Genomic DNA, 55,561 nt, shown 5'->3' with positions numbered 1-55,561 from the left:
GCTGAAAGCATCTAAGCGTGAAGCCCACCTCAAGATTAGATTTCCCATAGCGTAAGCTAGTAAGACCCCTTGAAGAACACAAGGTTGATAGGCTAGAGGTGTAAGTGTAGTAATACATTCAGCTGACTAGTACTAATAGGTCGAGGGCTTGATCTTAATTAAATGCTTTGTGCAATTTTGAAAGAATATTTCTTTCAATGAAACTTTTCAGGTAAGACTGATTAAGGAAACTCCTCAGCAAAGCTGATGAGTACTGATTCAAAACGAAATCAGAGATTTCTGTGAATCAGTATCTGGTGATAATGGCTTGAAGGTAACACCCGTTTCCATTCCGAACACGACGGTTAAGCTTCAATGCGCCGATGATACTACAAGGGAGGCCTTGTGGGAAAGTAGGTCGTCGCCAGGTCCAAATATTGTTCCGCGATAGCTCAACGGTGGAGCACTCGGCTGTTAACCGATAGGTTGAAGGTTCGAATCCTTTTCGCGGAGCCATTTTTTATTTTTTGAGAGTTATTTTAAAAATTATTTTTAAAATAACTATTGATTTTTATAAGGAACTATGATAACTTAGTTAATAACATAATTAATAACAGTGACAGGGATAAGTAGATAGATAATATGTTTTAAAGAGAGTGGGATAAGCTGAGAACCCATAGACTAAAACTATTGAAATTCACCCTTGAGTTGCAAGCTGAAATTGTTTAAGAGTAAGCTGTGCCGGCGAAAGTCGTTAGAAATTTAAAAATTGATAGAAACAAGTAGTGTAATGAAACTCCTCAACTAAAGTTGATGAGTACTGATTCAAAACGAAATCAAAGATTTCTGTGAATCAGCACGAAGTTTATAGCAATTTTTTAGAGATATAAATTTGGGTGGTACCGCGGCAGACCTTTCGCCCCAGTGAGGGAGATTGAGTGTGCTTTTTTTATTTGGTAAAAATAAAAAATGGTAACATTTTAATCAATACTGCATAAACTAAATAAAAAAATAAAAATTATGATAGGAATAAGTAAATAGTAGGATGTTTTAAAGAGAGTGGGGAATAGGTGAGAGCTCCATAGACTATGACTATTGAAATTCATCCTTGAATTGCAAGCTGAAATTATTTAAGAGTAGGCTGTGCCGGTGAAAATCGTTAAAAATTAAAAAAATTTATAGAAGCGAGCAATGCTAGGAATGTGGCATAATGAGGAGCGGAGTTTAGTTAAGCTAAATGAGCACCGTAATAAGTCAACATGACGACGCAATGCGAAGCTTATAGAAATTTTTTAGAGATATAAATTTGGGTGGTACCGCGGCAGACCTTTCGCCCCAGTGAGGGAGATTGAGTGTGCTTTTTTTATTTTCTTTTTTAAAGCCAGCAAATTTATTGGAATTTTTAAAATAAAAAAGTTAATGATCTTATTAATAAGAAATTATAAAGTTTAAAGATATTAGAATTAAAAGACGAATAAAATAAAAATTATGAAAGGGATAAGTAAATAGTGGGATGTTTTAAAGAGAGTAGGGAAAAGGTGAGAGCCCTATAAACTATAACTATTGAAATTCACCCTTGAATTGTAAGCTGAAATTATTTAAGAGTAAGCTGTGCCGGCGAAAGTCGTTAAAGATTAAAAAATTGATAGAAGCGAATTAAAGCTTATATGAATTTTTAGAGATATAAATTTGGGTGGTACCGCGAACACACTTCGCCTCATTGTTGAAGCGAAGTGTGTTCTTTTTATATAAAAAAGTTTTAAGACTTTTTTAGTAAAGAGTAAAATAGAAATTTTATTTTAAAATATTAGGGGGTAATAATTATGATGAAAAAAACAATATTAAAAACTTTAAGTTTAGGTCTGTTAGTAACAACTATATTAGCTGGATGTGGAAAAACATCTTCAACTTCTAATGAAGTAATAAAAATAGGAATATCACAAATTATTGAACATGAATCTTTGGATTCAGCTAGAAAGGGTTTTGTTGATGCGCTTGCAGAGAATGGATTTAAGGATGGGGAAAAAATAGAAATAGATTTTCAAAATGCCCAAGGAGACATGGCCATAGCTCAAACTATTGCACAAAATTTTGTATCACAAAAGAAAGATTTGATACTTGCAATTGCAACACCTTCAGCTCAATCAGCATACAATTTGACAAAAGACATTCCAATACTAGTAACTGCTGTTACTGATCCCGTTAAAGCTGGACTCGTAAATTCTTTGGAGAAATCAGGAACAAATGTTGCTGGAACTACGGATGCAGCTCCAATAGATAAACAATTTGAGCTACTTAAAAAGTTGATACCAACAGCTAAAAAAGTTGGAATAATGTACAATACTAGTGAAATTAATTCAGAGTCAGATATTGAACAAGCTAAAAAAATTGCTCCGAAGTATGGATTAGAAATTATAACTACAGGAATATCTAGTGTGAATGATATTTCCCAAACTTTGGAGGCATTAATCCCAAAAATAGATGTTTTATATGCGTCAACGGATAATATGATTGCTTCATCAATGCCACTAATTTCAACTAAATGCACAGAAAAGAAAATACCTATAATTGGTGCTGTAACGGCAGAGGTTGAAGGGGGAGCTTTAGCTACAGAGGGAATAGATTATTATAAGCTTGGCTATCAAACTGGAGAAGTTGCAATTGAAATCATAAATGGAAAAAGACCACAAGATATGCCTATAACTACACTAAAGGATACTGAGTTAGTTATTAATGGGGACAGTGCTAAAAAGTTAAATATAAATATTCCAGAAGATTTAATGAAAAAAGCTACTATTATTGGAGGGGGTAAATAATGATTAATTTTTGGATTAATACTATAGAACAAGGTTTAATATTTTCTATAATGGTTTTAGGAGTATATATAACCTACAAAATATTAGATTTCCCAGATCTATCGGTAGATGGTAGTTTCCCTTTAGGGGCAGCTGTAACAGCTGGGTGCTTAATAAGTGGAATTAACCCATATATGGCTTGTGTGCTCTCCTTAATAATAGGTATGATGGCTGGAGCCATAACTGGATTGCTACATGTAAAACTTAAAATTACAAATTTATTATCAGGTATTCTAGTAATGATAGGACTATACTCAATAAATCTTAGAATAATGGGTAAAGCTAATGTACCATTTTTTAATAAGAATACAATTTTTATTGAAGGAGTTCACCCATTGGTAGTCATTACAATTTTTGTTTTAATAGTAAAGATTGCCTTAGATTTATTTTTAAATAGTAAGTTAGGATTCATATTAAAAGCAACAGGGGATAATCCACAATTAGTAACTTCTTTAGGAATAGATAAAGGATTAATTAAAATATTAGGATTATCAATTGCTAATGGACTAGTTGCATTGTCAGGATCGATGATGGCTCAATATCAGAGATTTTCAGATGTTGGTATGGGGACGGGTATAATCGTTATGGGACTTGCTTCAATAATAATTGGAGAAACTATGTTTAAAAGAATTTCTGCTCTTAAGATGACAGCTATTGCTATTCTAGGTTCTATTTTATATAAAACCTGTACAGGTTTTGCATTAAAACTTGGTTTTCCTCCAACAGATTTAAAGTTAATAACTTCAATAATTGTTGTAATAGCGCTATCGTTAAATGGCAGAACTTTTTCTTCAAAAGTAAATAAATCTTTAGTTGCAGGAGGTAAAGCTTATGTTGACAATAAAAAATCTGCTTAAAATATTTAATAAAGATACTGCTAATGAAAATATTCTTTTTAACGGTTTATCTTTTCATATAAATGAAGGAGATTTTATAACTGTTGTTGGCAGTAATGGAGCAGGAAAATCTACTCTTTTAAATATAATAGCAGGATCAATTGAAGTTGATAATGGAGAAATGACTTTGGAAGGCAAAGATATATCAAAGTTACCTGAATTTAAAAGAACTAGATCTATAGGTAGGGTTTTCCAAGATCCATCTATGGGTACCTCTCCATCAATGACTATTTTAGAAAATTTATCACTTGCTAATAATAAAGGTAAGAGATTTGGACTATCCAAAGGAGTATCTGTAAAAGATATTGATTACTTTAAAGAGCTTCTATCAAAATTAAACTTAGGTCTTGAAGATAAGCTCCATACTAAAGTTGGAATGTTATCAGGGGGACAAAGACAGGCTTTAGCATTAATTATGACTGTTATGTCGGAGCCAAGTTTAATGCTTCTTGATGAACATACAGCAGCACTAGATCCTAAAACTTCTGAAAGAATATTAGAACTTACAAATCAAATAGTAGAGGAAAAGAAGATCACAACCCTTATGGTAACTCATAATTTGAATCATGCAATAAAAACTGGAAATAGGCTTATCATGATGCATAGGGGAGAAATTATATTAGATATTAAAGGAGAAGATAAGAAAAATTTAACTATCAATAAACTATTATCATATTTTGATAACATTCAATCAAGCGAACTAATAAGCGATAGAACTTTGTTTTCTTAATGTAAAAATATTTTTATAGAATTACTTTTATAGTTCTTGAAATCATAAATTAGTCTCTCATTTATAAATTTCTACAAATATAGTTTAGTTTCTCAAATAGAGAGCTAAGCATATAGTGAAGCCGCTCCAAGCAAAAGTCGCTATTTCACTACATGCTTAGCTCTTTTATATTTCACAAATATATTTTTAGATTGTAAGTTTCTACAAAAATAATTAGGGTATCGACAAATGATAAACGACACTGATTTAGTTATATATATTTTTGAAATCAGTGATATAATCAGTATATAAAAACTATAATCTATTATATAATTGTAAAAAAATTATGTAATAAAGATTATTATTGTTTTCTTTATACAGCACTGATGAAATAAGAGTATAAACATAACTTTTGAGCATTCTGAATTAAGAACGATATTTTATTACACATTATTTTATTACACATTATTTTATTACACATTAAGATTTCTATTATCATTTTAGCTGAGACGGAGGGAAAATTATTGATTAGTACATTAATAACAGCTTTTGTTGCATTTGTCAGTACCAATATTGATGATATATTTATACTCATGTTATTTTTCTCACAAATAAATAATGCTATGAAAATACGGCATATTGTTATTGGACAGTATTTGGGGGTAGGAGCTTTAATTACAATAAGCATTATAGGGGCTTTAGGTGTATCCATAATTCCGTATGAATATGTTGGATTACTTGGATTAGTGCCTATATATTTAGGAATAAAAGCATATGTTGATTATAAAAAAGAAAGCAAGGATAATGAGAGCACAGGTGAGCAAGAGCTTCAAAAGAGTGAGAATAGTAAAGTTGAAGAAATAATTGAAGAAACAACTGATACCAAAGGGAATGGTATAATAACTTCTATAAATAATCTTATTAATCTAAGCGTTGTAAAAGTATTTGGTGTAACTTTTGCTAATGGTGGAGATAATATTGGGATTTATATACCTCTTTTTTCAAGTATGAATTCAGTGGATATACTGATAACGGTGATAATATTTATGACTCTAACAGCAGTCTGGTGTTTTGTGGGCATGAAACTATCAGAACATCATTTTGTACAGAGAAATATTGAAAAGTATAAACATATTTTTGTTCCAATAATATTTATAGGATTAGGAGTTTTTATTTTAATAGAAAGTGGAATCATAAGTTTGATTTACAAGAAAATACTTTAAGATAATTGTGCACTTATAAAAAGTTAAAAATAAACATGGTTTATAAATATATTATAAGAGTTTACGACTACAAAAATCTTTATATAATCTTCATATAAAATTAAGGTCTTAAAGTTATATTTGAGTTAAAATATATATATAATAAATATTTAAGGAGAGGTGAAATATGAGAAGAGTCGGAACGATAACTTCATCAGTAGGATTTATATTTATAGGTATTTGGCTCATGTTAAGAAATTTTTCTTATGACGTTAGTGTAGAAATGATAAAATGGTGGCCAGTATTGATAATCCTATTTGGTGTGGAAATAATATTCTTAAACAATATGAAAAAGGAAAATGAAAAAGTAGGATTTAATTTTTTAATCATACCATTGACCATAATTTTTATAGGAATAAATGCTTTTGTTTTTGTTGAGGGCAAAGTTCCAAAGGATTACAATATATTTAAAGATGGATTAAGTGGATCAAGTGTAGTTTTTGATGATATAAATTTTATGAACAATGAAAAAAAGATAGAAACAGAGAAAGTACTGGAATCCTTCGGTAAGAAAATTGTATTTGATACAAATAACGCTGATATTGAAGTGAAAAAATCTGAGGACGGAAAAGTTAGATTAAAACTTGATATCTATGTAGACAAAAGTGATAAAAGAGACAGTTATGAAATAAAAGAGAATAAATTAAAAGATGGATATGAATTTTCTATAAAAGAATCTTCAGTTAAAGGTGTTAGTGGAGAAATATACATTCCCGAAAATATGGATATAGATATAAAAGCAAATAACTTAAAATTTAATAGTGAAGAGTATAAAACAGCAAATAATTTAAAAATAGATTGCAACAATGCTAGCATTTATGTAGGGGATTCAAAAAACTTAAATATTAAAGCAAATAATGGTTTAATTGAAGGTGCTAATTCTAATGTTGCAAATGTAGTAATGAATAACGGTAAAGTTAGCTTTAATGGAGATGTTAAAAAAGGAATTATAAAAGTTAACAATGGTGAGGTAAATGTTGATAATAAACAGTGTGAAGATTTAAATATTGGTATAAATTTAGGTTCTGTAAATATAAATACTTCAGATAATAATTTAACTGCAGCTTTGAAAATTAATCAAGGAAAAGTTAGATTAAATGATGAGGACAAGATAAATTCAAATCTTTCAAAGACACTTGGAAATGGTGCAGGAAAATTAAATGTAGATGTTAAAACAGGGTCTATAAATGTAGAAATAGGAGAATGGTAAGATCAATTAATTTTCATCAATGATTTTCCATCACAACCAAATACTATATCCCCATGAATGTCAGTTCTATAAAGTTTAATATTTTTATTTTCAAGTCTGTTTATTACTTTTTTATTAGGATGACCAAAGTTGTTATTTTTACCACAGCTGGCTATAGCTAGTTGTGGTAAAGTACTATCTAGGAACTTTTCACTAGAGGAGGTATTACTTCCATGATGACCTAATTTTAAGATATCACATCGTAAATCATTTCTTTCTGTAAGTTCTCCTTCTACCGGTCCTTCAGCATCTCCCATAAATAAAAAATTAAACTTGTTGTAGGATAATTTAATTACTGCAGAGTAGTTATTTAAGTTATCATAGTTGTCTTTAATGGGGGAGAGTATTTCGCACTTTACTTTAGGATGTAAATTTATTATTTTACCTTCTTTAGCTACGTTTATTTTAAGATTTTTTCTTTTCAGTGATTTAATCATGCGATTATAATAACTAGCATTAGAAGTAACTTTGGGTGCCCAAAAATTTTCTATTTTGAAATTATCTATGATAAGCTCCATACTTCCTATATGATCTTCATGGGGATGTGTAGCTACTACATGGGTAATTTTTTTTATTCCTTCTTTTTTTAAATAACTTAAAACCTTTTCGCTAGCAGCATGTCCTCCACTATCAATAAGTAAACTTTTATCGTCAATAGTTATTAAAGTGCTGTCTCCCTGGCCTACATCTATGAAATGAATTTTTAATATACCTTTTTCAATAGGATTAGATTTAAGGTCAGTTCCAAAGGGGAAGAGTACGATTAGAATTGATAATAATAAAATTAATACATTGTACCTTTTCAATTTTTATCTCCTTTAGGGTAAAACTATCTACTATTCTACCCAATACACTTTATTTAAAACATATATTTAATGTGATATAATTAATTAACACATATTTATTTCCAGTAGAATAGGAGAGAAATTTATGAAAACTTATTTATTGTATATGCGGCTAGGAATTTTTATGATAGGGTCCACATTTAAAAAGAGAGAAGTTGAAAAGGTTAGAAAGGAAAAAGGAGAAGCGGCAGCGGAAGAAATAATTAATAACTATCTTATGGAATGGGCAGATTTTATAGTTAATAAATCAGGAGTAAAAATAAATGTAAAAGGCATGGAAAACTTACCTAAGGAAGGTGCTCTTTATGTGGCTAACCATCAAAGTTTATTTGATGTGCCAGTTTTACTGTCAGCTACAAGAGTTCCAATGGGATTTATAGCTAAAAAGGAATTAGAGAGCAAAATGATTATTAGTGATTGGATGAAGGCGATTCACTGTATATTTATGGATAGAGAAAACGTAAGAGAATCATTAAAATCTATAAACCAAGGGGCAGAAATATTAAAAAACGGATACTCATTAGCCATTTTCCCAGAGGGAACTAGAACTAAAACTGGTGAATTACTGGAGTTTAAAAAAGGAAGTATGAAATTAGGTACAAAAGCTGGTGTACCTATAGTTCCTATTACCATTGATGGTACTTATAAAATAAGAGAAGGCAATAAAAACAAGAGAATAAAAGGGGCAGAAGTTAGTGTAGTTATACACAATCCTATAAATACAAAAGAATTAGATAAGGAATCATTAAATAATTTATCAGAAATAGTAAAGGAAATTATAGCTAAGGGAATGAAATAGAAAAAATCAGCTTTGGTCATTAAAATCAAAGCTGATTACATGTTCTTTGTTAGCAGCTCTCCTAAAAGATTTATTTTATTAAGCAAATCTTCATTTTCGTTTTTTAATAAAGACATTCTACTTTCTAATTCATCATGGTTTTTTTGTAATTCTTTTAATTCATTTTTTAACTCATCTTCTTTATTGTATAACTCTACTAATAAAGGGTTGTAGGTATTTTTTATAGACTTTCTTTTTTCTATAAATGATGCTACCTTGGTGTGTATTATGTTAATTATTTTAATACATTGTTTCTTTAACTTGTGTATATGTTTCTTTGTTTCATCTATAACTTTATCCAAAATATCTAATAATTTATCTAGTTTATCCAAAATTTAATCCCCCTAGTAAAAAATCTTATAATATAATTTTACCTTATATAAAATGTTATACAAGGAGTTTGACAAATGAATAAAGAAAAAAATTTTTTAAATACCTTTAATAAATTTTATATGGAAAAAAATAAGAAAAAAATTAAAGAAATAGAGAAAAAAAATACAGAGATAGAAAAAAGACTTAAAGAGATGAGAGGATTTCTTCAAAGTAAGCAGATAGAATTAGAAGATATAGAAGGTAAAAATAACTCCATAAAAGAACAATATAAAAGGGCGAAAGATATCTTTTTTCAAAGAGGCATAACATTTACTGTAATAAACAAAGGTTACGGCATAAAGGAATGGGACAACCTTCTTATAAGTAAAAAAAGTGGATTATGGATTATTCAAACAAAAGGTGGAGAGGACATAAAAATATTAGATAAAGAGGTCTCCAGTCTTTTGGAAGAAATTTTAAAAGATAAAAATTATAGTTTAGTAGTAACAAGAATAGAGGATAGATTTATAAAGATTAAACTTCATACGGTTTAATCTTTTTTTATTTTCTTTATAGATTCCTTAAAATTTAGTTTTATCCTTAAATAGAGGCCAAAATTAAATTTTAAAATTGAGGAGAAGTAATATGGAAAATAAAAAGTTAGAAGTAATAAAATTAAATAAAAATATAGGCAGAAGAAAAATAATAAATGATTTTACTTTTGATGTATATAAGGGTGATATATGTGGATTTGTAGGACCTAATGGATCGGGAAAAACCACCACAATAAGAATGATCACTGGATTAGTAAAACCAACTAATGGAAGTGTACTTATAAATGGAGAGGATATTACAAAGGATCGTAAAGCTGCTCTGATTAAATTAGGGGCTATGGTAGAGTCTCCGATATTTTTCCCTTATATGTCTGGAAGAAAAAATCTACAAAACTTAGCTAGGTTGAATCCTAATATGGATAGGAAAGAGCAGTTAATCAGGGTGGAAGAATCTCTAAAAATTGTTGGACTTCAAGGTAGGGGAGAGGACAAAGTAAAGACCTACTCTCTAGGAATGAAACAGCGATTAGGCATTGCCCAAACTCTTTTAAATGATCCAGAGATTATAATATTAGATGAACCAGCTAATGGATTAGATCCTTTAGGTATTAGAGAACTTAGAGAGTTAATACTGAATTTGAATAAAAAAAGAGGAATAACATTTTTTATCTCCAGTCATCTTTTAGATGAACTACAGCAAATATGCAATAGATTAATAATAATTAAAGAAGGCAATATGTTGTGGCAAGGTTCAACAGAGGAACTCTTAAAGGATAAAGGAGTAAACAATTCTTTAGAAGATGCCTTTGTAAAATTGATGTATGAAGGAGAAAAATAAAGATGAAAGCTTTAGTATTAAGTGAATTAGAAAGGATATGGAGCAAGAAAAGCACTTGGCTCATATTATTATCTATTCCATTAGTTATATATGCCTCAGCAAGATATTATTTAGGACACAATTTAAATATGACTATAGATAGCCCTCAGTACACTTCCTTTGGTAATTTTGCTAATGCAGTTATGCAAGAACAATTAATAGTATTTTTCAATATAGTTTTAATACTTTTATGTGTATTAGTTTTTACAGATGAATTCACCAGCGGAAGCATAAGGATGGTTTTTATAAGATCAGTTTATTATTGGGAAGTATTTTTTAGCAAATTATGTTCTGTAGCAATAACTATGTTTGTTTTTGTAATGGCTTATTTTATATTAAGTTTGCCTATTGGTTATATTTTAATGCCTAAATTAGAGAATGTGAGTATTTTTTATCACAGCAGTAAATTTACTATAAAAGAGAGTATTTTATATGGAATTAAATATTATGCTATTGCTTATTTGACTCTAATGTCAATGGCTTTTGTAATAAGCTTTATAGCTATGATAAGTAAGAGCATAACTTCAGCTGTTGGAATGAGTATTACTTTTTTATTTGGTTCACTTATATATCCACAAATTTTAATGATTGCATTTAGAGAAATGTCAGATAAACTAATGAGCTATCAACTTTTATCAATAACTCATATTCAACATATGGGTATTGCTATGATGCTTGGAGAAAAAGGATTTTTTAGTGGCTTTATTTTAATTATTTTAACAGTGTATATTATAGTTTTTGGAATATTGTCCTACCTTATTTTTAATAAAACATCTAAATACGTGTAGAGGGGGAGAAAAAATGAAAGGACTTATAAGAAGCGAATTAGAGCGTATCATTAGTAGACCTAAAACCAAAATAACCTTTATATTATTAATTTTAATAACAATATTATGGGGAAAATTAATGGGTGGATGGAATGTAGGATTTTATGATCAAAATAACACTACTACATTAAATTCATTGAACTTTTCTATGTTTATATTAAGGGACATTCATTTGCCTTTAATGTTTATAATACTACCTATGTTATATGGAGATGCTTTAAGTGAAGAAAAGGTTACAGGATGCTATAGAAATATTGCAATAAAACCTTATAAAAGATGGGAGTTTATAGCCTCTAAGTTAATATCACAGATAATAGTTACTTTTATTATAATAAGCAGTTTATTTATAATAGCAAGCATATGTGGAAGTTTTTTTGTGCAGAGGGTAGAATATACAACATTTATGAATCAAAAAGAGATTTTTTATTTTAAAGATGCACTTATATATGGCATAAAGTTTTATTTTATGGAATTTGTTATTATTTTGGCTTTACTTTCAGTGATGAGTATGGTAGCTTCCATAATTCCTAATACTATATTGTGTATTTTAGGATCTATAGGAATTTTTTTTGGAGGAATATATGTTAGCGATAATTTTATTTTCTTCTTAAGCAGTACGGAAAATATCTTTAAAATGTTAAATGGGATGGCTTCAAATAATATATATATAATATTATTTTCTACAATACTAATTCCAACAGTAATTAGCATATTTTTATGGATGAAAAAAGATTGGCTATTTTAGTATAGTGAAAAATTAACTATAATAGATATTGATATTACAATGCTATGGAAGAAGGGTTTAATATGTATGAAAAAATATTAATTGTTGATGATGAAGAACATATAATATCCTTCATAAAGGATGCTCTTTTAGATGAGGGGTATAAGGTATTCACTGCTGAAAATGGAGATGAAGCTATAGAAAGTGTAAAAATAAAACCAGATTTAATTCTTTTAGATATTATGATGCCAGGTAAAGATGGCTTTAAAGTATGTGAATCCATAAGAAATATAGTAGATTGTCCCATAATATTTTTAAGTGCAAGGGGAGAAGAAGGAGATAAGATAAAGGGATTGATGTTAGGGGGAGACGATTATATAGTAAAGCCCTTTAGTATAAGGGAATTAAAAGCTAGAGCTTCTGCTCACTTAAGGAGAGAAAAAAGAGCTATAAATAATAACCCTTCTAGGTTGTACTTTAAAGAATTGAGTATAGATCTTTTATCGAGAGAAGTATATATTGGAAATGAAATAATAAACACTACAAAAAGAGAGTTTGATATAATAGAACTTCTATCCCTCCATCCAGGTCAAGTATTTTCAAGGGAGCAAATCTATGAAAAAATATGGGGATATGAGGGAGAAGGAGATTCTTCTAATGTAGCGGAACATGTAAAAAATATTCGTCAAAAAATATCTGCCTTATCTTCAAAAACAGATTATATTGTGACGGTGTGGGGAGTAGGGTATAAATGGGAGAGATTTAATTGAGTAAAAGTTCCTCTTTAAAAAAGCAGTTCATATATAATTTTATGTATATAATAATTGCTAGTATTATTTTTAGCATTATAACTTATACGGTATATTTAAGTTTTATCAACATAGGACTAATTTTACCTAGCAATTATTATGAAAAAAAAGTATCTCCTATAATGGATTACATTGATAAAAAAGGTGCTAAGATTTTAGATGAAAGTGAGAAAGAGGATTTAGAAAAAATAATACCTGTAGATGGTATGAAGTATGGTGTAGTTGATAAAAATATCAAATTACTATATGGAAATATTGAAAAATTAAGTGAGAAAAACATTGAAGATATAAAGGAAGGAAAAGAACGCAATCATTTTAATGAAAAGTTCGGTATTTTTCAACAGGGAGTAATTATATATCATCCGATTAAAAGTGGGGATAAAATAGAAGGTAATATTATATTAGAATATGTTCTTACTCCTAGGGCTAAAAATCCTAAATATAATTTCTTAGTGCCACCAGAGATATTTATCTTTCTTTCTCCTATTATATATGTAGTGATTTTTACATTATTATTTTCAAGAAGATTTAGCAAAAGCATAAATAAGCCAATACAAGATTTAATACAGGCTTCAAAAAAGATAAAGGAAAGAGACTTGGATTTTTCAATTAGTTATAATGCTCAAAATGAGCTAGGAGAACTAGTAGGAGCTTTTGAAGAAATGAGAAAAGGACTTAGTACATCCTTAACTCGTCAATGGGAAATAGAAAATGAAAGACGAGATATGGTAAGAGCCATTGCTCATGACCTAAGAACTCCATTGACCATTATAAAAGGACATCTAGAAATTCTTCAAGATGGAGGAGTGGAAAACAAAGATAGACTATTAAGATATCTAGATATTATGGATGATAATACAAAAAGGGCTATTAAGTTAATAGAAGATATGAATATGCTAGCTAAAATAGAGGGTATAGAATTTACACTAAACTTCTCCCCAGTAAATATTATAGATTTTATAGATAAGAAGAGTGAAGAATATGATTTGTTGTGTAGTAAGAAAAGTATTGAATTTAAAAGCTTAGTGGATTATAAAAGAAAAAATAAAGATTTAGTAAACATTGATAAGGATAGAATTTCTCAGGTTTTAGATAACATTGTTTTCAATAGCTTTAGATTTATAAAGGAAGATGGGAGTATATTTTTATATGTAATAGTAGAAGAAAATAAAATCACTATGAAAATAAGTGATGATGGAGAAGGTTTTTCTGCAAAAGACTTAAAAAATATATTTAAAAAGTTTTACCAAGGGGATGAGAGTCGTTCAAAACAAAAAGGGCATTCAGGTCTAGGGCTTTATATTTCAAAATTAATAGTTGAAAAACATGGAGGAAAGATTAAAGCATATAATGGTAAAGAAGGAGGAGCTAATGTAGAATTCTACATTTGTTTTTAGCTCCTTCTTTTTTCATGCATAAATATAAATTTTCTTAAAGCATTGATTTAACTGTATGCTTTACCGATTTATCATAGTAAAGTAAAGGTGAAGTAATTAATATACATACATGAATGAATAATTATGCATATATATACGGAATGTTTTGAAAATACAAACACTTGTAAGTATACCTAGATTCCTTTAAAACGTTGCAAGTAAAGATGTGTAGAAAAATAAATAAAAAAATATTATAATTTTAGAAAAATGATGTTGCATATTTATGAAATTGATTGTATAATCATAATAACGAAAGGCAATAAAAGGAGATGGGGCTATGAAAAAAATTCTTGCATTAATTGGAGTATTAGTAATAAGTTTTTCGTTATTAGCAGGATGTACTAATAACAAAAAACAAGAGGAAAACATTAATTCCCTAGATAAGGTTAAAAAAGAGGGAGTATTATTGATTGGGCTAAATGATACTTATCCTCCTATGGAATTTAGAGATGAAAATAATAATTTAGTAGGATTTGATATTGATTTAGGAAATGAACTTGCTAAAAAAATTGGCGTTAAAGCAGAGTTTGTAAAAAATGATTGGAAAGGAATAATTTTATCTCTTAAATCTAAAAAATATGATATGGTACTTTCCACTATGACCATAACTGAAGAAAGAAAAAAAGAAATAGATTTTTCAGATCCATACATAGTAGGAGGACAAAAAATAGTTGTTAAGAAGGGAAATACTTCTATAAAAGATACACCAGATTTAAAGGGTAAGGTAGTAGGAGTACAACTAGGTACAACTGGTGAAATGGCTGCACAAAAAATTGATGGAATAAAAGACATTAAAAAATACGATGGCGTAACAGAAGCTTTTAATGATCTAGAACTTGGAAGATTGGACGCAGTTATAGCAGATGGACAAGTTGGAGGATATTATTTAAAGAAAAGAGGAGGAAACTTAGTTCTTCTCGATGCCAAACTTTCAGAAGAAAATGTAGGTATTGGTTTTAGAAAAGAAGATAAAGAACTGAGAGATGAAATTCAAAAAGCATTTAATGAACTAAAAGAAGAGGGTACTTTGTCAAAGTTATCAGATAAGTGGTTTGGATATGATTTCTACAAATAACTAAGACCCCTTTTTATAAAAATTTCATATAAAGCCCCTGTGAAAGGTTAAATCTTCATTGGGGCACCAATTTTAAGAAAATAATTTTTAATATATAAATTAAAAGGAGAGATATTAATGAAAAAATCAGTAAAGGCATTATTGATATTTACTATTATAGGAAGTCTTCTTGCAGGCTGCGGAGGAAAAGATAAAGGAAATGAAACGGCGGCTAATACTTTAGAAAAAGTAAAGCAGGAGAAAAAAATAAAAATAGGTTTAGAAGATACTTATCCTCCAATGGAATTTAGAAATGAAAAAAATGAACTTGTAGGATTTGATGTTGATTTAGCAAATGCTATTGGTGAAAAACTTGGAGTAGAAACTGAGTATGTAATCACAGAGTTTGGTGGATTAACAATGGCTTTAAATTCAGGGAAATTTGATATGTCACTATCAGCTATAAGTGTAAATCCAGATAGAGCTAAAGAAGTAGATTTTTCAGAACCATATGTTAAAGGTGGTCAGGCTATTATAGTAAAAAATGACAATACAGATATTACAAAAGTAGAGGATTTAAATGATAAAACTGTTGGTGTTCAATTAGGTACTACTGGAGAAGAGGCAGCTAAAAAAATTCAAGGACTAAAAGAAGTAAAAACTTATGACAAGGCAACTCAACCATTTCAAGATTTAGAAATAGGAAGAATACAAGCAGTTATCGTTGATGAGTTTGTTGGAAGATACTATTTAGCTAAACAAGAAGGAAAGTTTAAGGTTGCAGTGACTTTAGATGAAGAACCAATCGCTATAGCATTTAAAAAAGGTGATAAAGAATTACAAGAAGAGGTTAAAAAGGCTATAGAAGAATTAAAACAAGATGGAACTATGTCTGAACTATCAAAAAAATGGTTTGGTGAAGATATTTATAAAAAATAATTAAATTAGAAATGAATGTTTATAAAAAGGGGTGGAGAAGCTTTGGATATAAATCTATTGAAGCAAATATTTCCGATATTATTAAAATCAACAGGAATGACCATATTATTAACGGTAATTTCTGTAGTTCTAGGAACTTTAATTGGTGTAGTGGTAGCATTATTAAAAATGTCAAAAAATAAATTGATATATTCAATAGCTTCACTGTATACATGGATAATTAGGGGTACTCCTATGTTGTTACAGCTATTCTTCTTCTACTATGGATTACCTTTTATAGGAATAAAGTTAGAACCGATGTCAGCAGCTATAATTGGTTTGAGCTTAAACTCAGGTGCATATATGGGTGAAATAATTAGAGGAGGTATTATATCCGTAGATAAAGGACAGTTCGAAGCATGTAAGGCATTAGGATTTACTTATGGTCAAACTATGAGAAGAGTAGTACTTCCTCAAACATTTAAAGTGTTAATACCGCCAGTAGGTAATGAATTTATAACAATTTTAAAAGATACATCTTTAGTTTCTGCTATAGCTATGGAGGAACTAATGAGAACTGCACAGCAAATATACTCAGCTAATTTTAGACCAATGGAACCATTTTTCATTGCAGCATGTATTTATTTAGCTTTAACTACTGTGTTTACTGGAGTATTCGCAATTTGGGAGAAGAAATTATCTAGATATTAAGAGTAAGGAGGAAATATAACTATGTATATGATAGAAGCTATGGATGTTACTAAGAAATTTGGTAATTTAACAGTGTTTGAAAATTTAAATATAAATGTTACAAAAGGAGAAGTTTTAGTTATCATTGGACCTTCAGGATCAGGTAAAAGTACTTTTCTAAGATGCTTAAATCACCTAGAGAGTATAAACGATGGAAAGATAATAATTGAAGGCGAAGAATTAGATGGAAAAAATAAAAGTTTGATGAGAAAAATAACTACTAAGATGGGGATGGTATTTCAAAATTTTAATCTGTTTCCACACATGACAGCATTAGAAAACGTCATGGAAGCACCTATTACAGTGAAAAAAGAAAACAAAAATGAAGCAAGATTAAAAGCTGAAAGATTACTAAAAAAAGTTGGATTAGAAGATAAGATGGATTATTATCCTTCTAAGCTTTCAGGGGGACAAAAGCAAAGAGTGGCAATAGCAAGAGCTCTTGCTATGGAACCAGATATAATGTTATTTGATGAACCAACTTCAGCTCTAGACCCAGAACTAGTTGGAGAGGTTTTAAATGTTATGAAAGACCTAGCTAGTGAAGGGATGACTATGGTGGTAGTAACTCACGAAATGAGCTTTGCTAAAGATGTAGGAGATAGAGTTATATTTATGGATGGTGGAAAAATTGTGGAAGAAGGGGTTCCAGAAGATATTTTTGCTTATCCAAAACAGCATAGAACAAAAGAATTTTTAAAGAAAGTAATTTAAGTTAGATAAACATTAAATAATAGGGGGCTAAATTATGAATAAAGAAAAAGTTGTATTAGCATATTCAGGTGGATTGGATACATCCATAATAATTCCATGGTTACAGGAAAACTATGACTTAGAAGTTATAGCTGTATGTGTAGACGTGGGACAAGATGACGATATGAAAGAAGTAGAAAAAAAGGCTATAAAAACAGGGGCAGCAAAGGTTTATGTGGAGGATGTAAAAGAAGAATTCGTAAAAGATTATGTGTATAAAGCACTAAAGGCTGGGGCAATTTACGAAGATAAATATCTTCTTGGAACTTCTCTTGCAAGACCACTTATTGCTAAAAAGTTAGTGGAAATAGCAAAAATTGAGGGGGCAAAATATATATGTCATGGCTGTACTGGAAAAGGAAATGACCAAGTTAGATTTGAAGTGGCCATTGCATCCTTTGATCCATTTATTGAAATCATAGCTCCTTGGAGAATATGGGATATTTCCTCAAGGGAAGATGCTATAGATTATGCATTAGCTAAAGGGGTAGACGTTCCTGTAACAAAGGAAAAGATATATTCCGTTGATAAAAATATATGGCATGTTAGTCATGAAGGTGGAGATTTAGAAGATCCACAAAATGAACATAAGATAGATTTATACTCTACAATAACAGCGCCAGAAAAGGCTAAAGATGAACCTACTTACGTAGAAATTTACTTTGAAAAGGGAGAACCTAAAAAAGTAAATGGTGTAGAATTAAATGGGGTAGAATTAGTAAGCACCTTAAATAAAATTGGAGCAGAAAATGGAGTAGGTATAATAGATATAATTGAAAACAGACTTGTTGGAATGAAATCTAGAGGGGTGTATGAAACTCCAGGTGGAACAATTCTCTATGAGGGACATAAGGAATTAGAAAGATTGACTTTGGATAAATTGACTTATCATTATAAGCAAGGATTAGCTTTGAAATATGGTGAACTTGTTTATGATGGACTATGGTTTACAACTTTAAAAGAATCATTAGATGCCTTTGTAGATAAAACACAGGAAAATGTTACGGGGACAGTTAAGTTAAAACTATACAAAGGAAATGTAACTAACGCTGGAGTATTTACAGAGAATGCTCTATATGATAAAGATATATCCTCCTTTGGGGCAAGTGACCTATATAGTCATAAAGATGCTGGTGGATTTATAAAATTATTTAGTCTTCCATCAAAAATAAAAGCACTTAAAAATAGTTAAAATTTTATAATTAAAAGTTAAAAGTTAAGAGTTTTGGATGCATTTCCTTAACTCTTCATTTTTAACCTTGAATTTATACTAAATAAATTAGCAAGGTCTGATTAAAGAAATATAGCGTATTTGATTAAATGATATATATAGCACATACTATACAAAATATAAAAAATACTATGAGTATATTATACAAGGAGTGATATAATATGAAGCTTTGGGGTGGAAGATTTAAAGATAAAGAAAGCAAGCTTATGGAAGACTTTAATAGTTCTTTAAGCTTTGATAAGGAACTATATGAATATGATATAAAAGGTAGCATGGCTCATGTTAAAATGCTAGCTAAATGTAGAATATTAGCAGAAGAAGAAAAAGACAAGATTGTAGAAGGTCTTTCTTCTATATTAAAGGACATTAATGAGGGACAGTTATTAATAGAAGGGGACTATGAAGATATACACAGCTTTGTGGAAATGAATTTAATTTCTCGCATTGGAGATGTGGGTAAAAAACTTCATACCGCAAGAAGTAGAAATGATCAAGTTGCAGTGGATTTTAGACTTTATGCTAAAGATAAAGCTAGAGAAATTATAGATGAAATTGAGGAGCTTAAGGAAGTTATAGTGGAGCTTGGAGAAAAGAACAATGTGATTATGCCAGGGTACACTCACCTTCAAAGAGCCCAAGTAATTACTTTTAAATATCATATTATGGCATACCATAGCATGCTTTCAAGAGATAAAAAAAGAATGATAAATGCATTAGACATAATGGATGAAAGTCCTTTGGGATGTTGTGCCTTAGCAGGAACTACTTATGATACAGACAGAAAATTTACTGCAGAAGAATTAGGTTTTAAAAAGCCAGTAGAGAATTTTTTAGATGGAGTAAGCGATAGAGATTTTGCCCTTGAAGTTTTAAGCGCATCTTCTATAATAATGATGCATCTAAGTAGACTAAGTGAGGAAATCATACTTTGGAGTAGTAAAGAATTTGATTTTATAGAGATAAGTGATGAATTTTCTACGGGAAGCTCTATAATGCCTCAAAAGAAAAATCCTGATGCAGCAGAATTAGTTAGAGGAAAAACTGGTCGCGTTTATGGAGACTTAATTTCTTTACTCACTACTATGAAGGGGATTCCTCTAGCCTATAATAAAGACATGCAAGAAGACAAAGAAGGATTTTTTGATGGAGTTAATACGGTGTTAAGTTGTCTTAAAATAATGAAGGGAATGCTTTCAGGTCTAAAAATAAAGGCTGAAAATACTAAAAAAGCTGTTAAAAAGGGCTTCTTAAATGCTACAGAAGGAGCGGACTATTTAGTAACTAAAAATATTCCTTTTAGGGACGCTCATAGAATAATAGGTGAAATAGTACTTTATTGTGAGGGGGCAGGTAAGACGATAGAAGAGTTAACTTTAGAAGAACTTCAAAAGTTTAGTCCAGTATTTGATAAAGACATTTATGAATTTATCGATTATGAAAACACCTTAAAGAGAGGAATAAAAAAAGAGATTATCAAATAACATAAACGAAAGTTAAAATAAATAAAATCCAAAATAAATACACGGGATAATTTAATTAAACCCCGTGTTATTTTTTTATAGAAACTGTGAATAGGGACAGTCATTATCAAAAGGGCTATCAAAATGAGGGGCAGTTATTATTAATTATTATTAGTCATTATCAAATGATAAGAAAAAGTAAGAAAAAGGGACAGTTAAATGAAAATAACTAAGAAAAACAGGTATTTTCCATAAAGATTCCAGAAAGATTACGATATATATAGTATCATATATTGGTAAAGGAGATTTTTTATGGATATTAAAAGTATATCGATGAGAAACACAAATGTCACATTTATGGATATTATCAATAATAACAGTAGCTTTAAAAAGGTAAATAAATTTGCTCAAGATAAAGTAAATACTATAAATAAAGCAAATAATGATTTGAAAATATCACAAAAGGGATTGTTAAAGTATGATATAACAAAGAAATTGAGGGAAGCTTTTGAGAAGGGGAAAAAGAGCGGAGAGTTTTTTGAGAACATAGTAGAGGAATATAAGAAAATAGCAGAAAATATAGGAGAAGAGGAAAAAGCTTTACTAGAGGAATCCTTTGATGAAGTATTAAATTGGGGTATTAATGGTATAGTAGATGAGTTCGACTCTTTCTTCAATTATTCATCTAGAATGTTAGATGGATATGGTATGAGCAATGATGGAAAAGCTTTTAATAAAGAAGAATTTAAAAAACATTTTATGTCTGCTCTAGAGAAAAAACTAAAAGGAGAAGTAACTAATGGAGACTGGGACTCCTTAGAAAGTATGTCTTTAGATGATATTAAAAATATAACTGCATTTTTAAATAACATGAATAAACTTCCTTTTGCTAACAATATGAAAGATGCTGAAAACAATATAGATAATTTTATGAAATCTAATAAAGAACTTTTAGATAAGATGAACATATCTGATGAGGCAAAAGAAGCATTAAAAGAAACTATGAAAAACAATGCTAAAGCTTATGCTAAGGTGACATCATATAAAAGCCAGATGAATGATTACGATAAAGAAATTGAAAAGTTATTTAGTTTATTGGCAGGATTAAATTCCAGATATGACAGTGCTGAAAAGATATTAGAAAAGCATAAGAAGGAAAATAATATGAAAATGGTTACCATTTACTTAAGAAGCCAAGGGGAACTTAAAAAAGAAATAGATGGAATGAAAGAAAAAATCGAGGGTATTAAAAAAGATAGAGAAAAATTGCAGAAGAACCCAGATACTATAGAATCTAGTGAAGGATATAAAAAATTAAGTAAATACATAAGTTAAAACAATATTTAAAAGGGAGCAAAACTGCTTCCTTTAATTTTGCTAAGTTGTTAATAAAAATTATATAATATGCTTAAATTTCATGTAAAATTAAGCAATACTTAAGATAAAAAGGAGAATAAACCACATTTTAAGTATTGATAAGGAAGTTTTCCGCAAGGCGGTATAGCATTAAGCTATGCCGTCTTGCTTTGTCTGCTGTTTTGTAGTTATGTCCTCGTTTTGGCTACTGCCTTTGAGAAATAAAATCCTCTCACTACCTACAACACTCGGAAATCCGAAAATGCCAAACTCTTTCAAAGAAAAACGCTGCAATCTTAAAAAGATTACAACGCTTGGCGTAACACGACTTTATGATGCCATGCTTATGTGATAAAATGTGATATTATAAACTGGACACAAAGATGTAGAACTTAAAAGAGGAAAATGAAATAACCGCAAGTAAAATCAAGCGATAATCTTTCTATTTCTTTATAATAAATGTAGGGTGATTGAAACGAGGTGAATAGACGAATGTACGAGTGGCAGAAGCAAATTCAAGTAATCGTTGATGAAATTGACAAATGTATTAAAAATTATAATGATGAAGCCTTGACACTACGCTTCCTTTCTCGCAGGTTAGGTTATTCTGAATTTTATACAACGAGAAAATTCAAAGAAATATCGGGTATGCAATTTAGGGATTATCTGCGGCATAGAAAATTAGCCTTTGCACTAAAAGAGGTTCGGGATAGCAAAAAAAGCCTTTTGGATATTGCTTTTGATTATGGGTTTTCATCACATGAAGCCTTTACCAGAGCTTTCAAAGGAACATATGGTGTAGCTCCAAGTGAATATCGAAAAAAGCCTAAGCCTGTCGTTCTTCGTACAAAAATAAACCCTTTCGACCGCTACTTTTTAGGATTGGGAGAGATTGGTATGATGAAATCTACAGATGATGTTAAAATTTATTTTGTAACCATTCCCTCACATAAGTTTTTGCACATTAAAAACTATGAGAGTAATGGGTATTGGGATTTTTGGCAAAAACAAAGTCTTATTCCGGGACAGGACTGCGAAACAATTTGCGGCTTACTCGATAGTATCAAGGGCAAATTGGATGACGATGGTGGGAGCGAATCTAACGGCGGCAGCGGTCAGATTATGGCGTACATTAATGACTCAGACGGCAGACTCTGCGATTGGGGTATTCCACGTACAGAGTGTTATGGTGCACGTCTTCCTTTTGATTATAAAGGCGAAGTACCACCACAAATGCTTATGATTGATGTTCCTGAAGCCGAGTATATTGTTTTTGAACATGGACCATTCGATTATGAGCAGGAAAATCGTAGCGTGGAGGAAAAGATTGAAAAGGCAATGGCAACTTTTGATTTTGCAGGCACTGGTTACTGCTTTGATACTTCCCCCGGTAGAATCATTTACTTTTATTATAATCCGGAACGGTTTTTTAAGTATATCAGACCAGTACGAAAGTAAATAAAATCGAACAAACCGCTGCAACGGTATAATAAAAAAAAAACGTTGTTTTGGCGGCTAGTTGAGTGTGCGCCCAAACAAAATATGATAGTTGAACAGCGGTTTTGAAATAACAATTTCAAGGCCGCTGTTTTCTTTTGAAAAATAGGGTTACAAGGGGCGTGATAAGTGCGCCCCAAAGCGAGGACACGGCGGTACTAAGGAGGTATCGTTGTGTCTATTTTGTACTATCACATCATATAGCACAGCCGCCTGTGTAGTTTTTACTGCACAGGCGGCTTTTGTTATACCCCCATTCCAAACGGAAAGGGGGTGAGAATGATGTTATGCTCAAAAGACAAACAGCGTATTGAATGACAATTTGCAGCATTTTGTAGGGTTGTACTTCACAATGCAACTTGTGGCTATTTTAGAGATTGGAGTAGAAAATGTAAGCAAGAAACTTCCCTTGAACACCTTTATGAGCAAAAACGGTTTGAACCGCACTTTACCGATGAATACTTTGTCAAATACGATACACCAACAGACTTTGTTGTTCGGGAACAGATTATAACGGTTGAGGATGAGTGTTTAGCAAAAGCCTTGCTATGCCTGTCTGAAAAACGACTGGAAATTATCTTGTTGCGGTACTAGCTGCGTTTCACTGATACGAAAATAGCCGAGATATTGAAGCAGCCACGCACAACAATCCGTTATCAAAAAAATACTGCCTTAAAGCAGTTGCGAAAAAGATTGGAGGAGATGAAAGATGAAATCTAAACTTGTATCCTATGAAGTAATTAAAAAAGCGATTGGTGGTGATACCGCTTCATTACTTGCTGTGCAAGCACATTATAAGCCGCACATTGCTTACTTATCTCACGGTGACATTGAACTGAAAAATCTGCTAAATGCAAAATCGCTAGAAGCCGCCCTTAAATTTAAGATTAATTATCAATCGCCAATGTCACCCAATAGGGGTTAAAAAAGCCTGTGTTTATGGGTTCTACAGAAGCGAAAATAAGGGAGGTAAGGGTTTTATACTCCTACCCCTCAAAATGCGGTTCTACTGCGTGACAAAAGGGGCATATCGCCACTTTGACGATATGCCTCTTTCTAACACTCTGTTTGTCAGCCGTTATGATAATTTAGTTTTACATACTTCCTTATCACTATTTAACTCAGGATTAGTGGTTTGTTTTTCTTTAATGATGATTTTAATAATATGTTTAAAATTTAATAAAAATAATAAATTTATAATATAACTTATAATTAACAGTAATATTTTAATTATAACTATGTAAGATTAATAAATTAATCAATAAAATACTAATTGATTAATATATAAATATTTTAGAAAATTTGAACAAAGGGTAATAAGTTAATATAATATAGATAAAATGGTATAAATTTAAGGAGGGTTTTATGAAGTATAACTTTGATGAAATAATAGATAGAAGAAATACAGACTGTGTAAAATGGGATCATGATAAAATAGAGGGTAGCAATAATGATCTTATACAGATGTGGATAGCAGATATGGATTTTAAAGTTCCAATGGAAGTTATAGAATCAATCAAGGCTAGAGCAGATCACGGAATTTTTGGATATACAAATTTTAATGACCAGTATTTCAATTCTATTATGAATTGGATGAAGAAGCATCATAGTTTTGACATAAGTAAAGAATGGATAGTTTCTACTTCTACTATAGTGTCAGCTTTATATTGGATTGTACAAACTTATACATCAGTAGGTGATAAAATTATAATTCAAACTCCTGTATATCATAGATTCAAAGGAGCTATTGAAGATAATCATAGAGTAATATTGGAGAATCCATTAAAAGAAGTAGATGGAAGATACTATATGGATTTTGAAGATTTAGAAAGCAAAATTGATTCAACTGTTAAAATGATAATTTTATGCAATCCTCATAATCCGATAGGTAGAGTTTGGACTAAAGAAGAATTGACTAGATTAGGGGAGATATGTTTAAAGAATAATATTTTAGTTGTTGCTGATGAGATACATTGCGATCTTGTGTTCAAGGGATATAAACATATACCCTTTGCATCAATATGTAAGGAGTTTGAAGAAAATTCTATTACTTGCATAGCTCCAACAAAAACTTTTAATTTAGCAGGACTTCATATGTCAAATATAGTTATACCAAATTCAGAGCTAAGAGAAAAATTTAATCTTACATTAAAGTTAAATGCCATGGGAAGTATCAATATATTTGGCATGATGGCATTGATTGCAGCTTACGAAAAAGGTGAGACATGGTATGAGGAAATGATGGAGTACATTGAAGGCAATTACAATTATTTAAAAGATTATATAGATGAAAATATACCAAAATTAAAAGTGACTAAAGCAGAAGGTACATATCTAGCTTGGATCGACTTTAAAGCATTGGGTATGAGTGAGGAAAAATTAAATAAATTTTTAATAGAAGAAGGAAAAATAGTTTTGAATGAAGGATCTGTATTTGGTAAAAATGGTGAAGGATTTGGAAGGATGAATTTTGCATGTTCAAGGAAAATTTTAGAAGAAGCTTTGAATAGCTTAAACAAAGCAATTAATAATATATAGTAATATTAATAATAATGAGGAGTGGCGGGATCAAAGATATGAATACTTTAGAAGAAATAATATCAGAGAACAGAAAATATTTAGATAGAGGAGAAGTAGCTTCATATATTCCAGAGCTTAAAAAGGCCAATAAAAATGCTTTAGGTCTATATATAACTACTTTAAATGGAGAAGAATATTTCGCAGGAGATTATGATACTAAGTTTACAATACAAAGCATATCTAAAATAATTACATTGGCACTAGCTATTATGGATAATGGAAAGGATTATGTATTTTCAAAAGTAGGCATGGAGCCAACTACAGAAGCATTTAATTCAATAATTGATCTTGAACTAAAAAATTTAAATAAGCCTTTAAATCCTATGATTAATGCTGGAGCTATAGCTACAGTTTCTATGATTAAAGGCAAAGATAAAAATGAAGTGTTTAATAGAATATTAGAATTTACAAAAAAGCTATGCGGTAATGAGAATTTAAAAGTGGATGAAAGTGTTTATACTTCAGAAAATAGAACGGGTAATAGAAATAGAGCATTAGCCTATTTTATGAAAAGTACAGGCATAATAGAAAAAGATGTTGAGGAAGTTTTATATGCATACTTTAAACAATGTTCTATAGAAGTTACCTGTAAAGATTTATCTAGAATAGCTACTGTTTTTGCTAATGAAGGGGTATTACCTTGGAATGAAGAAAGGGTTATTCCTAAGGAAATAGCTAGAATAGTAAAGACTATAATGGCAACATGTGGTATGTATGACGCATCGGGGGAATTTGCTGTAAATATAGGACTACCTTCTAAATCGGGAGTTGGTGGCGGTATATTGGCCGTAGCTCCAGGGAAAATGGGTATAGGCATAGTAGGACCATCCTTAGATAAAAAGGGAAACAGTATAGGCGGAGTAGAAGTGCTAAAAGATTTATCCGAAAAATTTGACTTAAATATATTTTAGAATATGCTGAAATATTTGCTGACAAATGGTTTATAAATATTTTTAAATAAAGGTTCGTAAAATATAAAAATCCCTAGAATTTTTTGTAGGGATTTTTATTATTCTTTCTATTCAAAAATATTATGTTTTTCATTATATTTTTAAAATAATTAAACATAAAAAAAAATAGCAGGTTGTTTAATATAACTTTAATATGATAAAAAAATAACAATATAGGCATAATACTATTGTTAAATTATTAATTTCAAAACCATATTATTATGACATTATTATTTTCTAAAAATTGAACTATTTGGGCTATGTAAATATAATATAGTTAATTTAATATATGCGCGCAATTTTAATAGACAAAACATTTAAACGTTTAAACATTTAAAGCAATATTCTTAAATATAGAAAAATTTAGGAGGAATAATAATGGATTTAATACAAACGATAACCGACTTCCTGTGGGGATGGCCATTAATAATATTAATATTTGGAGTATCTATGATATATGGTTTTGAACTTAAATTTCTTCAGTTTAGGAAATTTGGTTTTATAATGAAAAATACTTTCGGTAAAATATTTGAAAAAGATACTACAGGAGAAGGTACGGTAACGCCATTCCAGGCGGTTTCAACAGCACTAGCTGCAACATTAGGAGTTGGCAGTATAGCAGGTGTTGGTGTTGCAGTTGCTATAGGGGGGCCAGGAGCTGTATTCTGGATGTGGGCAGTTGCTTTTATAGCAATGCTTACTAAGTATGCTGAAATAACTTTAGCAGTTAAGTATCGTGAAAAGAACCCTGAAAATGGTGAATTTCAAGGTGGACCAATGTATTATATTAAAAATGGTTTAGGTAAAAAATATAACTGGGTAGCAATAAGTTGGTCTGTAGTATTTACTTTTATGATGTTTATAGGTGGCTTTGTTCAATCTAATTCAATGGCAGAAGTTGTATACGAAAGCTTTAAAATCAATAAGTTAACAGTTGGTATAATATTAGCTATAATATCAGGTGTAGTAATTATAGGTGGTATAAAAACTATAGGTAAATTTGCTGAAAAAGTAATTCCAGTTATGGCAATATTATATGTAGGAGCAAGTCTTATAATTATTGCTATGAATGCAAGTGGAATAATCCCAGCATTTAAGAGTATATTTGTTGACGCATTTACAGGCAGCGCAGCAGTAGGTGGATTCGCAGGAGCAACAATACTTGCTGCTATGAGAAATGGTTTTGCAAGAGGAATTTATTCAAACGAATCAGGTATGGGTACAGCACCAGTTGCTCACTCATCAGCAACAACTTCATATCCAGCAAAGCAGGGAATATGGGGATTATTTGAAGTATTTATGTCATCAATAGTGATTTGTACCATGACAGCACTTGTAATACTTACAAGTGGAGTTTTAGAAAGTGGTAAAGGTGGAGCTGCATTGACAGCTATGGCTTTCAGAGATTCATTAGGATTTACTGGTGACTTAATTGTAACTATATGTATAGTATTATTTGCGTTCACTACAGTGTTAGTTGATGGATATTATTCAGAAACAGGACTTATCTATTCAATTAAGACTACGAAATTTTTAATTCCTTTTAGAATTTTCTACTGTTTAGGATTAATATATGGAGCAGTTGGTGGACTTGAAGCAATATGGGGATTATTCGATTTCTTCATGGCTTTTGAAATTATAATAAATCTAATAGTACTCCTAAAACTTAGAAAAGATGTTGTTTACGAAACTGAAAGATATTTCAATAGTGATGAAGTTAAAGAAATAACAAAGAAAGCAAGTTAAATTATTTATATAACATCTATATAAAATATATTTAGCATATGGATAAAGTTAGAGTATGACAAGAGGGATAATGCCTTGTGTAAAAGATATAAAAGAGAGGAATATCAATATGGAAAAGCTGCTTGAAAATATAATAGAAAGCAATAGAAGATATACTGTACAAGGAGAATTAGCATCATATATACCAGAACTTACAAAGGCAAATAAAGATGCTTTAGGAATATTTATTACTACTCTTAATGGAGAAGAATTTTATGCAGGCGATAACGAAATAAAATTTACCATTCAAAGTATATCTAAAATAATATCTCTCATCATAGCTATTATGGATAATGGAAAAGATTATGTATTTTCAAAAGTAGGTATGGAGCCTACTAAAGACTCATTCAATTCAATAATTGATCTTGAATTGAATGATTTGAACAAGCCTTTAAATCCTATGATTAATGCTGGAGCTATAGCTACAGTTTCTATGATCAGAGGTAAGGATAAAGATGAAGTATTTAGTAGGATATTAGAATTTACAAAAAAGCTATGTGGAAATGAAGATTTAAAGGTAAATGAAAGCGTTTATATTTCAGAAAAGAAAACAGGAAGCAGAAATAGAGCATTAGCCTATTTTATGAAAAGTACAAGCATAATAGAAAAAGATGTTGAGGAAGTTTTAGATGTATATTTTAAACAATGTTCTATAGAAGTTACTAGCAAAGATTTATCAAAAATAGCTCTTGTCTTTGCTAATGAAGGTGTATCACCTTGGAGTGAAGAGAGGATTATGCCAAAAGAGGTAACTAGAATAATAAAGACTATAATGACAACATGTGGTATGTATGATGCATCCGGGGAGTTTGCTGTAAATATAGGACTACCTTCTAAATCGGGAGTTGGTGGCGGTATATTGGCTGTAGCCCCAGGGAAAATGGGTATAGGCATAGTAGGACCAGCATTAGATGAAAAGGGAAATAGTATAGCTGGAGTAGAAGTGCTGAAAGATTTATCTCATGAATTGGAATTAAGTATATTTTAAAATAAAAGTAGAAAAACATAGAAATTTTAGATAAACCGCTGAAAAGTGGTTTATTCTTCTTACAGAATATTACTTGATTAAGTATACGAAAAGTGTTACAATTTAACGTAAGTGAATATGGACGATAGAGGTGCGATGTTTAATAGTACCTACACAGATGTAAGCAGGATGATGTGTAGTTAAAGGAAATATCGCCGAAGCATACAGCTAACGCTTTAAAGCTGTATGACTGGTTTTACCCAGAATATGAGTAAGACTGTCACAAAGTTACTTTGTGGAGAGCTATCATTCAAACAATATGCATACACGCACATGTTTAGTGTATTCATACCCTTGAGTGATAAGACTTAAGGGTATTTTTGTTGTGATGGACTGTCCTCTCCCCCATACTATTCACTTAAAACAGTATAAGATATCTAGGAGGAGAAGAGATGAAGAGGAAAAATATTATTACTATTTTAACTTTAATGTTTATATTTTTATTTACTACTACAGTATTGGGAGCAGAGGTAGATCCAGCAGTAGCAAATGCTGAAAGATTTAAATTCCTAACATTAATACCACCTTTTGTGGCTATTGTGTTAGCATTTATTACGAAAAATGTTGTTATATCTCTTTTTATTGGAATTTTTTCAGGAACTTTTTTAATACAATTAACTGGACATAATTTCTTTAATGCAATTTTTTATGGATTTTTAGATATAATTAACAAGGTAAGAGATTCTTTGGCAGATCCATGGAATGCAGGGATTATACTTCAATGTATGACCATTGGTGGTCTTATAGCCTTAGTTTCAAAATTGGGAGGAGCAAAGGCCGTTGCGGAAAGTTTAGCTAAAAAAGCTAAATCACCAGTAAGTGCTCAAATTATTACTTGGTTCTTAGGATTGCTTGTATTCTTTGATGACTATGCAAATTCACTTATTGTAGGACCTATAATGAGACCAGTTTCAGATAAAATGAAAATTTCAAGAGAGAAGCTATCTTTTATTGTTGATGCTACAGCAGCGCCGATTTCAGGTATTGCACTAATATCAACATGGATAGGGTATGAAATAAGTTTAATAAAGGATGCTTATGCTTCAATTGGACAAGAAGTAAATGCCTATGGATTGTTTCTTCAAACAATACCATATAGATTTTATAATATATTGATATTAATATTTATTGTTGCTTCAGCTCTAACTTTAAGAGAATTTGGACCTATGTTAACGGCAGAAAGAAGAGCAAGAGCTACAGGTAAAGTTTTAAGAGACGGAGCTAAACCGATGGTATCATCAGAAGCTACTGCTCTAGAACCTAAGGAAGGAATTAAATTAAGCGTTTGGAATGCTATTATACCAATAGGTATATTATTAATCGCTTCCTTTGGAGGATTTTATTTTGACGGATATAGGGCTATAATGGGCGGAGAGAGTGAAGCTTTAAAGGCTACATTAATGAATAGTCCACTATCTTTTACAGCTATAAGAGAAACTTTTAGTGCATCAGATGCTAGTATAGTTTTATTCCAAGCAGCGTTATTAGCTAGTATTGTTGCTATCATTATGGGAATTTGGCAAAAGGTATTTACGTTAGGAGAAGCTATAGATACATGGATTGAAGGTATGAAATCCTTAATTATTACAGGAGTTATATTATTACTTGCATGGTCTTTAAGTAGCGTTATAAAAGAGTTAGGAACCGCTAAATTTTTAGTTAGTATACTTGAACAGAATGCTTTCCCAGCCTTCTTATTACCAACGCTAATATTTATAATGGGATCAATAATATCCTTTGCTACAGGAACTTCCTATGGTACTATGGGTATACTTATGCCATTAACAATTCCAATAGCTTATACTCTAGGAGGAGGAGATCCTCAATATATGATTGTTAATGCAAGTGCTGTTTTAACTGGAGCTATATTTGGAGATCATTGTTCACCAATATCAGATACAACTATACTATCTTCAATGGGGACAGCTTGCGACCATATAGACCATGTAAATACTCAGATGTGGTATTCCTTAACTATAGGAGCTATTACTATATTATTTGGTTATTTACCAGCAGGATTAAATTTACCAATAACTATAGTTTTACCAGTGGCAATAGCTATTACAGTATCAACATTATTTATAATTGGTAAACCTATAGAAGTGGGTGGAGTTAATGAAATACTAGAGAAAAAGGTTGTATAAGTTTAAAGTAAAAGTATAGAATAAAATGGACTATTAGTAATATCTAATAGTCCATTGTTATTTCAAAATAAGTTGTTATCTCAAAATAAGTTGTTATCTCAAAATAAAAGGAAATAGAAATTCTATTTCCTTTTATTTTCCAATGAACTTTATAATCTAATAAAACTTTTTTACAAAAGAAATTTTGAGCATATTATTCATTGGAATGCTTTAACTAGAATTTATCCCATAGCTAATTAGTTTTAATGCTTCCATATATAAGGTAACTTTTCTCTAACGGAGAAGTAAGCGATTCGCGTAAAACCAAAGATTTTGGCTCACTGCTTATATTGGAGATAAAAACTTATTAAATGCTTGGGTAAGTTCTTTTAAGTTTCAGATAGAGTAAGTATTTATTGCAATAAAAATCCATCTGAAACTAAGAGTTATTTGATATTAAGTTTAATTTAGCATAAACTAATAGCTTATTTATTGTTTTTCTTCTCTTACTTCTCTGTCTCTGCCTAAGAATGAAATAGCATATAATCCTGCTATACCAACTAGAGAATAAATAACTCTTGAAAAAGCAGACATTGATCCGAAAAGAACAGCAACTAAATCAAAATTGAAGAATCCTATAAGTCCCCAATTAATTGCGCCTATAATAACTAATATTAGTGCTGTTAAATCTAATGCTCTCATATTGACATCTCCTTTGTTAATTTTATAATGTAACTATATTCTTGCCAACAAATAAAAAAAATATAACAAAAAAATAGAAATTCAAACTAAAAGTTTGAATTTCTACTAAAATATAATATTTCGATCTAATTTATGGAGTAAGCAGATCATTGTAGAGGTTTTTTGAACTCCATCTATTATTTGAATCTCTTCTGCTAACAGTCTTTGGAGATGAGATATATTTTGGCAAACTAGCTTGAAAAATATACAGTATTCTCCGGTGGTGTAATATAATTCTAAAACCTCAGGTATTTTTTCAAGATTTTCTGAAACGTTACTTAAGTAAGAAGCCTTTTCAAGATTTATTCCTATAAAGCAAACAATATCGTATCCTAATTTAGCTGTATCTATTATTAGTTTAGAGCCTTTTATTATTTCTAGATCCTCCATCTTTTTTATTCTAACGTGTATAGTTCCTCCACTAACATGACATTGTCTTGCAATTTCTAAATATGGTGTTCTAGAGTCTTTCATCAGGATTCCTAGTATTTCTAAATCTAGAGAATCAAGCTGTTGGCTTTTGTTAAATTCCAAATTAATCACCTCAAATTAATACTATATATATATATTATACAAAACATTTAAAATTCTGTTGATATATTTTAAAAAATATAGAATAATATATACAGGAAAAGTTTTTTAAAGGGGGAATAACAATTGAGTTGGACTTATTTTTTAAAGTTATTAGCTCTTGTCTTAGTTGTAATAATAAGTTACAATTTATTAAAAATTTTTGTTTTGTCAAAATATAAGCCTAATAAGTGGATTGTATTCGCTGTAGCTCTAGCTGTTTTAACAACAACAAATATGGCCAAGATAGATTATACTACTATCCCTGGAATGGCCTCATCTGCAATTTTTGCAATAATTTTATTGTGGTTTGTGGATTTATTTAACGATGATAGGCTAGAAATGAAGAAAGAGAAAAAGAAGGATGTAAAAATAAAACCAAAAGCAAAACCAAATAGAGTAAAGAATAATAAAGAAAAATAAAGTAGATAATATATTAAAGGTAGATAATATATTAATAAAGAAGATGTTGGTATAAGCCAGCATCTTTTTTATATAGATTTATATAAAATTTTATATAAAATTATAATTATTTTCAATTTTTATTAAGAAAATTAAAGGATTTTAGAATTTTTTATAGAATAAGTATAAAATAAAATTCTTATAATTAAGAAAAATTTGTTTATAACAATTTGTTTTAATTATTTTTCAATTATAAAGGAGAGATTCGATGAAAAAGGAAATTATTCATTGCACAAAAGCAGCACCAGCTAGGGGACCATATTCACATGCAGTTAAGGTTGGAAATCTTCTATTTGTATCCGGAAGAACTCCTAGTGATTTAAAAACAGGAGAATTGGTGGAAGATAATATACAAAATGCTACTAAGGTAGCTCTAGAAAACGTAAAAATTATTTTAGAAGAATCAGGAACGACCTTAGAGAATGTTGTAAAGACTACTGTTTTCTTAAAAGATATAAATGACTTTAATGCTGTAAATGAAGTTTACGGTGAATATTTTAAAATAGATCCACCAGCTAGATCTTGCATACAAGTTGCTAAGCTGCCTAGAAATGCTATGGTGGAAATAGAAGTTATAGCAATAGTAGAGTAGAAAGGGAGATTTGATATGAAAGATTTTAAATTAATTTGTACAGCTTGTGGAAAAGAATATTCTATTGAAAGAGTAGACCCAAGATGCGATGACTGTAACGAGCCATTAGAAATGGAACTTGTAAAAAAAGGAAAAATAAAGCAAGGTAACCCATTACAACATACTATATTAGAAAGATATTCGGATTTTTTTCCTTTTAATGAAATAAGAAATGATTTATCACTAAATGAAGGATTTACACCACTAGTATCAATATCTAGAATTGCTAAAAGGATAGGTCTAAAAAATCTATATTTTAAAAATGAAAGCCAAAACCCAACTTGGTCTTTTAAAGATAGAGGAACCTTATTTGGAATTCAGCATGCTTATAGCTTAGGTTATAAAAAGGTAGGAGCGGTTTCAACAGGAAATATGGCTGTATCCGTTGCTGCTTATGGAAAAAGAGCTGGATTTGATACATTTATTTTTGTGGGAAAGAATATACCAGCAGAAAAATTAAACCCTATTGCCATATATGGAGCTCATTTAATCAGAGTAGATGGTGATTATGGTAGGCTTTATTATGAAAGCTTAAATATAGGAAGAAAGCAAGGTATTTATTTTATAAATTCAGATGTTACTTATAGAGTTGAAGGTTACAAGACAGCTGCCTTTGAGATGTGTGAGCAATTAGACTTTGATGTACCAGATTATGTAGTTGTTCCAACAAGTGCAGGAGGAAACGTTAGAGGTATATATAAAGGATTCCTAGAATTTAAAGAAGCAGGAATAATAGATAGGGTGCCAAAAATTATTGTGGCTCAAGCTTCTGGATGCTCACCAATTTATAATGCTTTTATAGAAGGTAAAGATAAAGTTGAAAGAGTTGAAAACCCTGATACCATAGCTCACGGCATAGAAAATCCATTCCCACCAAGCGGTAATGCTGTATTAAAAATGTTAAAAGAAAATGGTGGAACTTGTATTTCAGTTTCTGATGAAGAAATAATAATAGCTCAAAAAGAAATGGCAGAGAAGGGCGTATTTGGCCAGCCAGAATCTTGTGTTCCACTAGCTGCTGTTAAAAAGCTAAGACAGCAAGGATATTTAACAGAAAATGATAGAGTAGCTTGTATTGTTACAGGAAGTGGACTAAAATACACAGCAGCTTTTGAAAAACATAATTTAAAATCTCATACATGCAAATTAGAAGAATTAAATAATTTCATAAAAGATAATTTTTAATTATAAAAGAAATCTCAAAAAAATTACGAAGAAATCCCTATATTAGGGATTTCTTTATTTTAATGTATGGATATTTTTAATATATTGTAATATATTAGTATTTGAGGTGATAATATTGAATATAATTGATTTGCATTGTGACACTATATATTTATTAGAACAAGAAAAAAAGGGTGGAAACTTATACAAAAATAATTTTTCAGTGGATATTGAAAAGTTGAAAAGAGGAGGTTCTCTAGCTCAGTTCTTTGCTCTTTTTATAGATAAGAGCGAGTGTAAGGATGCAAAGGAAAGTTGTATAAAACTAATGGACAGGTTTTATTCTGAGATAAACCAATATAGTGATCATATATCCTTAGCAAGAAATTTTCAGGAGATGCAGGAGAATAAAGATAAGGGAAAAATATCTGCATTTTTAACCATAGAAGGAGGAGAAGCTCTAAAGGGTGATATGGAAAACCTATATTACTTTTTTCAAAATGGAGTAAGGCTTATTACATTAACATGGAATTATCCTAATGAAATAGGGTTTTCTAGTTCTAAAGATGAATATGTGGACAAGGGTCTAACTTTTTTTGGAACAGATCTAATCGATGAAATGAATAGGTTAGGGATGTTAATTGATGTTTCCCATTTATCAGATAGAGGTTTTTATGAAGTTGCTGATAGGACAAAAATTCCTTTTATAGCGTCTCATTCAAATGCTAGAGAAATTAAACCTCATAGAAGAAACTTAACTGATACCATGATTAAAGTTCTTTCAGAAAAAGGTGGAGTAATGGGAATAAACTTTTACAGCGACTTTTTAGGGGACAGTCATATGGGAATGGTTAAGGATATGGTAGCTCACATTAAGCATATAAGAAATGTAGGCGGAATAGATTGCATTGCTTTAGGATCGGATTTTGATGGAATAGGTAGTCCAGTAGAAATAGAAGATATATCACAAATGGATAAATTAATTTTTGCTTTAGAAAAAGAGGGATTTTCTTTTGATGAAATGGAAAGAATATTATATAAGAATGCACAAAGGGTAATAAGAGATACACTTAAGTAAAGGAATGGTAAAGATGACAAAAGATAAAATAGGCATATTCTCATGGTTTGGATATATAATGCCTATTGAAGAGAGATTAAAGATAATTAAAGATGGTGGATTTACTGGAGTGGCTATTTGGTGGGAAGATGAAGAAGGACTCACAATATCAAAGAAGGAACAAATTCCTAAATTAGTGGAAAAGTTGGGCCTTCATATTGAAAATATTCATGCTCCCTTCTGTAGCAGCAATAATCTTTGGAGCAGTGATGAATCCATCAGAAGAGAGATAGTAAATAAACATATACAATGGATAAAGGATTGTAGTAAGTTTAATATACCTCTTATGGTTATGCATATATCTGAGGGCTTTGAAATAAAAGAACCTAATAATATGGGGATTAGAAGTTTAGGTGAAATTATAGAAGTAGCAGAAGAATATGGAGTTAAGGTTGCTATAGAAAATACGGATGATAATGCCTTAATTCACTATATTTTGAGCAATTTAGCCTCTCCAAACATTGGGCTATGTTTTGATACCTCTCATAATGAGATAGCCTCAAATAGGGAAATAAACCTATTAAAGCTTTATGGTAATAGATTATTTGCTACCCATATATCTGATAATGATGGATTAAAAGATAGACATTGGACACCTTTTGATGGAAATATAAATTGGAATAAGATTAAGGAAGATTTTCCAGAGGACTATAATGGTTATTTAAGCATGGAAATATGTGCAGGAGATGAAGATAAAGAAAGTTCTCCTGAAGAATATATAAAGAAGGCCTATGACAGAATTATTAAACTAAGAGATTTATTATTTTAGTTTAAAAGAACTTACTTTTTATATGATTGTTTAATTATTAATTGATAATTTATGCTACTAATCTAGCATAAATTATTTTTTTTATTGACAATAGAACATATGTTCGTTATAATAAAAAATGTAATATTTATGATAACAAGAGAATATATTTATTATAGAAAACTAAAGTAGAGATAATGTGAGGGGGTATATTCTATGGATAATAAATTATTTATAAAAATATACTATAATGTAAATGGACAAGATGTACAAGAAGTAGATAGAAATTCAAGATATTTAATTGGCGGAGGTTTCTATAATAAAGAAGGGGGCCATTTCACTTTTAAAGCTAGAAGTTTAAAAGAAGCAAAAGATATAGCAAACGATATATCCTATAAAAATAGTCTTAAAAATTTGAGTTTTTTATTACTTCCTGATAATATACAACTTCAATAATATTAAAATTTAATAATATATAATGACATATGTCTCTGTTCCTTACTGCTCATTTTGATTTTTACAATTAATTTTAAATTAAGGAACGGAGTTTTTTTATTTATTAATGGTTAATTAATGGCGGACAGTTATTTAATAGTAGTTAATAGGGACAGTCATTATCTAAAAACTTAAGGGATAGTTATTAAAAGTTAGGGGACAGTTATTAATGCATTTTTATAGATATATGAAAAACAATAAACATAATTAGAGGTTAATTTTATAAAAGCAAGTAGTGTTCTAAAAATTTTACATAAATATATATATTTTTCCAATGATGCGTACAATTTAAAAAATTTAACGTATTAATTAATAATGAAAACTCGTTAAATTAAAATAGTGGGGGTAAAAGTATATGAAAAGTAAAAGAATAATATCTTTAGTTATTAGCTCATCAATTATAATTACTAATTTTTCATCGGTTTCAGCTATGGGTTTATCAAAAGAATTAAACCCAATGACTGTCCCTATAAAAACTGAAGCGGTAAGCGCATCTGAGGAAAAGAACGTAAAATTATCAAAAGAGAAAGCTAAAGATTTATCAAAGAAAATAATTAAAGATTATTTTAATAAGACAGTTGATGAAAAAGAATATGAGGTTTATGCAGCTCTTATTAATAATGGAGAAGATGAAAACTATTCTTGGGATATATCTTGGAGAAAAAATACTATGAATAGCAGTACTTATATGGATGTATCTATTAATGCAAACACAGGGAAAGTTTTAAGAGCTTCTAATAGATATAACGTAGAGGGAGAGAATAGTGGTATTTCAAAAATTACTGAAGATGAAGGAAAAAAGAAAGCAGAGGAATTCTTAAAAAGGATAAATCCAGAGCAATTTAAAGAAACAAAATATATAAAAGAATCTACGCACTCTATCTATGGAAGGGGTGGTGTTAATACTTCCTATAGTTATAGATTTGCAAGACAGATAAACGGTATACCTTATAATGATGATGGGCTATTTGTAGAAGTAGATGGAGTTAAAGGTGAAGTTGTAAGCTATAACTCAAATTGGGAAGAGGGAGTTAAGCTAACTGTCCCTAATAAGTATTTATCAATAAAAGAGGCGGAAGATATTTTTAGAAAAGAGAGTCAAGTAGAGTTAAAATATATAACTTATAGAGATAAGTATGATATTGAAGAAAATTCAACAAGAAGTAAATTAGTATATATGTTAGATCTCCCATATGATACCATGCTAGACGCCAACGAAGGTAAATTTATGAATAAAGATCTATATAAAAGTATAGAAAAGGATTTAACAGATGCTGAAAGGAAAGAAATCAATTCAAAACTTAAGATAAAAAAACCACTAGATAAAGAAATAAATGAAAAAAGAGCATTAGAAATAGCTAATGCTACGATTAAAGAATTATATGGGGACGGTTATAAAATAGGAAATATTAGATACTATGAAAACAAAGATAAAATATATGGAGATTCTAATGCTTGGTCAATTGATTTTAATAAAAAGATTGAAGGAGATAAGGGATATGATGGGGGAAATATTACTATTGATGCCTTAACAGAAAATGTAACTAATCTTTATAAAAATTATTATAAGGAGAATGAAAAATTAGAAGCTAATATTAGTTGGGAAGAGGCATATAAAATAGCTATAGATGCTGTAGCAAAGTATTCACCAGAAAAGTTTAATGAAATTAACACTAAAGCTATAACTAATCAAAGCAGTATTGATAATTTAACAAAACAAGAGGATAAAAGATATATCTTTAATTTCCCTAGAATGGTCAATGGTATACCTTTCGATGAAAATGGTATTACTGTATGGATAGGAGCAAATAAGGGACAGTTATATGAATATAGCGTAAATTGGAATAGGAATATGAAATTTGATTCACCTGTGAATTTGATACAAAAAGAAGAAAGTAAAAATATATTATTCAGTAAAGATAAACCTCAATTATCATATAGAAAAATAAATAAATCTAATGACTATACTAAACCACAATGGGAAACAAAATTAATCTACACTATGGGGGACAGTTATGGATATAACTTGTCAGGGTTGAGAGTAGATGCTTTTACAGGTAAACTTTTAAATGCATCAGGTGAAGATATAGATGAAAATATAGAAATATATATGGAGAAAATAAAAGGAAATCCTTATGAAAAGGAATTAACTATATTAGCTAACAACGGAATAATAGACACTGCAAATTTCCAAGCTGAAAAAGAGATAACAAAAATGGACTTCATAAAAATGCTTGTTAATGCTAAAGGTTATAGACCAAATTTATTAAAGGATTCCATGAGTTTGAAATTTGAAAGTGGAGTAAGTAGTAATGACGTTAATTATAAATATCTTCAATTAGCAGTTTATTATGGAATCTTAGAAAACAAAGAGGGAAAATTTGATATTAAAGAAAAGGTAACAAGGGCTGAAATGGCGAAAACATTGGTTAAATTTTTAGGTTATGACAAACTTGCTAATTCAAAAGATATTTTCTCTCTAAATGTATCAGATGTAAAGGATATTAAGAGTAATGAATTGGGATATATGGCTATAGCTAAAGGATTAGGAATATTAGAAGTTAAAAATAATAAATTGAGACCAAAATCAAATGCAACATGGAATGAACTTTCAATAGGTATTTATAGAGTGTTAGATAATATAAAAAGAGGTTATTAATTATAGAACTTAATATGATGAAAAAGGCTCTACACCTAGTATTTTAGGTCATAGAGCCTTTAAATTTTAGCTATAATTCTTAACTACATCCAGTTGTTGAACCGCAATCTAGACAAACCATACAAGTTCCATTTCTCACCATTCTACTGCTCGAGCAATTAGGGCAAGTGCTTCCGTAAACTCTATCACCTTCAATTTTTTTCCCATCAAAGGTTTGATGAACATTATTAGTACTTATCTGATCCTCAATTATATCCGATGTAGAAACAATATTTGTTCTATTTGTATTTATATCATAATTTTCAGGTTTAACTTGGCATTTAGAGAAATCACCTAATTCAATATCTATAACCTTACTTATAAGATCAGATATTGAGCTTACATATTTAATATAGGGATGCTTTTGAACAAATCCATAAGGTTCATATTTCTGTCCCCTTAGCATTCTTGCAATATCTTGAGGAGCTACATGGTGCTGTAGCATGACGGATAATGCTTTTGACAAGGAGTTCAATAGCCCCATTATCGTTGTTCCTTCTCTATCTGTAGTAATGTATATTTCAGATATTTCCCCGCTTTCTCTTCTATTTACTGTAGTATATATTTTTACGTCATTTATTTGAGCAGGATGAGTGGTTCCTCTCCTTATTCCTATTGGCTTATCTCTTCTAGAGTATTTAACTCCTTTCTGAAGCTCCTTAGCTTTTGCTAAAAGTTGATCATATGTTAAATCTTCTAGTTTAAGATCTTTATCAGAATTTAAGCTTGTATTTAGAGGCTGACTTGCTTTTGAGCCATCCCTATATAGAGTGATACCTTTTATTCCAAGTCTCCAAGAAGTTAAAACAACATCTTTAAAATCCTCTATAGTAGCTTCTTTTGGTAGATTTACAGTTTTAGAAATTGCTCCTGAAATTAAAGGGGTTATGGAAGCTACCATAAGAACATGCCCCATTGGTGTTATAAATCTTTCACCACTACCACATTTATTTGCTGTATCAAATATTGCTATATGCTCTTCCTTTAGATGAGGAGCTCCCTCGATTTTCCCATCCAATAATTTTTCATATTTATAACCGTCCCTATCAATAGGTTCTTTTTCTAAAACATAATCCATTATATCTTTTATCTGTTCGCTGGTATATCCTAAGTTATTCAAAGCCATCTTGATAACAGGATTTATAACTGTCATCATTCCACCGCCAGAAAGTTTTTTATAAACTATATGGCTAAAGAAAGGTTCGATGGAGGTTGCACCACAGTCCATAGCAAAGGATATGGTTCCAGTAGGCGCTATTACAGAAACTTGAGCATTTCTGTATCCGAACTCTTCACCATAATGTAAAGCTTCATTCCAACATTTTTTTAGAAGTTCACTTATGTTAGAAAAGGATTCTTTTTTAAGAATTTTATGATCTACCATAATAGGTTTATAATTAAGTCCTTCAAAACCAGATGCTTCATCTTCAAGTTCTTTATTTAAGCTACTTAATAAAGGCATTGCTCCAGCAACTTTAGCATGGTTTCTTATTACTTTCAACATATGTACTTTGTTAATATCGTATTTAATAAACGTCCCCACTTCTTTTGCCATAAGTGATGAAATAAAGTAAGAATATCCAGTTAATATTCCGATTAGAGCAGAAGATATATTTCTAGCTTCCTCTGAATCATAAGGATAACCTAAAACCATTAATAATGAGGCTAAGTTACTTAATCCAAGACCTGTTGCTCTAAACATATAGGTTTTTCTTGCAATATCTTCTGTTGGGAACTGTCCCCAATGTATTGAAGCTTCTAAAATTAATTGTACCATTCCTATAACATGGATATATCCATGTAAATCTATATCTTTTTTATTATTATCATAAAACTTAAATACATTTATAGAAGCAAGATTACATGAGCTATCATCCAAAAATGCATATTCTCCGCAAGGGTTTGTTGAATTAATTCTATTATGTTTTGCATTATATTCACCATCTTCTCCTGCAGGACAGGTATGCCAAGCATTAAAAGTATCTGTAAATTGCGGAGCTGGGTCTGCACATTGCCAAGCGCTATTGTTGAAAGCATCCCATATTGTATTAACATTTACTGTCTGATTAATTGAGTTGTCAACACGACCACTTAACTCAATAGTTTCTTCAGGATTTTTCGATAGATTTTCAACTTTTTTCATAAATTCATGTGAAAATCTTATAGAATTATTGCTATTTTGTCCTGAAACGGTTTCGTATGCTTCACCATCTATGTCTATGTCATACCCCATTTTACCTAAAGCTCTAACTTTATCTTCTTCATGAGCTTTCCAGGTTATGAAATCCATTATTTCAGGATGATCTACATCAAGACAAACCATTTTAGCAGCTCTTCTTGTGGTTCCACCAGATTTTATAGCTCCAGCATTTCTATCTAGACCCTTTAAAAAACTCATTAAACCTGAGGATACACCACCACCAGAGAGTTTTTCCCCTTTAGCCCTTATGGAAGAAAAGTTAGTACCTGTCCCCGAACCACCTTTAAAGAGCTTTGTTTCAGTTGCGTACTGATCAGAGATTGAATGAGCACCTAAAAGCTTATCTTCGATAGATAGAATAAAGCAAGCTGATGCTTGAGTACGAGAGTAATTATCTTCAGTTTCAACAACCTTATTTAATTTTTTATTATAATAGTAATTTCCTTGTTTGCTTCCTTTTATATCATAGCTTTGGGCTAATCCTGTATTAAACCATTGTGGAGAATTAGGAGCATACATTTGAGCAAGTAGCGCATAAACCATTTCATCATAAAAAATTTGTTTTTCTTCATTAGATTTTATGATACCCTCATCTGATAAAGATTCACACCAAAAATTAACCATTCTGTGAGCTACCATTTTCATGCTGTTTTCATATCCGCATTCATTTGGAACTCCGGCTTTTCTAAAATATTTTGAAGCTATAATATCGCAAGCGTTTTGAGAGTAATGGTCAGGAAATTCTAATTCCTTCATATCTACTAAAACTTTTCCGCTTTTATGATCCTTTAAAAATACATCTACCTTTTTCCATTTGAATAAATCATATACTGTTAGACTATTGTCCTTTTCCAATGCCTTAGTATAGTATCTTTTAATTATCTTATGTATTGAATCAATTTCATTAAAAAAATCCAATTAGACTACCCCCTTTTTAGTAATACCATTTTAGTATATAATATATATTAAAAATATCAAAGTTCAATTTTAGGCATATATTGTATTATATCATTATCTAACATACAATATGTTGTGTTTTTTCTTGTTTTTTAATACTAATACATATAAATAAATTATTTGAATTTTAAAGTTGGTTAAGGTGAATAAATAAACATTTTTTTAACAATCATTGCTCGCAAGTATTGACAATTACGGTATTAGATAATAATATGAAGAAGAATACGCAATTTTAAATGTAAATAATTATGTTTAAAAAATATTATATAAGGTGATGAATTATGAATATAACTCAGGAAGCAGATTACGCTATTAGAGCTATCTTTATACTATCAAAAGAAGGAGAAGGGATAAAGCTAGATGCAAAAACTATAGCAGAAAGAGGCAATATACCTTTAAGATTCTTATTAAAGCTACTAAGAAAGCTTATTAAAGCAGAGATAATAAAGTCTTACAGAGGAGTAAATGGAGGATATGCTTTAAATAAAAAAAGAGTAGATATAAATTTAAAACAAGTCATTGAGGCAGTAGATGGGCCTATAGCTATTAACCGTTGTCTAAACAATAATGATTTTTGTAATGCCCATAATACTGATAATTGTAGAATACATTATTATCTTGATAAAGTGCAAGGAACCTTAATAGAAGAACTAGAAAAGGTAAGTTTTGAAACATTAATTAACAAATAATATGAAAAATTATTGAAAATATAAAAAAAGTATATAGTTTATGCAGAAGTTTGTCCAAATTATAACAATATTTTTTATTTTTCTTTAGGATTGCTAAAATATTAACAAAAATATAATAATGCTAAAAAATTATGATGAATATGATGGTATAAAATTATTTAATACATTTTTAAATTGTCTACGTTCATAAAGAATTTTAACGCCGATGCGGCATAATTTTGAGACCATATATAATGGTATATCACCTAAAATTTGTGCTATGTCAGAACATGTTAAATTACAAAGACCTCTTAACAATACTGCTGAAACGGCTCTAGCATGAATTATATCAGAATTGTTAGTCTTTAAGGAGCTAATGCACTCTACTCCGATTTCATTAGAAATAAATTTTAATATCTCTTTAGGATTCCAATCTCTTGTTATTATTTCACGATCGCTACTATATTCTTTTTTTGTATTTTCATAGTCCTCTTCGTATTTTAATTTTTTATCGTCGCAGAGATAAATAAATTTTTTATATTTTTTACGAGCTTTCTTTACATTACTACTGAATAGCTGCATAACAAAATCCTCATCTAATATTCCTTTTGGATCATTTCTTAAGCCTAAATATACTGCTAAGCTTGAATATTTGTAGTTCTCCGGGGAATCTTTATAGTTTATAATATCTACTGGATTTCTATGGATGTAAGCAGAAGCTGTTAATAAATATCTTTCACTATTTATTAGTTTGCTTTTAAATCTCTCCCTAAAAAGATGACCGTTCCTATTATGTTTTTTATTAAAATTTAGTGCGTATTTAAAGTTTATACTATGCATTACACGAGAAATATCTGCACCATTGCAATCTATTATGAAATGACCATGATTACTCATTAGACAATAGGAATAGACTTTAAAATGATATATTTGTTGATAGAATTTCAATATATCCAAATACATCTCTTTATCGCAATCTAATCCAAAGAGATTAATTTCAGGAATACTTTTTATCATGACATGAAATATAGCGTCATTAGTTTTAAATCTAGCACATCTAGCCATAAAATCACCTCATTAATTATTCTACTATCCATGATTATTGCCATAAGTTACATAAATATTCTTTTATATAATTTATTAGTAATATAACTGTCCCTAACTTTTTTATATTTTTATAAGCTATAATATATATATGTACTGCAATTATTTAAACAGAAAATGATTATAACTGTCCCCAAATCTGCATATACAAAAAAATTACATCTAACTGTCCCCAAATACTGAAAATTTATATATAAGTAAATCATGGAGGTGGGAAAATGAAGATAATTCATACGGGAGATTGGCATATAGGCAAAATCGTAAATGAGTTTAGCATGATAGAAGATCAAGAATTTATATTAGAACAATTGATAAAGGTCATAGAAGATGAAAGACCGGATGCATTGATTATAGCAGGAGATATTTATGATAGAAGTATTCCACCTGTTGAAGCGGTGGAGTTATTAGATAGAGTTTTTACTAAAATATTAGTTAATTTAAAGACGCCAATTTTAGCTATTGCAGGTAATCATGATAGTGCAGAGAGATTATCCTTTGGTAGTAGTATTTTAACTAAAAATGGGCTACATATAGCAGGGGTTTTCAATAAAAATGTTACCAAAGTAATTTTAGAAGATGAGCATGGACCTGTAAATTTCTATTTAATTCCTTATATAGATCCAAGAGAGTTAAAATTTTTTTTACAAGATGATAGTATATCAAATCATGATGATGCTATGAAAAAGATAATAGATGGGATTAAAGTTGATTTAAATGAAAATGAAAAAAACATAATGGTAACTCATGGATATGTTAGTTACATAAAAGAAGAAAATGATGAGCAAACTGAAGAGTATATAAGAGCGGGTCTTGAAATTAGTGATTCTGAAAGACCTCTAAGTATTGGAGGGACGGATATAATAAGTGCTGAATATTTTAGTTGCTTTAATTATACTGCTTTAGGACATTTACATAGACCTCAAAAGGTAAAAGACGATAGAATCAGATATTCAGGTGCCTTACTAAAATATTCTTTATCGGAAGTGGAACATAAAAAATCATTAACTATTATAAATTTAGATAAAGATGGACAAGTATCTGTAGAACTAAAAGAACTGACTCCTAAAAGAGACATGAGAGTTATAAAAGGACCATTAGAACAGCTCATAAATCCAGAGGTGTATAAAGGTACTAATGTTGAAGATTACATATTTGCTATATTAACTGATGAAGGAGAATTGATTGATCCCATATCAAAATTGAGAGCTGTTTATCCTAATATAATGGGATTAAATAGAGAGAGACTATCCAATAGAGATGAAAGTAGAACATCAGCTACTCTAGGATATAAGAGCAAATCAAAATTAGAGTTATTTAAAGAATTTTATGATTCCATAGCAGGTAAAGAGCTTAGTGAAGAGAAGTTAAATATTATAGAAGAAATCATTGAAACAGTTGAGAAAAAGGAGGGAATAAAGTGAGACCTCTAAAATTAACAATGAGTGCTTTTGGTCCCTATGCAGGTGTACAAGTTATAGATTTTACATCACTTAAAGATAAAAATATATTTTTAATAACGGGGCCAACAGGAGCGGGGAAAACCACTGTATTTGATGCCATAAGTTATGCACTTTTCGGAGAAGCTTCAGGAAGTAGTAGAGATAGGGACAGTCTTAGAAGTGATTTTGCTCACATAGACTTATATACTTATGTAGAATTAGAATTTCAACTTAAAGGTAAAACATACAAAATTACAAGATCTCCGCAGCAGGAACGTAAAAAATCCAGAGGGGATGGATTTATAACAAAGAATGCAGAGGCATTTTTAGAGTTACCTAATGGGGATAGTGTTAGCAAAATTAATAATGTAGACGAAAAAATAAATGAAATACTAGGTATAAATAAGAATCAATTTAAACAAATAGTTATGTTGCCACAAGGAGAATTTAGGAAACTATTAGAATCAGATAGCTCAGAAAGAGAATTAATATTCAGGAAGATATTTGGAACAGAAGCTTTTGAGGGCATTCAAAGAATTTTAGATGAGCAAAAGAAAAGTTTATATAAAGGCATCAGCAATATAAAAATAAAAAGGGACACTTATATAAAAAATATTGAATGTGGGGATGAGGAACTATTACTAAAGCTTATAAATGCTGAGGATTTAAATATAATAGAAATTATATCTAAGGTAAATGAGATTATTACTAATGATTTATTAGAACAAGAAAAAGTTAATAATGAAATTAATTTATTGAAATTAAATAGTAGTAACCTTCAAAAGAAGATCGTTGAAGGAGAAGAAATTAATAAGAAGATATACGATAGAGAAGAAATATCTAAAGAGTATAGTTTACATTTGGAAAAAGAATTAGAGTATAGGGAAAGACAAGGTATCCTCAATAAAGGAAGAAAGAGTCTAGAAGTAAAAATAGTAGAAGATTCGCTAAATGATAGACAAAATCATTTAAAAGAAAAGCAACTACAATACTGTAATGCTGAAGAGAAATTAAAGCAAAACGAAAAAAATATAATTACTTATAAACAAAAATTAGAAATAGAAGAGTCTAGAGAAGATGAAAGAAAAAGACTTTCAGATAAGGTAATAACTTTAAAGAATTTTATTAACAAAGTTAAAACATATGAAGAAAAGAAAATATCTATAGTAGAACTTAAAGAAAATCTTAAAAATAAAGAAGAAATAATGAAAAAAAATAAACAGTGGATTAGTGATAATAGAATTAAATTAGAAAAAGCAAATAGCAATTTAATTCAACTACAAAAATCTCAAACTGAATTAGAAAAGATAGATAAAGTTATATCTGAAAATAAATTAATTTATGATGAAATGAGAGCATTCTATAGCTATATTACAGATTATGAAAAACTTATTTCTAAACACAATAATTGTAGGGACAGTTATAGACAATTTGAAATAGAATACAATGATTTTAAGATTAAATATGAAACTATGGAAGATAACTTTAGAAAAGGACAAGCGGGTATTTTAGCTAGTGATTTAAAAGAAGGTAAAGAATGTCCAGTATGCGGGTCTATGCATCATCCTAAATTAGCAAATTTAATAGAGGGAGTACCAACAGAAGAAGAATTGAAGGAAACTAAGATTAAGTATGATAAATTAATGAAGAAAAGAGATGAGCTGCTAAAGGAACTTTCGGATTTAAATGGTGTAATAAAGAGTAGCAAAGATATATTAATAAAACAAAAGGATAAGCTAAATCCGTATTTAAATTACGAACTTAATAATATAGACTACAATGATACTCTAAAATATGTAATATCTAAAGGAAAAGAAATTAATTTAAAATTAAAGAATTTAAATGTGCAAAGGGACAGTCTTAAAGAAGATATTAAAAATATAACGGTTCTAGAAGAGACAATTTTAAGCATTCAAAAAGAAATTGTTGAGAAAGAAAAATTAATAGAAAATATTGAGGCGGAATTTACACTTCAATACGGAAAGGTAAGAAGTGAAGAAGAACTTCTTATGAGCATTGAAAATGAAATACCATTAGAAATACGTTCTACGTCCATGCTTTTATTGAAAATAAGAGAATATGAAGAGAAATTTATGCATCTTCAAGAAGCATATAAGAGTGCTCAAAGTTCTTATAATAGAGCTTTAGAAGATTATGCATCATCAAAGGCAGATAAAGAAGCTAAAGAAAAAAGTTTAGAAGAAGCTGTAGAAGGGGTAAAGCTTTGGGAAAAACAATTAACAAATAAGGTTAAGGAATGTGGCTTTGAAAATTATAATCAATATTCTCAATTTAAGATGAATGAAGAGGATATAAAAAAATTAGAAAGTGATATTCAATTGTATTACCAAAATTTAAAATCATTAAGGGACAGATATGAAAAAGCTATGAGAGATACAGAAGGGCTGAACATTATAAATATTGATGAATTAAAAGTCGCTTTAGAAGAACTAAGGATTAGCGAAGCATCATTAGCGAAAAAGAATAATGATATTTTTGCAAGATTAAATAATAATAAAAGAGTTTTAAAAGAAGTTGAAAATTTAAATGAAATAATAAAAGATGAAGAGAAAAAATATGGTACAATTGGTGAATTAGCTAGAATAGCTAACGGAGATAATATAGAAAGAATAACTTTTGAAAGATATGTATTAGCTGCTTATTTTGATGAAATAATAAATGCAGCTAATATAAGGCTAAGTAAAATGGCTGCTGGAAGATTTATTCTCAGGAGAAAAGAAGAGAAAGGTAAGGGAAGAAAACAGGAGGGACTTGAGCTTGAAGTTTTTGACAACTATACAGGAAAAGCTCGACATGTCAAAACTTTATCTGGCGGAGAAAGTTTTAAGGCCTCTTTATCCTTGGCATTAGGATTGGCTGATGTGGTACAATCCTATGCAGGCGGAATTAGCCTAGATACTATGTTTGTAGATGAAGGATTTGGAACGTTAGATCCCGAATCCTTAGATAATGCTATACAAGCTCTCATAGATTTGCAAAGGGGTGGCAGGCTTGTAGGTATAATATCTCATGTTCCAGAACTTAAAGAAAGAATAGATTTAAGATTAGAAGTTTCCACTACTAAGGACGGAAGTAATGCCAAGTTTATTATATAGAATTTAAATTGATAAAGGTAGAATAAGGTTTGTTACTTCTATTTTTATTAAAAAGGAGTTAAAAGAAATTATGACTGTCACCTATACAAATATATAGAATAAATAAAAATTTAAGGGACAAGTAATATCTAAAATATCAAGGGACAGTTATATTAAAATTAAGGGACAGTCATGATGGAATGATGAATAATGAAATGATGAAAATGTAGTAAAAATAGTAAAAAGTATTAAAATAATGGAAAATCCAAAGGATTTTTTGTAATAATGTAGAACATATTAAATTGTGAATTCAATAGCCGAAAGGGCGAAAGAGAGTGATACAATGATTAAAAACTATATGGAAGCCATGGTGGAAAATCTTCTGCCAAGTACTTTAAATAAATATAGTGATATTTGTAAATGCGAAAAATGTGTTGATGACATAAAAGCTATAGCTTTAAATAATTTAAAACCACTATATGTTGTGACAGAAAAGGGGAACATATTCGTAAAAACAAATGAGCTAAACATCCAATTTAAAGCTGACGTATTGGGAGCATTGACAAGGGCTATAGAAATTGTAAGCGAAAATCCAAAGCATTAGGTTATTTTTAGGGAATAGAGATTAACTCTGTTCCCTATTGTTTTATAAGCTATGTAGTATATAATACCTCTATATAGTTTATTATAAAAATAAATCCTTTAAAATCAGTTGAAACGAAGGTGAGTTAACGATGAATTTAGAAGAATTTGTGATCTCTCTAAAAGAAAAAGGCTTTGTAGTGCTTGCAGGCACAAAAGGATTAAAAAAATCTGTAGCTAGTATAAATATGATGGAAAATCCAGATACACTTAAATGGGTAAAACCAGGAGAAATTTTATTAACCACGGGATATTTTATGAAAGATGATGAGGATATACAATTAAACTTCATCAGAGAGTTAAGTGAAATAGGTGCCGCAGGTATAGGAATTAAAAAAAATAGATATATATTAAAGCTATATGAAAAGGTGCTAGAAGAAGCAGATGATTTAGCATTACCTATTATAGAAATTCCTTATGAATTTAGTTTAGCAGATGTAAGTAGTATGTTTTATAAAGAGCTTTATGAGCGCCAGAGTCAAAGACTTAGAAGATCTTTTGATATACATGAGGAGTTTATGAATATAGTGATTAGAGGTGGAAGCATAAACGAACTTACAGATGAATTGGGAAACGTAATTGATAATCCAGTATTAGTTACCGATGAACATGGGAAAATAATTTCTAATAAAAATTTTCAAGATACAAAATATTATATTAAAGAGTTATTTATTAACGTTAATAACGAATTTGTTCTAAATACTGAATTTATAAAAAAATACTATAAGGATGATGAACTGCCAAAAGAAGCAATTAAATTTATAAGTACTATTGGGGATAAGGAAGTTTCTTTTAGAATAAAGCCTATAGTTTCTGATAAAGAAATACATGGGTATATAATAGTTCCTGAAATTAATCGAAAAATGATTGAGTTAGATTATATAGCCATTGAAAGAGCATTGATAATAATAATGCTTGAAAGAATGAAAGAAAAGGCAGTAGATGAGGCAAAGCATCTCATGAGAAGAGATTTTTTTGATGAACTTATTGAAGGGAAAATACCTTCAGAAGATGAGATGGAAAACTTAGCTATGATGTATGGGTTAACTCCTTTATATAAGTACTCATGTATGGTTTTGGAGTTAAAGGATTTACATAATATAAAAGGTAATTATTTAGAGATAAACTTAATTCGTCAATTAAAGGATGACCTTATAAAAACAATTGATGAAATATCTCTTAAAGAAAAAATAAATACTATATCTATTACGAGAAGTGCTTATGTTATTGCTTTCGTACCAATTAAAAATTCTGAAAATCCTAAAGATATAAGAGATTTTATGGTAACACTAGGCAAAGACATAATAGAAGAATTTTTAAGAAAATATAATAATTACAATATAACCATTGGAATTGGAAGGGCTTATAAAATAGTAAATTTATCAAAAAGTTTTAAGGAAGCTATGGAATCAAATAAAATGATAGGTAAATTGAATAATAAAGGCAAAGTTGTGCATTTTGATGATTTCATGATATATCATCTTCTCAATTCTACAGGAAATACGGATTTATTAAAGGAATTTTATAATAGTTCAATAAGAAGATTAGCAGAATATGATGAGGAAAATAAAACTAACTTAATAGAAACCCTAGAAATTTATTTTAAGTGCAAAGGTAACATGAGTGAAGCTGCTAAAAGCATGTATATTCATAGAAATACCTTATTATATAGACTTGATAAAATAAAGGAAATATTAAATACGGACCTTGAAAATGGGGATGAAAACTTAGAATTTCAATTAGGAATTCATATAATGAAATTATTATTTGTTTACAATGGAGAGACTATGTAGGGTATAGTCTCTTTTTTATATGTTAAATAGTTAAATAGTTAAATAGTTAAATATAATATTTGTGCAAAATGCACAATAAAGTATTCAGAATTTTTGGCATGTTGTTGATGGATTTGAAAGTGTATTAATTTATAATTAAAACTACAGAGGGTGATAGAAAATGTTTAAGGTTAATTTTATAAGTATGCCTGTACTAAAAAATATGTATAGTTTAAATCATAGTAAGATTCATTCAATATTCAAAAATGTAATTAATGTAGAATACAATGATAAATTAGTATCTATACAAAATTCAAATGTACCAAAAGGACCTTTAAGCATTTCTATTAATGACTCAGTAAATTTTTTAGATCTTCCTGTTAAAGTAGGGGATGTTATTACAATTAAAAAAGACGTAATTTGTATTGGCAGTATATCAGTTAATATAGAAAGGCCTCTAATTTGGAACCCTAGGTTAAAAGATTATTTCCTTCTTTCTAAAAATAAAGAGCAGATTAATAAATTAAAAAATATAGTCATTCTTTATGGAAAATCAGGTGGTATTAAAGAAGAGGTTCTTTCAATTATTGCTGACAATCAAGAGACACTTAAATATAAAAATAAAGAGAATATTGTAAGAGCGCTAAATGAAGCTTATAAAGACTTCTATAATAAAAAACAAAATGATGCTTCAGCAAAATTATCAAGCTTAATAGGTTATGGGGCAGGACTAACTCCAGCAGGAGATGATTTTTTAGTTGGGGTAATGAGCGTATTACACTGCTTTAAAAAATTAGATATCCCTCTTTTAGAACTTTATGAAAAGCTTTCCAATGAAATACTAAAAAATTCACATAAGACAACTACAGTGAGCAAGACATTTCTTGAGGAAGCTGCAGAAGAGAGATTTAGTGAGAGTTTTCATAAATTGTATGAAGCTTTATGGAACAAAAATTCAGAGGAATTATATAAAGCAGCAATATCCATGATATCTATAGGTCACTCATCTGGTACCGACGGGCTATGTGGATTATTGTGGGGATTTTACTTAATTTCTAATTTAAAAATAATGGAGGATAGTTATGGTAGTTAAAAATATTGTAAAAAAGAATACCTATTACGATTCAGTAACCTTAATGATGATATCAAGTAAAATTACCTCCTTAGAAGGAATTTTAGATGCTACTGTCATGATGGGAACTGACTATAATAAAAAATTAATGACCGATTCAGGGCTTTTGCTTCCTGAAAATGCTGATATTACTTCTAATGACTTAGTTATCGCAGCAAAAGCTGACAGTGAAGAAAGGATTGAGGAATTAGTAAAGGTAATAGAAGATGAACTGCAAAAGAAAAATAGCGATACTCATGAAGGAGATTTAAGGGCAAAAACTTTAAACACTGCAATAAAAAGATTACCAGGAGCTAACTTTACTATAATTTCTGTACCAGGAAAACATGCTAAAAGAGAAGCTATGAAGGCATTAGAAAATGATATACACGTTTTACTTTTCAGTGATAACGTATCCATAGAAGAAGAAATTGAGCTTAAGGATAAAGCCATTGAAAAGGGACTTTTAATGATGGGACCAGACTGTGGTACTGCAATCATTAGTGGAGCTGCTCTAGGTTTTGCTAACGTGGTTAACAGAGGCAAAATCGGAATGGTAGCTGCAGCAGGAACCGGACTTCAAGAAGTTACATGTTTAGTAAGCAGATTTGGAGAAGGAGTATCTCAGGCTATAGGAACTGGTGGAAGAGATGTTAAAGAATATGTAGGTGGAAGAATGATGCTAATGGGAATTGAGGCATTGGCTCAAGATGAAGAAACAGAAGTTATAGTGATAATATCAAAACCACCTCACAAATCCGTTATGGAAAAAATATTTAAATCCATAGAAAACATTGATAAACCAGTAGTCACATGCTTTATTGGAGGAAGCTCAATAGAAATAGATAAGGGGACAGTTATACAGACATTTACCTTAGAAGATGCAGCACATGCAGCTGTTAGTCTAGCAAGAGGAGAGAAAATAGAAAATATAATATTTACCTCTTCTAAGGAAACTATAAAAGAAATTGTTCAAAGAGAAACTAGAAAACTTTCAGAAAATCAAAAATATATTAGAGGAGTTTATTCAGGTGGAACATTATCTTCAGAGGCTATGGTGTTGATGAATGACTATGTTGAAGAAATTTACTCCAACACACCATTAAAAGAAAATGGATTACTAAAAGACATAGAGAAAAGTGAGAAAAATACTGTATTAGACATGGGGGACGATTATTTCACAAATGGTAGACCTCATCCTATGATTGATCCAAGACTTAGACTAGAAAGAATGAAAAAAGAAGCATTAGATCCAGAAACAGCAGTGGTATTACTGGATGTAGTAATAGGATATGGTGCCCATGAAGATACAGCTGGCACACTAATTCCAACCATAGAAGAAATTAATAATGAATTACAAAAGGAAGGACGTTCTGTAAGTTTTATAGCTTCAGTTTGTGGAACTGATGAGGATATTCAATGCAGAAAGGACCAAATAGAAAAGCTTGAAAAAGGTGGAGTTATAGTGATGCCATCAAATGCTCAAGCCACTAGATTAGCCTTATTGATTTCATCAAAGGGTGAAGCTTGGTCCAAAATGATGGGAGGCTCTGTAAATGAATAAGATAAAAGATTTATTTAAAAATAAAGTAAAGGTTATTAATATAGGGCTTGAAATATTTCATGAAGCAAATAAACATCAGAAACTTGATTGTATACATGTAGAATGGAAGCCAGCGGCTGGTGGAGATGCAAAACTTTTAGAAGTACTTGAGAAATTAAATAGAAAATAGGAAGGTGAACTAAATGAAGTTTAATATAGATGAAGCAAATAAAATTGCATTTGAAAGAATTCAGAAAGCAAATAATTTTTTAGTAGATGTTAAGTATGCTAAAGATGTAATCCCAGGGATGGACAAAAACACCATAGGACATGCTGGCCCTCCAATCAAATGGGAAGATATGTGTGGCCCTATGAAGGGAGCTATCGTTGGAGCAATAATATATGAAGGATTGACTGATAGTTACGAAGAAGCAGAAGAAATGGCTATTACAGGAAAGATTAAACTTGTAAGTAACCACAGCATGGGCTGCGTTGGACCTATGACTGGTATGATAACTTACTCAATGCCACTTCTAGTTGTTAAAAATGAGACTTTTGGAAATTATGCATATAGCACATTTAATGAAGGATTAGGAAAGGTTATGAGATTTGGTGCTAATGATGCAACTGTTATAAATAGATTAAAATGGTTAGAAAAAGTATTTGCACCTGCACTAAAAAAAGCATTAGAGTTATCTGGACCAATTAATGCTCAAGTTTTAACAGCTAAGGCTTTAGCAATGGGAGA

General features: G+C 29.9%; 48 protein-coding genes, 1 tRNA gene, 2 rRNA genes, 1 riboswitch and 3 other annotated features (1 of these 55 cut by a window edge). Of the genes, 45 read left to right on the top strand and 6 right to left on the bottom strand.

Annotated features, from left to right (window positions below; translation table 11 throughout):
* The 8 genes from KQI86_RS05915 to KQI86_RS05880 form a co-directional block, all read left to right on the top strand.
* Nucleotides 1-156 (top strand): 23S ribosomal RNA (locus KQI86_RS05915); the annotation flags it as partial.
* Between the two features lie 136 nt (nt 157-292).
* Nucleotides 293-409, top strand: a 5S ribosomal RNA gene (gene rrf / locus KQI86_RS05910).
* Between the two features lie 11 nt (nt 410-420).
* Nucleotides 421-495: transfer RNA gene (locus KQI86_RS05905), tRNA-Asn, on the top strand.
* A gap of 91 nt (nt 496-586) precedes the next feature.
* Nucleotides 587-906, top strand: a binding site (T-box leader).
* A gap of 84 nt (nt 907-990) precedes the next feature.
* Nucleotides 991-1,320: a binding site (T-box leader), on the top strand.
* Nucleotides 1,321-1,458: 138 nt separating this feature from the next.
* Nucleotides 1,459-1,702, top strand: a binding site (T-box leader).
* A gap of 97 nt (nt 1,703-1,799) precedes the next feature.
* Nucleotides 1,800-2,795, top strand: a complete 996-nt coding sequence (locus tag KQI86_RS05900) for an ABC transporter substrate-binding protein (protein WP_216438363.1) — start codon at nt 1,800-1,802, stop codon at nt 2,793-2,795.
* 2 nt (nt 2,796-2,797) lie between these two features.
* On the top strand, nt 2,798-3,691 hold the full coding sequence (locus KQI86_RS05895; RefSeq protein WP_425514355.1) for an ABC transporter permease: 894 nt from the start codon (nt 2,798-2,800) through the stop codon (nt 3,689-3,691).
* On the top strand, nt 3,666-4,460 hold the full coding sequence (locus tag KQI86_RS05890; protein ID WP_216438246.1) for an ABC transporter ATP-binding protein: 795 nt from the start codon (nt 3,666-3,668) through the stop codon (nt 4,458-4,460). The genes KQI86_RS05895 and KQI86_RS05890 overlap by 26 nt, the downstream gene beginning before the upstream one ends.
* A 503-nt stretch (nt 4,461-4,963) precedes the next feature.
* Complete coding sequence (locus tag KQI86_RS05885; RefSeq protein WP_216438244.1) at nt 4,964-5,662, top strand: cadmium resistance transporter; 699 nt, start codon at nt 4,964-4,966, stop codon at nt 5,660-5,662.
* Nucleotides 5,663-5,828: 166 nt separating this feature from the next.
* On the top strand, nt 5,829-6,911 hold the full coding sequence (locus tag KQI86_RS05880; RefSeq protein ID WP_216438242.1) for a LiaI-LiaF-like domain-containing protein: 1,083 nt from the start codon (nt 5,829-5,831) through the stop codon (nt 6,909-6,911).
* Nucleotides 6,912-6,913: 2 nt separating this feature from the next.
* On the opposite strand, the gene KQI86_RS05875 is transcribed toward KQI86_RS05880, so the two are convergent.
* Entirely contained in the window at nt 6,914-7,756 is an 843-nt protein-coding gene (locus KQI86_RS05875; RefSeq protein ID WP_216438241.1) for a ComEC/Rec2 family competence protein, read from the bottom strand.
* Between the two features lie 124 nt (nt 7,757-7,880).
* Between KQI86_RS05875 and KQI86_RS05870 the strand changes: the two genes are divergently transcribed.
* The gene (locus tag KQI86_RS05870) at nt 7,881-8,594 is read left to right on the top strand and encodes a lysophospholipid acyltransferase family protein (RefSeq protein ID WP_216438239.1); all 714 of its coding nucleotides are present in this window, start codon (nt 7,881-7,883) and stop codon (nt 8,592-8,594) included.
* A 35-nt stretch (nt 8,595-8,629) separates the two neighbouring features.
* Here KQI86_RS05870 and KQI86_RS05865 read toward each other — a convergent pair whose 3' ends face one another.
* Nucleotides 8,630-8,965, bottom strand: coding sequence for a hypothetical protein (locus KQI86_RS05865; protein WP_216438237.1), 336 nt, complete (start codon nt 8,963-8,965; stop codon nt 8,630-8,632).
* A 75-nt stretch (nt 8,966-9,040) separates the two neighbouring features.
* On the opposite strand from KQI86_RS05865, the gene KQI86_RS05860 reads away from it, so the two are divergent.
* The 20 genes from KQI86_RS05860 to KQI86_RS05765 all read left to right on the top strand — a co-directional run bounded on the left by KQI86_RS05860 (nt 9,041) and on the right by KQI86_RS05765 (nt 31,677).
* The gene (locus KQI86_RS05860; RefSeq protein WP_216438235.1) at nt 9,041-9,499 is read left to right on the top strand and encodes a hypothetical protein; all 459 of its coding nucleotides are present in this window, start codon (nt 9,041-9,043) and stop codon (nt 9,497-9,499) included.
* A 91-nt stretch (nt 9,500-9,590) separates the two neighbouring features.
* Nucleotides 9,591-10,337 (top strand): ABC transporter ATP-binding protein, encoded by a 747-nt coding sequence (locus tag KQI86_RS05855; protein WP_216438233.1) that lies wholly within the window; start codon nt 9,591-9,593, stop codon nt 10,335-10,337.
* A gap of 2 nt (nt 10,338-10,339) precedes the next feature.
* Nucleotides 10,340-11,164, top strand: a complete 825-nt coding sequence (locus KQI86_RS05850; RefSeq protein ID WP_216438231.1) for a hypothetical protein — start codon at nt 10,340-10,342, stop codon at nt 11,162-11,164.
* Nucleotides 11,165-11,177: 13 nt separating this feature from the next.
* Nucleotides 11,178-11,948: a hypothetical protein gene (locus KQI86_RS05845; protein WP_216438229.1), complete on the top strand. Its 771-nt coding sequence runs from the start codon at nt 11,178-11,180 to the stop codon at nt 11,946-11,948.
* Nucleotides 11,949-12,010: 62 nt separating this feature from the next.
* Nucleotides 12,011-12,697, top strand: coding sequence for a response regulator transcription factor (locus tag KQI86_RS05840; RefSeq protein WP_216438227.1), 687 nt, complete (start codon nt 12,011-12,013; stop codon nt 12,695-12,697).
* Nucleotides 12,694-14,133: a sensor histidine kinase gene (locus KQI86_RS05835; RefSeq protein ID WP_216438225.1), complete on the top strand. Its 1,440-nt coding sequence runs from the start codon at nt 12,694-12,696 to the stop codon at nt 14,131-14,133. The genes KQI86_RS05840 and KQI86_RS05835 overlap by 4 nt, the downstream gene beginning before the upstream one ends.
* Nucleotides 14,134-14,449: 316 nt before the next feature.
* On the top strand, nt 14,450-15,247 hold the full coding sequence (locus tag KQI86_RS05830; protein ID WP_216438223.1) for an ABC transporter substrate-binding protein: 798 nt from the start codon (nt 14,450-14,452) through the stop codon (nt 15,245-15,247).
* Between the two features lie 117 nt (nt 15,248-15,364).
* Nucleotides 15,365-16,165 (top strand): ABC transporter substrate-binding protein, encoded by an 801-nt coding sequence (locus KQI86_RS05825; protein ID WP_216438221.1) that lies wholly within the window; start codon nt 15,365-15,367, stop codon nt 16,163-16,165.
* Nucleotides 16,166-16,207: 42 nt separating this feature from the next.
* Complete coding sequence (locus KQI86_RS05820) at nt 16,208-16,855, top strand: amino acid ABC transporter permease (RefSeq protein ID WP_216438362.1); 648 nt, start codon at nt 16,208-16,210, stop codon at nt 16,853-16,855.
* Between the two features lie 21 nt (nt 16,856-16,876).
* Nucleotides 16,877-17,608, top strand: a complete 732-nt coding sequence (locus KQI86_RS05815) for an amino acid ABC transporter ATP-binding protein (protein WP_281417210.1) — start codon at nt 16,877-16,879, stop codon at nt 17,606-17,608.
* Between the two features lie 34 nt (nt 17,609-17,642).
* Nucleotides 17,643-18,839, top strand: coding sequence for an argininosuccinate synthase (locus KQI86_RS05810; protein ID WP_216438219.1), 1,197 nt, complete (start codon nt 17,643-17,645; stop codon nt 18,837-18,839).
* Between the two features lie 200 nt (nt 18,840-19,039).
* On the top strand, nt 19,040-20,359 hold the full coding sequence (argH, locus tag KQI86_RS05805) for an argininosuccinate lyase (RefSeq protein WP_216438218.1): 1,320 nt from the start codon (nt 19,040-19,042) through the stop codon (nt 20,357-20,359).
* 291 nt (nt 20,360-20,650) lie between these two features.
* Nucleotides 20,651-21,673, top strand: a complete 1,023-nt coding sequence (locus tag KQI86_RS05800) for a hypothetical protein (protein ID WP_216438216.1) — start codon at nt 20,651-20,653, stop codon at nt 21,671-21,673.
* Between the two features lie 513 nt (nt 21,674-22,186).
* Nucleotides 22,187-23,152 (top strand): helix-turn-helix transcriptional regulator, encoded by a 966-nt coding sequence (locus KQI86_RS05795; protein WP_216438214.1) that lies wholly within the window; start codon nt 22,187-22,189, stop codon nt 23,150-23,152.
* Nucleotides 23,153-23,900: 748 nt separating this feature from the next.
* On the top strand, nt 23,901-24,116 hold the full coding sequence (locus KQI86_RS05790; protein WP_216438212.1) for a helix-turn-helix domain-containing protein: 216 nt from the start codon (nt 23,901-23,903) through the stop codon (nt 24,114-24,116).
* Nucleotides 24,117-24,556: 440 nt separating this feature from the next.
* A complete protein-coding gene (locus KQI86_RS05785; protein WP_216438210.1) occupies nt 24,557-25,729 on the top strand; it encodes a MalY/PatB family protein in 1,173 nt (390 codons plus the stop codon).
* 38 nt (nt 25,730-25,767) lie between these two features.
* Nucleotides 25,768-26,682, top strand: a complete 915-nt coding sequence (glsA, locus tag KQI86_RS05780) for a glutaminase A (protein ID WP_216438208.1) — start codon at nt 25,768-25,770, stop codon at nt 26,680-26,682.
* Nucleotides 26,683-27,099: 417 nt separating this feature from the next.
* Nucleotides 27,100-28,467, top strand: coding sequence for an alanine/glycine:cation symporter family protein (locus KQI86_RS05775; RefSeq protein ID WP_216438206.1), 1,368 nt, complete (start codon nt 27,100-27,102; stop codon nt 28,465-28,467).
* Nucleotides 28,468-28,576: 109 nt separating this feature from the next.
* Nucleotides 28,577-29,494 carry a glutaminase A gene (gene glsA, locus KQI86_RS05770; RefSeq protein ID WP_216438360.1) on the top strand — a complete coding sequence of 306 codons (918 nt, stop codon included), beginning with the start codon at nt 28,577-28,579 and terminating at the stop codon, nt 29,492-29,494.
* Between the two features lie 117 nt (nt 29,495-29,611).
* A riboswitch (Lysine riboswitch) is annotated at nt 29,612-29,787 on the top strand.
* A gap of 138 nt (nt 29,788-29,925) precedes the next feature.
* Complete coding sequence (locus KQI86_RS05765; RefSeq protein ID WP_216438204.1) at nt 29,926-31,677, top strand: Na+/H+ antiporter NhaC family protein; 1,752 nt, start codon at nt 29,926-29,928, stop codon at nt 31,675-31,677.
* A 468-nt stretch (nt 31,678-32,145) separates the two neighbouring features.
* Here KQI86_RS05765 and KQI86_RS05760 read toward each other — a convergent pair whose 3' ends face one another.
* Together KQI86_RS05760 and KQI86_RS05755 are read right to left on the bottom strand one after the other, a co-directional pair.
* A complete protein-coding gene (locus KQI86_RS05760; protein ID WP_216438203.1) occupies nt 32,146-32,358 on the bottom strand; it encodes a DUF378 domain-containing protein in 213 nt (70 codons plus the stop codon).
* A 105-nt stretch (nt 32,359-32,463) separates the two neighbouring features.
* Entirely contained in the window at nt 32,464-32,931 is a 468-nt protein-coding gene (locus KQI86_RS05755; protein WP_281417209.1) for an Lrp/AsnC ligand binding domain-containing protein, read from the bottom strand.
* 123 nt (nt 32,932-33,054) lie between these two features.
* On the opposite strand from KQI86_RS05755, the gene KQI86_RS05750 reads away from it, so the two are divergent.
* The 7 genes from KQI86_RS05750 to KQI86_RS05720 all read left to right on the top strand — a co-directional run bounded on the left by KQI86_RS05750 (nt 33,055) and on the right by KQI86_RS05720 (nt 40,243).
* Nucleotides 33,055-33,390: a hypothetical protein gene (locus KQI86_RS05750; protein ID WP_216438201.1), complete on the top strand. Its 336-nt coding sequence runs from the start codon at nt 33,055-33,057 to the stop codon at nt 33,388-33,390.
* A 247-nt stretch (nt 33,391-33,637) separates the two neighbouring features.
* Entirely contained in the window at nt 33,638-34,021 is a 384-nt protein-coding gene (locus KQI86_RS05745; protein WP_216438200.1) for a RidA family protein, read from the top strand.
* Between the two features lie 15 nt (nt 34,022-34,036).
* Nucleotides 34,037-35,245, top strand: coding sequence for a threonine synthase (gene thrC / locus KQI86_RS05740; RefSeq protein WP_216438198.1), 1,209 nt, complete (start codon nt 34,037-34,039; stop codon nt 35,243-35,245).
* A 115-nt stretch (nt 35,246-35,360) separates the two neighbouring features.
* Nucleotides 35,361-36,302, top strand: coding sequence for a dipeptidase (locus KQI86_RS05735; protein ID WP_216438196.1), 942 nt, complete (start codon nt 35,361-35,363; stop codon nt 36,300-36,302).
* Between the two features lie 4 nt (nt 36,303-36,306).
* Complete coding sequence (locus tag KQI86_RS05730; protein ID WP_246582660.1) at nt 36,307-37,110, top strand: sugar phosphate isomerase/epimerase family protein; 804 nt, start codon at nt 36,307-36,309, stop codon at nt 37,108-37,110.
* Between the two features lie 195 nt (nt 37,111-37,305).
* Nucleotides 37,306-37,545, top strand: a complete 240-nt coding sequence (locus KQI86_RS05725; protein WP_216438195.1) for a hypothetical protein — start codon at nt 37,306-37,308, stop codon at nt 37,543-37,545.
* 394 nt (nt 37,546-37,939) lie between these two features.
* The gene (locus tag KQI86_RS05720; RefSeq protein ID WP_216438194.1) at nt 37,940-40,243 is read left to right on the top strand and encodes a YcdB/YcdC domain-containing protein; all 2,304 of its coding nucleotides are present in this window, start codon (nt 37,940-37,942) and stop codon (nt 40,241-40,243) included.
* A gap of 79 nt (nt 40,244-40,322) precedes the next feature.
* Here KQI86_RS05720 and KQI86_RS05715 read toward each other — a convergent pair whose 3' ends face one another.
* The gene (locus KQI86_RS05715; protein WP_216438357.1) at nt 40,323-43,382 is read right to left on the bottom strand and encodes a vitamin B12-dependent ribonucleotide reductase; all 3,060 of its coding nucleotides are present in this window, start codon (nt 43,380-43,382) and stop codon (nt 40,323-40,325) included.
* Nucleotides 43,383-43,720: 338 nt separating this feature from the next.
* On the opposite strand from KQI86_RS05715, the gene KQI86_RS05710 reads away from it, so the two are divergent.
* Complete coding sequence (locus KQI86_RS05710; protein ID WP_216438193.1) at nt 43,721-44,128, top strand: RrF2 family transcriptional regulator; 408 nt, start codon at nt 43,721-43,723, stop codon at nt 44,126-44,128.
* Nucleotides 44,129-44,257: 129 nt separating this feature from the next.
* On the opposite strand, the gene KQI86_RS05705 is transcribed toward KQI86_RS05710, so the two are convergent.
* Complete coding sequence (locus tag KQI86_RS05705; RefSeq protein WP_216438191.1) at nt 44,258-45,172, bottom strand: transposase; 915 nt, start codon at nt 45,170-45,172, stop codon at nt 44,258-44,260.
* Nucleotides 45,173-45,429: 257 nt separating this feature from the next.
* On the opposite strand from KQI86_RS05705, the gene KQI86_RS05700 reads away from it, so the two are divergent.
* From KQI86_RS05700 to KQI86_RS05665, 8 genes are all read left to right on the top strand, one after another.
* Nucleotides 45,430-46,632, top strand: coding sequence for an exonuclease SbcCD subunit D (locus tag KQI86_RS05700; protein ID WP_216438189.1), 1,203 nt, complete (start codon nt 45,430-45,432; stop codon nt 46,630-46,632).
* Nucleotides 46,629-49,766, top strand: coding sequence for an SbcC/MukB-like Walker B domain-containing protein (locus tag KQI86_RS05695; protein ID WP_216438188.1), 3,138 nt, complete (start codon nt 46,629-46,631; stop codon nt 49,764-49,766). Before KQI86_RS05700 ends, KQI86_RS05695 begins: the two co-directional genes overlap by 4 nt.
* Before the next feature lie 283 nt (nt 49,767-50,049).
* Nucleotides 50,050-50,349: a late competence development ComFB family protein gene (locus KQI86_RS05690; protein ID WP_343216140.1), complete on the top strand. Its 300-nt coding sequence runs from the start codon at nt 50,050-50,052 to the stop codon at nt 50,347-50,349.
* Between the two features lie 130 nt (nt 50,350-50,479).
* Complete coding sequence (locus tag KQI86_RS05685) at nt 50,480-52,180, top strand: PucR family transcriptional regulator (RefSeq protein ID WP_216438186.1); 1,701 nt, start codon at nt 50,480-50,482, stop codon at nt 52,178-52,180.
* 160 nt (nt 52,181-52,340) lie between these two features.
* Nucleotides 52,341-53,252, top strand: a complete 912-nt coding sequence (locus KQI86_RS05680) for an oxamate carbamoyltransferase subunit AllH family protein (protein ID WP_216438184.1) — start codon at nt 52,341-52,343, stop codon at nt 53,250-53,252.
* A complete protein-coding gene (gene fdrA, locus KQI86_RS05675) occupies nt 53,242-54,834 on the top strand; it encodes an acyl-CoA synthetase FdrA (protein ID WP_216438182.1) in 1,593 nt (530 codons plus the stop codon). Before KQI86_RS05680 ends, fdrA begins: the two co-directional genes overlap by 11 nt.
* Nucleotides 54,827-55,003 carry a fdrA domain protein gene (locus KQI86_RS05670; protein ID WP_216438180.1) on the top strand — a complete coding sequence of 59 codons (177 nt, stop codon included), beginning with the start codon at nt 54,827-54,829 and terminating at the stop codon, nt 55,001-55,003. The genes fdrA and KQI86_RS05670 overlap by 8 nt, the downstream gene beginning before the upstream one ends.
* 13 nt (nt 55,004-55,016) lie before the next feature.
* Nucleotides 55,017-55,561 carry the beginning of a YlbE family protein gene (locus KQI86_RS05665; protein ID WP_216438179.1) on the top strand. The gene runs 706 nt beyond the window's last position, so 545 of the gene's 1,251 nt are visible here — the first part of the coding sequence; it begins with the start codon at nt 55,017-55,019; the stop codon falls past the right edge of the window.

Origin of the sequence: Clostridium mobile (assembly GCF_018918285.1) — a bacterium.
Taxonomy (GTDB): Bacteria; Bacillota; Clostridia; order Clostridiales; family Clostridiaceae; genus Clostridium_AW; species Clostridium_AW mobile.
Note: the sequence above shows the minus strand (reverse complement) of the source record. Positions and strands in the feature narration are given on the sequence as shown.

Coding starts and splice junctions, on each gene's coding strand:
- KQI86_RS05890 (WP_216438246.1), top strand. CDS start 3,666: ATGTTGACAATAAAAAATCTGCTTAAAATATTTAATAAAGATACTGCT.
- KQI86_RS05795 (WP_216438214.1), top strand. CDS start 22,187: ATGTACGAGTGGCAGAAGCAAATTCAAGTAATCGTTGATGAAATTGAC.
- KQI86_RS05790 (WP_216438212.1), top strand. CDS start 23,901: ATGAAATCTAAACTTGTATCCTATGAAGTAATTAAAAAAGCGATTGGT.
- argH (WP_216438218.1), top strand. CDS start 19,040: ATGAAGCTTTGGGGTGGAAGATTTAAAGATAAAGAAAGCAAGCTTATG.
- KQI86_RS05870 (WP_216438239.1), top strand. CDS start 7,881: ATGAAAACTTATTTATTGTATATGCGGCTAGGAATTTTTATGATAGGG.
- KQI86_RS05810 (WP_216438219.1), top strand. CDS start 17,643: ATGAATAAAGAAAAAGTTGTATTAGCATATTCAGGTGGATTGGATACA.
- KQI86_RS05785 (WP_216438210.1), top strand. CDS start 24,557: ATGAAGTATAACTTTGATGAAATAATAGATAGAAGAAATACAGACTGT.
- KQI86_RS05775 (WP_216438206.1), top strand. CDS start 27,100: ATGGATTTAATACAAACGATAACCGACTTCCTGTGGGGATGGCCATTA.
- KQI86_RS05680 (WP_216438184.1), top strand. CDS start 52,341: ATGTTTAAGGTTAATTTTATAAGTATGCCTGTACTAAAAAATATGTAT.
- KQI86_RS05710 (WP_216438193.1), top strand. CDS start 43,721: ATGAATATAACTCAGGAAGCAGATTACGCTATTAGAGCTATCTTTATA.
- KQI86_RS05850 (WP_216438231.1), top strand. CDS start 10,340: ATGAAAGCTTTAGTATTAAGTGAATTAGAAAGGATATGGAGCAAGAAA.
- KQI86_RS05800 (WP_216438216.1), top strand. CDS start 20,651: ATGGATATTAAAAGTATATCGATGAGAAACACAAATGTCACATTTATG.
- KQI86_RS05825 (WP_216438221.1), top strand. CDS start 15,365: ATGAAAAAATCAGTAAAGGCATTATTGATATTTACTATTATAGGAAGT.
- KQI86_RS05760 (WP_216438203.1), bottom strand. CDS start 32,358: ATGAGAGCATTAGATTTAACAGCACTAATATTAGTTATTATAGGCGCA.
- KQI86_RS05720 (WP_216438194.1), top strand. CDS start 37,940: ATGAAAAGTAAAAGAATAATATCTTTAGTTATTAGCTCATCAATTATA.
- KQI86_RS05725 (WP_216438195.1), top strand. CDS start 37,306: ATGGATAATAAATTATTTATAAAAATATACTATAATGTAAATGGACAA.
- KQI86_RS05705 (WP_216438191.1), bottom strand. CDS start 45,172: ATGGCTAGATGTGCTAGATTTAAAACTAATGACGCTATATTTCATGTC.
- KQI86_RS05765 (WP_216438204.1), top strand. CDS start 29,926: ATGAAGAGGAAAAATATTATTACTATTTTAACTTTAATGTTTATATTT.
- KQI86_RS05685 (WP_216438186.1), top strand. CDS start 50,480: ATGAATTTAGAAGAATTTGTGATCTCTCTAAAAGAAAAAGGCTTTGTA.
- KQI86_RS05860 (WP_216438235.1), top strand. CDS start 9,041: ATGAATAAAGAAAAAAATTTTTTAAATACCTTTAATAAATTTTATATG.
- fdrA (WP_216438182.1), top strand. CDS start 53,242: ATGGTAGTTAAAAATATTGTAAAAAAGAATACCTATTACGATTCAGTA.
- KQI86_RS05730 (WP_246582660.1), top strand. CDS start 36,307: ATGGTAAAGATGACAAAAGATAAAATAGGCATATTCTCATGGTTTGGA.
- KQI86_RS05700 (WP_216438189.1), top strand. CDS start 45,430: ATGAAGATAATTCATACGGGAGATTGGCATATAGGCAAAATCGTAAAT.
- KQI86_RS05855 (WP_216438233.1), top strand. CDS start 9,591: ATGGAAAATAAAAAGTTAGAAGTAATAAAATTAAATAAAAATATAGGC.
- KQI86_RS05880 (WP_216438242.1), top strand. CDS start 5,829: ATGAGAAGAGTCGGAACGATAACTTCATCAGTAGGATTTATATTTATA.
- KQI86_RS05670 (WP_216438180.1), top strand. CDS start 54,827: ATGAATAAGATAAAAGATTTATTTAAAAATAAAGTAAAGGTTATTAAT.
- KQI86_RS05845 (WP_216438229.1), top strand. CDS start 11,178: ATGAAAGGACTTATAAGAAGCGAATTAGAGCGTATCATTAGTAGACCT.
- glsA (WP_216438360.1), top strand. CDS start 28,577: ATGGAAAAGCTGCTTGAAAATATAATAGAAAGCAATAGAAGATATACT.
- KQI86_RS05745 (WP_216438200.1), top strand. CDS start 33,638: ATGAAAAAGGAAATTATTCATTGCACAAAAGCAGCACCAGCTAGGGGA.
- KQI86_RS05830 (WP_216438223.1), top strand. CDS start 14,450: ATGAAAAAAATTCTTGCATTAATTGGAGTATTAGTAATAAGTTTTTCG.
- KQI86_RS05815 (WP_281417210.1), top strand. CDS start 16,877: ATGTATATGATAGAAGCTATGGATGTTACTAAGAAATTTGGTAATTTA.
- KQI86_RS05840 (WP_216438227.1), top strand. CDS start 12,011: ATGTATGAAAAAATATTAATTGTTGATGATGAAGAACATATAATATCC.
- thrC (WP_216438198.1), top strand. CDS start 34,037: ATGAAAGATTTTAAATTAATTTGTACAGCTTGTGGAAAAGAATATTCT.
- glsA (WP_216438208.1), top strand. CDS start 25,768: ATGAATACTTTAGAAGAAATAATATCAGAGAACAGAAAATATTTAGAT.